Origin of the sequence: Methylobacterium sp. J-067, assembly GCF_022829465.1 — a bacterium.
Lineage (GTDB): Bacteria > Pseudomonadota > Alphaproteobacteria > Rhizobiales > Beijerinckiaceae > Methylobacterium > Methylobacterium litchii.
Genome location: NZ_JAKSXZ010000110.1, coordinates 109,100 through 165,087, shown reverse-complemented (window position 1 = coordinate 165,087; position 55,988 = coordinate 109,100). Strand labels below are relative to the sequence as shown.

At 69.5% G+C, this 55,988-nt stretch carries 52 protein-coding genes (1 of these 52 cut by a window edge); 23 read left to right on the top strand and 29 right to left on the bottom strand.

The window, feature by feature from the left end; translation table 11 throughout:
• Nucleotides 1-91 precede the first annotated feature (91 nt).
• The gene (locus MKK52_RS15865) at nt 92-889 is read left to right on the top strand and encodes a class II glutamine amidotransferase (RefSeq protein WP_243955867.1); all 798 of its coding nucleotides are present in this window, start codon (nt 92-94) and stop codon (nt 887-889) included.
• A gap of 117 nt (nt 890-1,006) precedes the next feature.
• Nucleotides 1,007-2,440: an NAD-dependent succinate-semialdehyde dehydrogenase gene (locus tag MKK52_RS15860; protein WP_243955431.1), complete on the top strand. Its 1,434-nt coding sequence runs from the start codon at nt 1,007-1,009 to the stop codon at nt 2,438-2,440.
• 7 nt (nt 2,441-2,447) lie between these two features.
• On the opposite strand, the gene MKK52_RS15855 is transcribed toward MKK52_RS15860, so the two are convergent.
• Nucleotides 2,448-2,654, bottom strand: a complete 207-nt coding sequence (locus tag MKK52_RS15855; RefSeq protein WP_243955430.1) for a SlyX family protein — start codon at nt 2,652-2,654, stop codon at nt 2,448-2,450.
• A 32-nt stretch (nt 2,655-2,686) separates the two neighbouring features.
• Nucleotides 2,687-3,841 carry a sensor domain-containing diguanylate cyclase gene (locus tag MKK52_RS15850; RefSeq protein ID WP_243955429.1) on the bottom strand — a complete coding sequence of 385 codons (1,155 nt, stop codon included), beginning with the start codon at nt 3,839-3,841 and terminating at the stop codon, nt 2,687-2,689.
• Nucleotides 3,842-4,006: 165 nt separating this feature from the next.
• On the opposite strand from MKK52_RS15850, the gene MKK52_RS15845 reads away from it, so the two are divergent.
• Complete coding sequence (locus MKK52_RS15845; protein WP_409564682.1) at nt 4,007-6,634, top strand: MGH1-like glycoside hydrolase domain-containing protein; 2,628 nt, start codon at nt 4,007-4,009, stop codon at nt 6,632-6,634.
• Here the strand turns inward: MKK52_RS15845 and MKK52_RS15840 are convergent.
• Nucleotides 6,621-7,058 (bottom strand): MucR family transcriptional regulator, encoded by a 438-nt coding sequence (locus tag MKK52_RS15840; RefSeq protein ID WP_243955427.1) that lies wholly within the window; start codon nt 7,056-7,058, stop codon nt 6,621-6,623. The two genes, MKK52_RS15845 and MKK52_RS15840, sit on opposite strands and share 14 nt — an antisense overlap.
• A 338-nt stretch (nt 7,059-7,396) precedes the next feature.
• On the opposite strand from MKK52_RS15840, the gene MKK52_RS15835 reads away from it, so the two are divergent.
• Nucleotides 7,397-8,494, top strand: coding sequence for an NAD(P)/FAD-dependent oxidoreductase (locus tag MKK52_RS15835; RefSeq protein WP_243955425.1), 1,098 nt, complete (start codon nt 7,397-7,399; stop codon nt 8,492-8,494).
• Nucleotides 8,495-8,498: 4 nt separating this feature from the next.
• On the opposite strand, the gene MKK52_RS15830 is transcribed toward MKK52_RS15835, so the two are convergent.
• The 5 genes from MKK52_RS15830 to MKK52_RS15810 all read right to left on the bottom strand — a co-directional run bounded on the left by MKK52_RS15830 (nt 8,499) and on the right by MKK52_RS15810 (nt 12,261).
• Nucleotides 8,499-9,215, bottom strand: coding sequence for an LrgB family protein (locus MKK52_RS15830; protein ID WP_409564689.1), 717 nt, complete (start codon nt 9,213-9,215; stop codon nt 8,499-8,501).
• A gap of 6 nt (nt 9,216-9,221) precedes the next feature.
• Nucleotides 9,222-9,626 carry a CidA/LrgA family protein gene (locus tag MKK52_RS15825; protein ID WP_243955422.1) on the bottom strand — a complete coding sequence of 135 codons (405 nt, stop codon included), beginning with the start codon at nt 9,624-9,626 and terminating at the stop codon, nt 9,222-9,224.
• A complete protein-coding gene (locus MKK52_RS15820) occupies nt 9,623-10,093 on the bottom strand; it encodes a TerB family tellurite resistance protein (protein ID WP_243955420.1) in 471 nt (156 codons plus the stop codon). The genes MKK52_RS15825 and MKK52_RS15820 overlap by 4 nt, the downstream gene beginning before the upstream one ends.
• Before the next feature lie 111 nt (nt 10,094-10,204).
• The gene (locus MKK52_RS15815) at nt 10,205-10,879 is read right to left on the bottom strand and encodes a response regulator transcription factor (RefSeq protein ID WP_243955418.1); all 675 of its coding nucleotides are present in this window, start codon (nt 10,877-10,879) and stop codon (nt 10,205-10,207) included.
• A complete protein-coding gene (locus tag MKK52_RS15810) occupies nt 10,876-12,261 on the bottom strand; it encodes an ATP-binding protein (RefSeq protein ID WP_243955416.1) in 1,386 nt (461 codons plus the stop codon). Before MKK52_RS15810 ends, MKK52_RS15815 begins: the two co-directional genes overlap by 4 nt.
• A 334-nt stretch (nt 12,262-12,595) precedes the next feature.
• On the opposite strand from MKK52_RS15810, the gene MKK52_RS15805 reads away from it, so the two are divergent.
• On the top strand, nt 12,596-13,501 hold the full coding sequence (locus MKK52_RS15805; RefSeq protein ID WP_243955413.1) for a hypothetical protein: 906 nt from the start codon (nt 12,596-12,598) through the stop codon (nt 13,499-13,501).
• Between the two features lie 4 nt (nt 13,502-13,505).
• Here MKK52_RS15805 and MKK52_RS15800 read toward each other — a convergent pair whose 3' ends face one another.
• The 5 genes from MKK52_RS15800 to MKK52_RS15780 all read right to left on the bottom strand — a co-directional run bounded on the left by MKK52_RS15800 (nt 13,506) and on the right by MKK52_RS15780 (nt 17,488).
• Entirely contained in the window at nt 13,506-15,233 is a 1,728-nt protein-coding gene (locus MKK52_RS15800; RefSeq protein ID WP_243955866.1) for a DEAD/DEAH box helicase, read from the bottom strand.
• 225 nt (nt 15,234-15,458) lie between these two features.
• Nucleotides 15,459-15,695: a DUF6894 family protein gene (locus MKK52_RS15795; RefSeq protein WP_243955411.1), complete on the bottom strand. Its 237-nt coding sequence runs from the start codon at nt 15,693-15,695 to the stop codon at nt 15,459-15,461.
• A 144-nt stretch (nt 15,696-15,839) separates the two neighbouring features.
• Nucleotides 15,840-16,070: a hypothetical protein gene (locus MKK52_RS15790; RefSeq protein WP_243955409.1), complete on the bottom strand. Its 231-nt coding sequence runs from the start codon at nt 16,068-16,070 to the stop codon at nt 15,840-15,842.
• Nucleotides 16,071-16,155: 85 nt separating this feature from the next.
• A complete protein-coding gene (locus tag MKK52_RS15785; protein WP_243955864.1) occupies nt 16,156-16,818 on the bottom strand; it encodes an FAD-binding oxidoreductase in 663 nt (220 codons plus the stop codon).
• 64 nt (nt 16,819-16,882) lie between these two features.
• On the bottom strand, nt 16,883-17,488 hold the full coding sequence (locus MKK52_RS15780; protein WP_243955862.1) for a sulfite oxidase-like oxidoreductase: 606 nt from the start codon (nt 17,486-17,488) through the stop codon (nt 16,883-16,885).
• Nucleotides 17,489-17,627: 139 nt separating this feature from the next.
• Here MKK52_RS15780 and MKK52_RS15775 point away from each other — a divergent pair, with 139 nt between their 5' ends.
• Complete coding sequence (locus MKK52_RS15775; protein WP_243955407.1) at nt 17,628-17,933, top strand: hypothetical protein; 306 nt, start codon at nt 17,628-17,630, stop codon at nt 17,931-17,933.
• On the opposite strand, the gene MKK52_RS15770 is transcribed toward MKK52_RS15775, so the two are convergent.
• The 3 genes from MKK52_RS15770 to MKK52_RS15760 all read right to left on the bottom strand — a co-directional run bounded on the left by MKK52_RS15770 (nt 17,891) and on the right by MKK52_RS15760 (nt 20,466).
• Nucleotides 17,891-18,847: a DMT family transporter gene (locus MKK52_RS15770; protein ID WP_243955405.1), complete on the bottom strand. Its 957-nt coding sequence runs from the start codon at nt 18,845-18,847 to the stop codon at nt 17,891-17,893. The genes MKK52_RS15775 and MKK52_RS15770 overlap by 43 nt on opposite strands.
• Nucleotide 18,848: 1 nt before the next feature.
• A complete protein-coding gene (infA, locus tag MKK52_RS15765) occupies nt 18,849-19,124 on the bottom strand; it encodes a translation initiation factor IF-1 (RefSeq protein WP_238250273.1) in 276 nt (91 codons plus the stop codon).
• Nucleotides 19,125-19,344: 220 nt separating this feature from the next.
• The gene (locus tag MKK52_RS15760; protein ID WP_243955403.1) at nt 19,345-20,466 is read right to left on the bottom strand and encodes a branched-chain amino acid ABC transporter substrate-binding protein; all 1,122 of its coding nucleotides are present in this window, start codon (nt 20,464-20,466) and stop codon (nt 19,345-19,347) included.
• A gap of 213 nt (nt 20,467-20,679) precedes the next feature.
• Here MKK52_RS15760 and MKK52_RS15755 point away from each other — a divergent pair, with 213 nt between their 5' ends.
• The 3 genes from MKK52_RS15755 to MKK52_RS15745 all read left to right on the top strand — a co-directional run bounded on the left by MKK52_RS15755 (nt 20,680) and on the right by MKK52_RS15745 (nt 25,128).
• On the top strand, nt 20,680-21,885 hold the full coding sequence (locus MKK52_RS15755; RefSeq protein WP_243955401.1) for an aromatic amino acid transaminase: 1,206 nt from the start codon (nt 20,680-20,682) through the stop codon (nt 21,883-21,885).
• 118 nt (nt 21,886-22,003) lie between these two features.
• Nucleotides 22,004-23,635 (top strand): ABC1 kinase family protein, encoded by a 1,632-nt coding sequence (locus MKK52_RS15750; protein WP_243955399.1) that lies wholly within the window; start codon nt 22,004-22,006, stop codon nt 23,633-23,635.
• Nucleotides 23,636-23,934: 299 nt separating this feature from the next.
• Nucleotides 23,935-25,128 carry a sensor histidine kinase gene (locus MKK52_RS15745; RefSeq protein WP_243955398.1) on the top strand — a complete coding sequence of 398 codons (1,194 nt, stop codon included), beginning with the start codon at nt 23,935-23,937 and terminating at the stop codon, nt 25,126-25,128.
• Here MKK52_RS15745 and MKK52_RS15740 read toward each other — a convergent pair.
• Nucleotides 25,125-25,454 (bottom strand): Hpt domain-containing protein, encoded by a 330-nt coding sequence (locus MKK52_RS15740; RefSeq protein WP_243955396.1) that lies wholly within the window; start codon nt 25,452-25,454, stop codon nt 25,125-25,127. The two genes, MKK52_RS15745 and MKK52_RS15740, sit on opposite strands and share 4 nt — an antisense overlap.
• Before the next feature lie 149 nt (nt 25,455-25,603).
• Between MKK52_RS15740 and MKK52_RS15735 the strand changes: the two genes are divergently transcribed.
• From MKK52_RS15735 to MKK52_RS15710, 6 genes are all read left to right on the top strand, one after another.
• Nucleotides 25,604-27,064 carry a sensor histidine kinase gene (locus MKK52_RS15735; RefSeq protein WP_243955394.1) on the top strand — a complete coding sequence of 487 codons (1,461 nt, stop codon included), beginning with the start codon at nt 25,604-25,606 and terminating at the stop codon, nt 27,062-27,064.
• Nucleotides 27,049-28,428 (top strand): sigma-54-dependent transcriptional regulator, encoded by a 1,380-nt coding sequence (locus tag MKK52_RS15730; protein WP_243955392.1) that lies wholly within the window; start codon nt 27,049-27,051, stop codon nt 28,426-28,428. The genes MKK52_RS15735 and MKK52_RS15730 overlap by 16 nt, the downstream gene beginning before the upstream one ends.
• 134 nt (nt 28,429-28,562) lie before the next feature.
• Complete coding sequence (locus tag MKK52_RS15725) at nt 28,563-29,873, top strand: MFS transporter (RefSeq protein WP_243955390.1); 1,311 nt, start codon at nt 28,563-28,565, stop codon at nt 29,871-29,873.
• A gap of 10 nt (nt 29,874-29,883) precedes the next feature.
• Nucleotides 29,884-31,143 (top strand): metallophosphoesterase family protein, encoded by a 1,260-nt coding sequence (locus MKK52_RS15720; RefSeq protein ID WP_243955387.1) that lies wholly within the window; start codon nt 29,884-29,886, stop codon nt 31,141-31,143.
• Nucleotides 31,144-31,179: 36 nt separating this feature from the next.
• Nucleotides 31,180-32,445 (top strand): arsenic transporter, encoded by a 1,266-nt coding sequence (locus MKK52_RS15715; RefSeq protein ID WP_243955385.1) that lies wholly within the window; start codon nt 31,180-31,182, stop codon nt 32,443-32,445.
• 28 nt (nt 32,446-32,473) lie between these two features.
• Complete coding sequence (locus MKK52_RS15710; RefSeq protein WP_243955383.1) at nt 32,474-33,397, top strand: DMT family transporter; 924 nt, start codon at nt 32,474-32,476, stop codon at nt 33,395-33,397.
• Here the strand turns inward: MKK52_RS15710 and MKK52_RS15705 are convergent.
• A complete protein-coding gene (locus tag MKK52_RS15705) occupies nt 33,394-33,603 on the bottom strand; it encodes a hypothetical protein (RefSeq protein ID WP_243955381.1) in 210 nt (69 codons plus the stop codon). The two genes, MKK52_RS15710 and MKK52_RS15705, sit on opposite strands and share 4 nt — an antisense overlap.
• A 137-nt stretch (nt 33,604-33,740) precedes the next feature.
• Between MKK52_RS15705 and MKK52_RS15700 the strand changes: the two genes are divergently transcribed.
• The 3 genes from MKK52_RS15700 to eda all read left to right on the top strand — a co-directional run bounded on the left by MKK52_RS15700 (nt 33,741) and on the right by eda (nt 37,432).
• Nucleotides 33,741-34,850, top strand: coding sequence for an asparaginase (locus MKK52_RS15700; protein WP_243955379.1), 1,110 nt, complete (start codon nt 33,741-33,743; stop codon nt 34,848-34,850).
• Nucleotides 34,851-34,964: 114 nt separating this feature from the next.
• Nucleotides 34,965-36,788 carry a phosphogluconate dehydratase gene (gene edd, locus MKK52_RS15695; RefSeq protein WP_243955377.1) on the top strand — a complete coding sequence of 608 codons (1,824 nt, stop codon included), beginning with the start codon at nt 34,965-34,967 and terminating at the stop codon, nt 36,786-36,788.
• A 14-nt stretch (nt 36,789-36,802) separates the two neighbouring features.
• Nucleotides 36,803-37,432 carry a bifunctional 4-hydroxy-2-oxoglutarate aldolase/2-dehydro-3-deoxy-phosphogluconate aldolase gene (eda, locus tag MKK52_RS15690; RefSeq protein ID WP_243955375.1) on the top strand — a complete coding sequence of 210 codons (630 nt, stop codon included), beginning with the start codon at nt 36,803-36,805 and terminating at the stop codon, nt 37,430-37,432.
• Between the two features lie 7 nt (nt 37,433-37,439).
• Here eda and MKK52_RS15685 read toward each other — a convergent pair whose 3' ends face one another.
• The 4 genes from MKK52_RS15685 to MKK52_RS15670 form a co-directional block, all read right to left on the bottom strand.
• Complete coding sequence (locus tag MKK52_RS15685; RefSeq protein WP_243955373.1) at nt 37,440-39,551, bottom strand: ABC transporter ATP-binding protein/permease; 2,112 nt, start codon at nt 39,549-39,551, stop codon at nt 37,440-37,442.
• A 145-nt stretch (nt 39,552-39,696) separates the two neighbouring features.
• Entirely contained in the window at nt 39,697-41,199 is a 1,503-nt protein-coding gene (locus MKK52_RS15680; RefSeq protein WP_243955371.1) for an NAD(P)/FAD-dependent oxidoreductase, read from the bottom strand.
• Between the two features lie 81 nt (nt 41,200-41,280).
• Nucleotides 41,281-42,312, bottom strand: coding sequence for an NAD-dependent epimerase/dehydratase family protein (locus MKK52_RS15675; RefSeq protein WP_243955369.1), 1,032 nt, complete (start codon nt 42,310-42,312; stop codon nt 41,281-41,283).
• Between the two features lie 33 nt (nt 42,313-42,345).
• Nucleotides 42,346-43,542 carry a glycosyltransferase family 87 protein gene (locus MKK52_RS15670; RefSeq protein ID WP_243955367.1) on the bottom strand — a complete coding sequence of 399 codons (1,197 nt, stop codon included), beginning with the start codon at nt 43,540-43,542 and terminating at the stop codon, nt 42,346-42,348.
• 120 nt (nt 43,543-43,662) lie between these two features.
• On the opposite strand from MKK52_RS15670, the gene MKK52_RS15665 reads away from it, so the two are divergent.
• Nucleotides 43,663-45,429 (top strand): hypothetical protein, encoded by a 1,767-nt coding sequence (locus tag MKK52_RS15665; RefSeq protein WP_243955366.1) that lies wholly within the window; start codon nt 43,663-43,665, stop codon nt 45,427-45,429.
• Here MKK52_RS15665 and glp read toward each other — a convergent pair.
• The 7 genes from glp to MKK52_RS15630 are packed head-to-tail and all read right to left on the bottom strand — an operon-like array spanning nt 45,426 to nt 53,183.
• A complete protein-coding gene (gene glp, locus MKK52_RS15660) occupies nt 45,426-46,655 on the bottom strand; it encodes a gephyrin-like molybdotransferase Glp (RefSeq protein ID WP_243955364.1) in 1,230 nt (409 codons plus the stop codon). The genes MKK52_RS15665 and glp overlap by 4 nt on opposite strands.
• 11 nt (nt 46,656-46,666) lie before the next feature.
• Nucleotides 46,667-47,155, bottom strand: coding sequence for a cyclic pyranopterin monophosphate synthase MoaC (moaC, locus tag MKK52_RS15655; protein WP_243955362.1), 489 nt, complete (start codon nt 47,153-47,155; stop codon nt 46,667-46,669).
• A complete protein-coding gene (trpC, locus tag MKK52_RS15650) occupies nt 47,152-48,021 on the bottom strand; it encodes an indole-3-glycerol phosphate synthase TrpC (protein WP_243955359.1) in 870 nt (289 codons plus the stop codon). The genes moaC and trpC overlap by 4 nt, the downstream gene beginning before the upstream one ends.
• A complete protein-coding gene (gene trpD / locus MKK52_RS15645; protein ID WP_243955357.1) occupies nt 48,018-49,055 on the bottom strand; it encodes an anthranilate phosphoribosyltransferase in 1,038 nt (345 codons plus the stop codon). The genes trpC and trpD overlap by 4 nt, the downstream gene beginning before the upstream one ends.
• Nucleotides 49,056-49,087: 32 nt before the next feature.
• The gene (locus MKK52_RS15640) at nt 49,088-49,702 is read right to left on the bottom strand and encodes an anthranilate synthase component II (RefSeq protein WP_243955355.1); all 615 of its coding nucleotides are present in this window, start codon (nt 49,700-49,702) and stop codon (nt 49,088-49,090) included.
• A 59-nt stretch (nt 49,703-49,761) separates the two neighbouring features.
• Complete coding sequence (trpE, locus tag MKK52_RS15635; protein WP_243955353.1) at nt 49,762-51,282, bottom strand: anthranilate synthase component I; 1,521 nt, start codon at nt 51,280-51,282, stop codon at nt 49,762-49,764.
• Nucleotides 51,282-53,183 carry a peptidyl-prolyl cis-trans isomerase gene (locus MKK52_RS15630; protein ID WP_243955350.1) on the bottom strand — a complete coding sequence of 634 codons (1,902 nt, stop codon included), beginning with the start codon at nt 53,181-53,183 and terminating at the stop codon, nt 51,282-51,284. Before MKK52_RS15630 ends, trpE begins: the two co-directional genes overlap by 1 nt.
• Nucleotides 53,184-53,379: 196 nt before the next feature.
• Here MKK52_RS15630 and tpiA point away from each other — a divergent pair, with 196 nt between their 5' ends.
• From tpiA to MKK52_RS15610, 4 genes are all read left to right on the top strand, one after another.
• Nucleotides 53,380-54,141: a triose-phosphate isomerase gene (gene tpiA / locus MKK52_RS15625; RefSeq protein WP_243955348.1), complete on the top strand. Its 762-nt coding sequence runs from the start codon at nt 53,380-53,382 to the stop codon at nt 54,139-54,141.
• 90 nt (nt 54,142-54,231) lie between these two features.
• On the top strand, nt 54,232-55,146 hold the full coding sequence (ppk2, locus tag MKK52_RS15620; protein WP_243955346.1) for a polyphosphate kinase 2: 915 nt from the start codon (nt 54,232-54,234) through the stop codon (nt 55,144-55,146).
• Between the two features lie 139 nt (nt 55,147-55,285).
• On the top strand, nt 55,286-55,702 hold the full coding sequence (gene secG, locus MKK52_RS15615; protein WP_243955344.1) for a preprotein translocase subunit SecG: 417 nt from the start codon (nt 55,286-55,288) through the stop codon (nt 55,700-55,702).
• A 165-nt stretch (nt 55,703-55,867) separates the two neighbouring features.
• A protein-coding gene (locus tag MKK52_RS15610) for a CTP synthase (protein ID WP_243955342.1) crosses the window boundary here: on the top strand, nt 55,868-55,988 show its 5' portion. It continues 1,508 nt past the right edge of the window; only the first 121 of its 1,629 coding nucleotides appear in the window; its start codon is at nt 55,868-55,870; its stop codon lies beyond the right edge, outside the window.

The window sequence follows — 55,988 nt, the reverse complement described above, 5'->3', positions numbered from 1 at the left end:
TTACACTTATATGACGCATCCCGGCGTTCAGGCCGGGTCCGCGTCCGAGCGGATTCCCCGCCATTTCGCGTCTGAGGAACTGGGTCCGATCATGTGCCGCTTCCTCGCCTACAGCGGTGAGCCGGTCTTTCTCTCCGACCTCGTCTGCGCGCCGACGCACTCGCTCGTGCATCAGTCCCTGCACGCCGACGAAGGGAAGACCGAGACCAACGGGGACGGCTTCGGCATCGGCTGGTACGGGGAACGGGCGGAACCGGGCGTCTATCGCGACATCTCGCCCGCGTGGTCCGACGAGAACCTCGTCAACCTCTGCGGGCAGGTTCGGGCGCGCACCTTCTTCGCCCATGTCCGCGCCGCCACCGGCACGGCCACCGCGCGGGCGAACTGCCACCCCTTCGCCCATGGCCGGCACCTGTTCATGCACAACGGCCAGATCGGCGGGTATTGCCGCATCAAGCGCCGCCTCGAAGCGCTGATCCCGGACGAGTTGTACGACAGCCGCCGGGGCAGCACCGATTCCGAGGCGATCTTCCTCCTCGCCCTGGCGAACGGCCTCGCCGAGGATCCGGTCGGGGCCATGGCTCGCACCATTGAGACGATCCGAGGCCTGATGCAGGCGGCCAACGTGACGGAGGCGCTGCGCTTCACCGCTGTGGTGACGGACGGCGAGGCGCTGACCGCCTATCGCTGGGCGTCGGACAACCGGCCGCCGAGCCTCTACTTCCGCGAAGGTCCTTGCGGGCTCGTGGTCGTCTCCGAGCCCATCGACGGGTGCCGCGAGGGCTGGCAGATCGTGCCGAAGGGCGCGACGCTCCAGGCACACCGGGGCAGCCCTGTCGTGGTCACGCCACCGGCCAAGCCGGTCGCCGCCGCCAAGCGCGCCGCCTAAGGGTCACGTCCGAGGCGGGGCTGCGATCTCGTTTTCGGGATTGCCGACCGCCCTCCCCCGTGCCGAAATCCGGCAGGGTGATCGGCCGTCCATCGGCGGCCGTCCGGGGAGCGAGATATGTATCCGAACACCGACCTGCACATTGCCGGGCGCTGGCGCTCCGGCGCGGAGAGCCGGACCCTGCCCGTGCTCAACCCGGCGACGGGTGAGACCATCGGCCAGTGTGCGGTCGCCACGACGGCCGACCTCGACGAGGCCCTGGAAGCCGCCGGCCGCGCCTTCCCGCAATGGCGTTCCGTCGCCCCGTTCGAGCGCTGCAAGCGCATGCGCAGGGCGGCCGATCTCCTGCGCGAGCGCGTCGATGCCATCGCCCGCGTGATGACGATGGAGCAGGGCAAGCCCCTGGCCGAGGCGAAGGTCGAGACCCTGGCCGCCGCCGACATCATCGATTGGTTCGCCGAGGAGGGAAAGCGCGCCTATGGCCGTGTGATCCCTGCCCGCGCCGACGGCGTGCTGCAGGCCGTAGTGAAGGAGCCCGTCGGCCCCGTCGCGTGCTTCACGCCCTGGAACTTCCCGATCAACCAGGCGGTGCGCAAGATCTCGGCGGCGCTCTGCACCGGCTGTACCGTGATCCTGAAGGGGCCGGAGGACACCCCGGCGAGCTGCGCCGAACTGGTCCGCGCCTTCCTCGATGCCGGAATCCCCGGCGACGCCCTGTCCCTCGTCTACGGCGATCCGGGGGAGATCTCAGCCTATCTCATCCCGCACCCCGTCATCCGGAAGATCTCGTTCACCGGCTCGACCGTGGTGGGCAAGAAGCTCGCGGCCCTGGCCGGCGAGCACATGAAGCGTGCGACGATGGAACTCGGCGGGCACGCCCCGGCCATCGTGTTCGGCGATGCCGACGTGGAGAAAGCGGTCTCGGTCCTGGCGCCGTCGAAGTTCCGCAACGCGGGCCAAGTCTGCGTGTCGCCGACGCGCTTCCTCGTCCACGATTCGGTGTTCGACCGGTTCGTGCAGGGCTTCAGCGACTTTGCCAAGGGCGTGAAGGTGGGCGACGGGCTCGACCCCGAGACCAAGATGGGGCCGCTGATCCACAGCCGCCGTCTCGATGCCATCGAATCCCTGACCGCCGACGCCGAGTCGGCCGGGGCCACCCTGCGGACGGGCGGCAAGCGGATCGGTAACCGGGGCAACTTCTTCGAGCCGACGGTCTTCACCGAGGTGCCGCTGTCGTCACGGCTGATGAACGAGGAGCCCTTCGGGCCCGTCGCGATCATCAACCGCTTCTCGGACGACGACGAGGCCTTCGCCGAGGCGAACCGCCTGCCCTACGGCCTCGCCGCCTACGCCTACACCCGCTCGGTGGAGCGGTCGGCGCGGGTGATGAATCAGGTGGAGAGCGGCATGATCTCCATCAACCACCACGGCCTCGCCCTGCCGGAGGTGCCCTTCGGCGGCGTGAAGGATTCCGGCTACGGCAGCGAGGGCGGGCCGGAGGCGCTGGACGCCTACCTCGTGACGAAGTTCGTCACCCAGGCGAACTTCTGACCCGGTATCAGTAATGGGGAGGCGGCGGTTCCGGCCCGCGCTGCGCGGCCCGCGCCGTCGCCTCCTCAACCTGCTCGCGCAGCGCCGACACGAGGCGGGTGAGCCGGTCGATCTGCCGCCACTGGTCGGTGACGATGCGGTTCAAATCCTCGACGGTGGCCTCCTGCTCGGTGAGGCGCATCTCCAGCCGGTCCAGGCGTTCGGTCGATTCCATGGCATCCCTGCGATGGGGCGGCGCGGGGCGCCTTACGCCACGCGCAGGACGTACTCGGCCATCTCGACCCTGTCCCGTCCGCCCTTCTTCGCCACGTAGAGCGCCTCGTCGGCCCGACGCAACAGCCGGTCGAAGTCGCAATCGGGCGTCGCCACGGCAACCCCCACGCTGACGCTGAGGGTGAGGTCGGGCATGTCCGGCAGGGCGACAGCGGCGAAGGTCCGGCGGACCCGCTCCGCCGCGAGCATGGCCGAAGCTGGCGTGGCGCCGATCAGCAGGCAGGCGAATTCCTCGCCCCCGAGCCGGCCGAACATTGTGCGTGTCGGCAACGTCTCCGTCGCCACCGCGCAGAAGCCCACGATCACGGCATCGCCGACCTCATGCCCGAACCGGTCGTTGATCGCCTTGAAGCGGTCGAGGTCGAACAGCAGCAGGGCCGTGCCGGAGCCGGTGGCGAGCAGCCGGTCGGCGGTCTCCACGAAGGCCCGGCGGTTGGCGATGCCGGTCAGCGAATCGGTGCGCGCGGCGACGCTCTGCATCCGCTCTGCGCGCTCCTTCACGAGGCCGATGAAGGTGAAGGCCGAGGCGATGGAGAACAGCATGGCGGCGAGGCACAGCACAGCCACCCAATAGGAAGCGATGGCCGCCTCCGGCCTCGGCAGGGGGGCCAGGAAGGCCGCCGGCACCCGCACGGCGTAGCACACGCCGTAGACGACGAGCAGGCCCACGGCGACGGTGCGCGAGGCCAGGGGCTCCCCTCGCCCGCGCCAGAAATCCCACGCGCCGCCGAAGCAGTAGAGCGCCGCGAACGTGGAGGCGACGGCCACCCGTTGCGCGATCGACCCGTAGAATTCCGGGATGAGGCAGAGCAAGCCCCAGGCAATACCCCCGGCCACCGCCCAAGCGGGATGGCGCCGCCGCCCCTCGAACGAGCCGACGCCCCGCCAGATCAGCCCGTAGGCGCTGATCATGACCACGTTGGAGACGCCGATGGAGATCCAGTTCGGGATGTGACCACGCATCGCCAGCCCGACCGAGGCCAGGGAGCCGATGAAATGGGCGACGCCCCAATACCCCAAGCACGGCGAGTCCGGGTGCTGCCGCCATGATACGAAGAACTGCACGCAGACGAGGAATGTCGTCGCGCAGCTTGCGATCAACAGGGTGGCGGGGTCGAGACCCGGCACAGGCGTCGTCTCCTGGATACGCCGTCCCATGGGCGACGACCAACTATCTCATAAGTAGTTCGAATGGCCAAGCTTAGGTTGCTTGGAACCTGCCATTTCCCGGACGAGGTGTGTCCTCGGCTTGACGGGAGGCGCTCGCCGGTGGAAGCGTCGGGGCTGAAAAGGGTGGACCGCGTGACGCAAATTTTCGAGACGGTGGAAGGACTTCGCCTCGTTGCCGCGCGCTCCGCCCCCGCCTGGCGGGCGTGGGGTCCGTATCTCAGCGACCGCCAATGGGGCACAGTCCGAGAAGACTATAGTGCCGGGGGCGATGCGTGGACGTATTTCCCTCACGATCACGCCCGCTCCCGTGCCTATCGCTGGGGCGAAGACGGTATCGGCGGTTTCGGCGAGCGACATCTGAGGTGGTGTCTGTCCCTCGCACTCTGGAATGGTCGCGATCCGATCCTGAAGGAGCGGCTGTTCGGTTTGACCAACGAGGAAGGCAATCACGGCGAGGACGTCAAGGAACTATATTACTATCTCGACGGCACCCCGACGCATTCCTTCATGCGGATGATCTACAAGTATCCGCAAGCGGAATTTCCCTATTCGCGCCTGCTCGCGGAAAACCGCGCCCGAGGTCTGGATGAGCCGGAATTCGAGCTGCTCGATACCGGCCTGTTCGATGGAGGCCGGTACTTCGATGTCGAGATCGCCTATGCCAAGGCCGCGCCCGACGACATCCTGATGCGCGTCCGCGCCACCAATCGCGGGCCGGACGCAGCGGACCTCACCCTTCTGCCGCAGTTCTGGGCGCGCAACCTATGGTCGTGGCAGCCCGGCATGGAGAAGCCGGCCCTGCGGCGCGACGAGGCCGGCGGGGTCCTCGCGACCCACCCGGAACTGTCGCCGCTGCGCCTGTCTGCGGACGGACCGGACGGGTGGCTGTTCACTGAGAACGAGACCAACCTCCACCGTGTGTTCGGAGTCGGCCCGGCCGAGGGTCTGTTCAAGGACGGGATCGACCGGCACGTCGTCCAGGGCGAGCCCAGCGCCGTAGACGACCGGGCCGGCACGAAATGCGCCGCCCGCTTCTCGTTGCGCCTCGCACCGGGCGAGACGCGGGAGATCCGCCTGCGCCTGCGCCCGGCCGAAGCCGAGGGAGACCCGTTCGCGGATTTCGACGCCCTCTTCGCGACGCGCGAGACGGAGGCGGACGCCTTCTACGCGGCGCTGCAATCCTCGATCACCGATCCCGACCGGCGCCGCGTCCAGCGGCAGGCGCTGGCGGGGATGCTGTGGTCGAAGCAGCTCTACCATTACGATGTGCGCGAGTGGCTGGTCGGCGATCCCGGCCAGCCGGCACCGCCGGCCGAGCGGCGGCACGGGCGCAACCACGATTGGATGCACCTGCGCGCCAACGACATCATCTCGATGCCGGATGCCTGGGAGTATCCCTGGTTCGCCTCCTGGGACCTCGCGCTCCAGTCCCTCGTCTTCGCGATGATCGACCCGGACTTCGCGAAGAATCAGATCCTGCTCCTCGTCGGCGACGCCTACAGCCATCCCAACGCGGCGCTGCCCGCTTACGAATGGGGCTTCGAGGATGCGAACCCGCCGCTCCACGCCCTGGCGGCGTGGCGGGTGTTCGAGATTGACCGGAACCTGACCGGCCAGCCGGACCACGACTTCCTGAAGCGCGTCTTCCACCGCCTGACGCTGAATTTCACGTGGTGGGTGAACCGCAAGGATGCCAACGACCGCAACCTGTTCCAGGGCGGGTTCCTCGGCCTCGACAACATCGGCATCTTCGACCGCTCGAAGCCCCTCGGCGGCGGCGCGACGCTGACCCAATCCGACGCCACCGCCTGGATGGCGATGTATGCCCTCAATCTGATGCGAATCGCCATCGAGCTGGCGCTGGTGGATTCGACCTACGAGGACATGGCGGGGAAGTTCTTCGAGCACTTCCTCCTCATCGCGGCGGCGACGGGCGACGGCGTGTGGGATGAAGCGGACGGCTTCTTCTACGACGTGATCGAGACGCCCGAGGCGCGTCTACCGATTCGCGTGCGGACCATGGTCGGGCTCATCCCGATCCTGGCCGTGGCGGTGCTGCGGGAGGCGGATGTGGAGCGCCTGCCGCGCCTGAGAGAGCGGCTGATCTTCTTCCAGCAGAATCGGCCCGATCTCTGGCGGCTCGTCTCCCACTGGAACGAGCCGGGGGTCGGACGCTCGGCCCTGCTCTCCCTGCTGCGCGGCCACCGGCTGAAGGCGCTACTGCGGCGGATGCTCGATCCGGCCGAGTTCCTGTCGGATCACGGGGTGCGGGCGGTCTCGCGGGCCTATGCGGAGGCACCGTTCTGCTTCCCCTGGGACGGACGCGACCTCGGCCTCGCCTACGAGCCCGCGGAATCACGGTCCCGCCTGTTCGGGGGCAACTCGAATTGGCGCGGTCCCGTCTGGATGCCGGTGAACTTCCTGCTCATCGCGAGCCTGCACCGCTTCTACGACTATTTCGGCCCCGACTTCACGGTCGAGGCGCCGACCGGATCGGGGCGCAAACTCAATCTGCGCGAGATCGCGGACGAGTTGTCCTGCCGGCTAATCGCCCTCTCGGCACGGGGGCCGGACGGGTGTCGGGCGGTCTATGGCGATAGCCACATCGAACAGGAGGATCCCCACTTCCGGGATCACATCCTGTTCTATGAGTACTACCACGGGGATACGGGGCGCGGTGTCGGCGCCTCGCATCAAACCGGCTGGTCGGGCCTCGTGGCGCTGCTGATTCAGCAGGTCACTGAATCGTAGCGGTCGCGCCCTTGCCCGTCTCGACCAGGGAGAGCTTGGCCCGCTGCTGCTGGCCGACGCTGATCTCGCGCGAGATTTCCGAGCGGCGGGCGCTGTAGGTGGCGCAGACCATCGGGTAATCGACCGGCAGGCCCCACTTCGCGCGGTAGGTCTCCGGCGTCAGGCCCCGCAGGGTCAGGTGCCGGCGCAGGGCCTTGTAGGGCTTGCCGTCCTCGAAGCTGGTGATCGCATCCGGGCGGATCGAGGCGGCGACCTGGGCCGGCGACGGGCGCTGGAGGGTCGGCTGCTTCGGTTTGGCGAGGTGATCGATTGCCTGATGGATCTCGGTCAGGAGCTCGGGCAAATTGGTTGCAGGGACACGATTGCGACTGACGTAGGCGGTCAAGATCCGGGTCGCGAGTTCCACGGTCGGCTTATCGGTCATCGTGCGGTCCCTGGTTTTCACCATCGCGCGGCAGGCCTTGTCATGGCCCTGTTCACGCCGGTGCCATGAGCATGCGGGCGTGCTCCGGCTCCCCCCAGGTGGTCCGTCGGCTGCAAAAAACAGCCGACCCGCCAAAGCCGGTGTACACTAGGATACTATACTACTTATGATTGCATTCATTCGTCAACGGCTCCACGACTTGTTTTGAAGCTCTTTTTGAGGCGCGGAGGCCCCTTTTTCATGCATGCATCAACGAAATGGAGCCGGTTACGACAGTTTGAGCCTGTCACCCTTCGCTCTGAAGAACCGCATATGTTTGATTTGGAGAGGAACGTTTGATGGACGTGCTCGTCGTGGGGGCGGGGGTGGTCGGCCTCGCGGTCGGACGCGCGCTCGCGCTACGGGGTCATACCGTGATCGTGGCGGAGGTCGAGAAGGCGATCGGCACGGGCGTTTCCTCCCGCAGTTCGGAGGTGATCCATGCGGGGATGTATTACCCCACGAATTCCCTCCGAGCCCGGAACTGCGTCAAAGGGGCGCAACAGATTTACCACTTCTGCGAGAGGACGGGGGTGCCTCACCGCCGTTGCGGGAAGCTGATCGTCGCCTGCGACGCGGGCGAGGCGGACGCCATCGCGAACATCCACGCCAGGGGCGAGGCGAACGGCGTCGCCGGGCTCGAACTGCTCGATGCGGATCAGGCCAGGCGACTCGAACCGAACCTCGCCTGCACGCTGGCTCTGTACTCGCCGAACACCGGCATCATCGACAGCCACGCCTTCATGCTCGCGCTGCAGGGGGAGATCGAGGATCGCGGCGGCGCGCTCGCCCTGCGCACCCCGGTTCAGCGCCTCGCCCGCGAGGACGGGCAATGGCAGGCGAGCTTCGGCGGCGACGAACCGGACACGATGCCCTTCGACGCGGTGGTGAACGCGGCCGGCTTCGGCGCCCCCGCCATCGCCGCCCGAACGGAGGGCTACCCGGCGGCTTCGGTCCCGCACCTGCATCTCGCGCGGGGCAACTATTTCGGCTGCACCGGCAAGCCGGCCTTCACGCACCTGATCTATCCCGCGCCCCGCATCGACGGTGGGCTCGGCATCCACCTGACCCTCGACCTCAACGGCCGCGTGCGGTTCGGGCCGGACGTGGAATGGGTGGACGAGCCGGATTACCGCGTCGATCCCGCCCGCGCGGCCTCGTTCTACGAGGCGATCCGCCGGTACTGGCCCGCCCTGCCGGATGGGGCCCTGTTCCCGGATTACGCCGGCCTGCGCCCGAAGCTCACGGGGCCGGGCGAGGCGGCGGCCGATTTCCGCATTGAGGGACCGGCCGAGCACGGGCTTCCGAACCTCGTGCACCTGTTCGGCATCGAGAGCCCCGGCCTGACATCCAGCCTGTCCCTCGCCGAGGACGTGGCCAACCGGCTCGACGCCTGACGCCCTAGCTGAAGAGGTGCAGGGCCAGCGGCGCGAGGATCGCGGTCACGAAGGCGTTCAGGCCCATCGCGATCCCGGCGAAGGTCCCCGCGACCTCGCTGACCTGGAAGGCGCGGGCCGTGCCGATGCCGTGCGCGGCGAGCCCGGCCGCGAAGCCCCGCGCCCGCATGTCCGAGATCTTTAACGCCTCCATCATCGGCGTGACGAGGATCGCCCCGATGATGCCGGTGAGGATGACGAGGATTGCGGTGAGCGTCGGGTCGCCGCCGAGCGTCGCGGCGATGCCCATCGCCACGCCCGAGGTTACGGATTTCGGCGCCAGCGACACGAGGATCGGCTGCGGGATCGAGAACAGCCGCGCCAGCACGATCACGCAGACCAGCGTCGCGACCGAGCCTGCCGCCAGCGCGGCGAGCATCGGCACCAGGGCGCGTTTCACCGTCGCCCGGCGCTCGTAGAGCGGGAAGGCCAGCACCACCGTCGCCGGCCCGAGCAGGAAGTGCACGAACTGCGCGCCCTCGAAATAGGTCGGGTAGGGCGTGTCGGTGAGCGCCAGGACGACGGCCACGAACACCACCGCGACGAGCACCGGGTTCGCGAGCGGATGGCGCCCGGTCGCGGCGGCGATCCTGTCGGCGGCGACGTAGGCGGTGAGCGTTACTGTCAGCCACAGCAGCGGCGTGCGGGCGAGATACACCCACAGGGAGAAGTCGTTCCCCACCATGGCTTAGCCCTCGTCCTTGCGACCGCGCCGGTCGACCAGGGCCGAGACGCCCCGGAAGACGAGGACGGTGGTGAGCAGCGAGACGGCCGTCGAGACCAGAAGGATCACAGCAAGCTTCGCGCCCTGCGTCTTCAGGAGATCGAGCCGGCCGACGACGCCGACGCCCGCCGGCACGAACAGCAGCGAGAGGTTGGCGAGCAGCCCCTTGGCGATGGTCTCGAGCGTGCCGTCCACCAACGGCGGGGGCAGCAGGCGTGGGAGGGGACTGCGAGCGGAATCGCGTAGGAGCAGGAAGCCGAACATCAGCCCCATGCCGATCACCGGGCCGGGCACGGGCAGACCGAAACCCCGGGCGATGGCCTCGCCGCAGAGTTGCGCCAGCAGGATCAGCGCGAGGCTGGCGATCATTCGGCGGGGACGCCGGACAGGCCGCTGCGGCGGGCGGCGGCGATGCCCGCCTCATCGAAGCCGAGGAGACGGCCCAGGCGTTCCACCAGCGCCTCCTCGAACTCGTCCACCTTGCCGTCCGCTCCGGCAACCGACCACGCCATGGCGAGCAGCGCCTCGCGCTCGGCGCCGTTGGCTTCGTGCGGGATCATCTCCACGAGGCTCGCCACGTCCCGCACCTCGGTGTCCACGGCGGTCGCGCGGGCGATGAGGGCGTGGGCGGCGGCGGGCCCGTCAGCGTACCGGCCCTCCACGAGGCGGGCGAGGCGCTCGCTCTCGGCGGGGGCAAGGATACCGTCGACGCGGGCGACGTGGACGAGCAGGGCGGTCGCGGCCAGATGCGTGTCGTCGGCAGGATCGCGCGCCTCCGAGGCTCCGATCCCCAGGGCCTCCACCGCGTAGGCACGCAGGCGTGCGATCAGGGACATGTCCGCTCCGGGCCAAACGTGCATTGCAACATTCGGCCGCGCTTGGCGGAAATCAAGCAGGCGGGGACAGGTTGCGACGGGCCGTGGCCCGTTTGCATCGCCTGCGCGGGCTCAGCCCTGGCGCTGCGCGTGGGTGACGGCCACGTGGATCAGTTCGGCCAGGGTGCGCACGCCGAGCTTCTGCCGCATCTGCGAGCAGGAATTGGTGACGGTCTTATAGCTCACCGACAGGTCGGAGGCGATGGCACCGTAGGACCGGCCCTGCGCCAGACGGGCCAGGATCTGCTGCTCGCGCGGCGTCAATTGCAGTTCCGGGGTGCGGCGGGCATCCGCACGCAGCATCGCGACCTCGGTGGCGAGGCGGCGGTCGAGATAGACCTCCCCGATGCGGACCTTCTCGAAGGCGTCGTAGAGTTCGGCCGAGGCGTGATCCTTGAGGACGTAGCCGAGCGCCCCGGCTTCGAGGGCGCGGGCCACGATCACCGGATCGTTGTGCATGCTGAAGACGAGGATGCGCGTGTTCGGCGCCACCGCGCGGATGCGCCGGATCAGCCCCAGCCCGGCCAGCCCGCTGCCCTGGAAGGTGAGATCGCAGATGACGACCGGCGGCCGCAGGCGGTGGAAGATGCGGTAGCCGCCCACCACGGTCGTCGCCTCGGCGATGGTCTCGACACCGGCATCCTCAAGGACGCGTCGGCATCCCTGCAGGACGATGGGGTGGTCGTCGATCACGAGCACCGGGAGCCGAGTGGTGGCAGGCTCGATCTGAGAGGCGATGGCGTTCATACGCTTTGCGCGGAGATGAGTTCGTCGCCGGGCTCCGGGCTCCGCTCGGGCGGGATCGGAATGGCGATACGGACGATCGCCCCCGGGCCGATATTGTCAAGGGCGAAAGTCCCCTGGAGGGCTTCGACACGTTCGCGCATCCCCGACAACCCGAGGCCGATTCGGTGTTCGGTGGGGATGCCGGTGCCGTTGTCGCGGATCTCCACGTAGACCGTGCCGTCCCGCTCGGCGGCGGTGGCCTCGACGCGGGTTGCGCCGCCGTGGCGCACGGCGTTGGTGGCGCTCTCCTGCACGCACCGGAAGATGGTGAGGTCGAGGAGATCGCCGTAGCCCCGGGCGAGCCCGTCGAACTGGCCGACGAAGGCGATGCCGGGGTGCCGCTCGCCGAAGCCGCGCAGCAGCAGATCGAGGCAGGTCGGCAGCGGCGCCTGCCCGAGGCCGTGCGGACGCAGGCGGTTGAGAAGCGCGCGGTTCACCCCCTGCACCTGCCCCACGATGGTGCCGATCTCGGCCGCGCGGGCCGCAAGCTTGGTGCGGTCCACCTCCTTCGCCCCCGCTGCGATGCGGGCGATGGAGGCGGCGTTGGCCTCCAGGGCGAAGAGGCAGGGGCCGAAATCGTCGTGGAGTTCGAGCGCGGTGCGGCGGCGCTCGTCGTCCTGGGCGGTCAGGAGCTTCTGGTTCAGGCTGGCGTTGGCCGAGCGCGTCTGCGCCAGCGCCCCGGCCACCTTGTTGAACCGCTCTGAGATGACGGCCAGTTCAGGCGTGCCCGGCGGTGCGAGGCGGGCGGTGTAATCGTGGTGTTCGAGCTGCGTCAGCGCTTCGCCGAGGCGGCGCAGCGGCGCGAGAATGCGTGCCAGGGCAAGATAGAGCGCCACCAGCATCGCAAGGTTGACGGCGAAGGTCGTGAGCGAGAGGGCACGGACGTAGCCCCAGATCTCCTCGATCTCGTCCATGGGCTGCGTCGTGATCTGCGCCGTGCCGAGCACGCGACCGCCGACCGCGATGGGCAGGCTGTGCCGCTCGATGGGCGGCATGATCATCCGCGCGAACCACGCGGGCGCCTCGCGCTCGATCCGCTTGGCGGGCCCCACGGGCCCGACACGCTGACCCTGCGCGTCGAGCACGGCCACGCGAACGTGCCGAAGCACCCGGAACCGCAGGTCGAGGGCCTGAAGCAACGCTTCCGGCGAGGAGGTATCCGAGAGGCGGATCGTGTCCGCGACCAGCGATTCCACCGTCGCGAGGGAGGCGCGGGTCTCGACCCGCACCGCCGTGCGGGCGTTCAGCACCACCACCGCGCAGGAGGTGACGGCGGCGAGCAGGTCGATGAGCAGTACCACCGCGATGAGCCGCGTCCGCGTCGACCAGCCGGACCAGGGCATGGACCTCGCCCGGGCGGGCCGGTGCGGCGGCAGCAGGTTCGGGCGCGTATCCACGGTGTGACGAAGCCCGTTCAAGGGGAGCAGAGGGTGAGGTCCTGAAGGACGGCTCGACTACTATTCCTTAAGCGAAACGTCGTAAATCCTGTGGATGACTTCGACGCGACCGGACTCGATTAGACACGACACAGGGTTGTCGCGCGGCGACATCATTGTGCCGTATTGCGAGCCATCAATCGGTGAGCTTGCCGATAGCCGGCGGGCGCATCGGGCCGGACCGGCCGAATCCGGGCGTTCCGATGGCGACCGTCGCGCATCAGGTCCGAGATCGCAACCGATGTCCGAGTTATCACTAGACACGTCGGAGCGGCGCACCGCCCGTGCCGCCGCCGTGCCGCAGGGTCAACGCTCGCTCGCGCGGCCGCTGCTCCTCAGCGTCGCCGGCGCGGCCGTGCTGTCCGCCTTCGCCGTGGCTGCGTCTTCCGTCATGGCGGGGCTCGTCACGCCGATCCCGCGGCTCACGCAGCCGCCGGCCATCGGCCAGGGCCTCGCGTCGAGCTGGCCCGACCTGAAGGACGGCCTGCCCGCCCGGGCCGGCGAACCCGTGAAGATCACCGAGAGCAAGGCCGAGGCGCCGAAGGCCGCGCCCGGTCCGCGCATGGCTGCCTTCTCCACCGACCCGCAGGCCTTCGACGGCGGCACGCCCACTTTGCCGACGCCGCAGCCGAAACCCGTCGCCCAGCGCCCGGCGCCGGTGAAGCCGACCGAGCGCATCCCGGTGCCGACCGAGGTGGCCGTTCAAGCGAATGTGCCCGCCGCCCGGATCGTCACGCCGAGCCGCACCGTCGCGGCCCTCGCGCCCCGCCCCTCGGAGACGGTGCGGGCGCGCGACGAGGCCGTGCAGGTGGCGGAAGAGCCGCCCAAGGCCGCGCCGCCGAAGCCCGTTGCCGTGGCGACGCCCGCACCGGCCAAGCCGAAGCCGGCCCCGGTGGCGACGGCCAAACCCACGCACGAGCCGGTGAAGGCCGCGAAGGCCGAGACGCCCAAGCCAACTGTGAAGGCGGCCGCCGCCAAGCCTGCCCCCGCCATCGCCAAGCCGGCCGTGACGCAGACCGCCTCGGCGGAAGCCGATTCGGATGAGACCGAGATTTTGGGCGTGAAGCTGCCCTCGCTTGCGCCCACCGGGCGCAAGATCAAGGACAGCGTGAGCGCGCTGGGCGACGCCGTCCGCAGCGCGTTCTAGGGGCTCAGCCCCGCTGCTGGGGCTTGAAGCCGCCCTTGCCGGCATTGCGGCGGTGGCGGTCGGCGCGGGGCGAGCCCGGCCCCTTGCCGCCGGGCGGTCCCTTGCGGGGCGCCGGGGCGAATTCCGCCGGCAGCGCCTCGACCTGGATTTCCGGCGACCCGTTCCGCGCGAAGGCTTCCGCGAAGCGCGAGGCGGCGTGGCCGCGCACCTCGAACTTGGTCTCCCGATCGAAGATGCGGATCGCGCCGATCTCCTGACGGTCGAGCCCGCCGCGACGGGTCAGCAGCGGCAGCAGGCGGCGCGGGTCGGCGTTGTCGCGCCGGCCGAGGTTCAGGCGGAACCACACCGCCGGGCCCATCGACGCGATCATTTCCGGGTTCATCGGATCATAAGGCGGACGCTCCGCGCGGGCACGCCCCTCGCCGGGGTCCGTGACCTCCTCCGGCGCCGGCAGCCGCGTGCGGTAGATGCGGGCGACGATGTTGGCCAGCTCCTCCGGGCTCTTATGGGTGAGGAGCATCTGGGCCATCACCGAATCGTCCTCGGCGGCTGGCTCGGCGATCAGCGTATCGCTGAGCATCCGCTCGGCATCGAGGCCACGGATCGTGTCGGCCGAAGGCGGGCCGCACCATTCCGGCTGCACCTTCGCCATGGCGAGCATCTGCTCGGCCCGGCGGCGGCGGGCGTTCGGCACCAGCAGCACCGAGGTGCCCTTGCGCCCGGCCCGGCCGGTGCGGCCGCTGCGGTGCTGCAGGGTCTCGGCGTCATGCGGCAGGTCGGCGTGGATGACGAGGCTGAGCGAGGGCAGATCGATGCCGCGCGCCGCCACGTCGGTGGCCACGCAGACCCGCACCCGGCCGTCGCGTAGGGCCTGGAGGGCGGCGTTGCGCTCGCCCTGACCCATCTCGCCCGAGAGACCGACCACGGAGAAGCCGCGCTCGGTCAGGTTCGCCTGGAGGTGGCGCACCGCGTTGCGGGTGTTGCAGAATACGATGGCCGTGGGGGCATCGGCCTCGCGCAGGAGGTTGAGGACGACGTGCTCGATCTCACGCGGCACCACCCGCACCGCCTTGTAGGCGATGTCGGCGTGGCCGCGCGTCTCGCTCTTCACGGCGAGCCGCAGGGCGTCGCGCTGGTAGCGCTCGGCCAGGGCCTCGATGCCCTTCGGCAGCGTCGCGGAGAACAGGTAGGTCGAACGCTCCTGCGGCGTCGCCGAGAGGATGAACTCGATGTCCTCGCGGAAGCCGAGATCGAGCATCTCGTCGGCCTCGTCGAGGACGACGGCCCGCAGGGTGGAAAGGTTGAGGGAGCGGCGTTCCAGGTGGTCGCGCAAGCGGCCCGGCGTGCCGACGACGATCTGCGAGCCCTCAGCGAGGCGACGGGCCTCGCGACGGGGATCCATGCCGCCGACGCAGGCGGTGACGCGGCCATGCGCGGCGCCGTAGAGCCATTCGAGCTCCCGCTGCACCTGCAGCGCGAGTTCGCGGGTGGGGGCGATCACCAGGGCGAGCGGCGCGGCCGGGGCCGGCATGGTCTCGTCCTCGCCGACGAGCATGTCGGCCATGGCGAGGCCGTAGGCGACGGTCTTGCCGGAGCCGGTCTGGGCGGAGACGAGAAGGTCGCGACCGCCGCCGGCGGCGTCGAGCACAGCCGCCTGGACGGGGGTGGGCTCGGCATAGCCGCGCTCGGCCAGGGCCCGCGAGAGGGGAGCGGGCAAGTTCGGGAAGGGCACTTCGGTCAGGCTTTCGGTAAGGCGCCGTCCGCCGGGGCAAAGCCCAGTCGGCATCGAACGGCGCGGTATCATCAGGACAGACACGCGGCGCTCATGGCCCGCGCGGGACGCTTGAGAGCGTCCATCCGAAGGCCGCCCGTTTTTGTCCGAGGCACGCATGGTAACGGTTGCGGGGCGGGCTGACCACTCCACCCCGGGCATGAGGGGCCTGCTTGCGCGTGCGGACTATTCCGAGGGCTCGGGGTCCAGGGACATGCGCATCCGCAAACGGACGGTACCGTCCTCCGTCCGCACGGCCAGCACGTAATCCTGCCGCTCCGGCCCCTCGGCGATTCCCTGCGCGATCCGCGTCATGATCCGCGCGGCCTGGGCGCGGGCGGCATCGAGATCGGGAAGATCGAACCCCTCCTTGTCGCGGACGAGGTTGCTGCCGTCATGGAGGTCGATGAAGAAGCGGGGCACTGCACGGATCGGGTCCAACCGGTGGACCCTACGTATGCGCCTCCGTTGTTTCTACGCAGTTACCGAGCCGGCAATGTTCGCAGCTGGATCGACGCAGGGCGGCGGTCCTCGGGACCGCCGCTGTTTCATTCGCGCAGATCGACCTCAGTAAGCTCGGCCAAAATACGGCTGAGACACCGGGCGGTAGCGCTCGGAGACCGGCCAAGTATAAGGCCGCGCCGTGCCGGAAACTTGCGTGTTGGCCTGATAGGCGGGCTTGAACCCGTTGAGGGTCGTGGTGTGACCCTGCTTCTTGGGGGCCGCCGCGTCCCTGGCGGCGACCGTGCCGGTCAAACCGCCGACGGCCAGGGTGACGAGGGCAAGGCGAGACAACATCCCAGGCATCGAGACCTCCAACGACGGCGTGACTGCCGGCTGGAATCGAACGGTCACGCCGACGCCCGGTTCCGCGCCTCGCGGCTCAGGCGCCGAACCGCTCCGTGCGGATGATCGTGGCCGGGACTCCCGCCGCCATGATCAGGTCGGCGGCCGGGCTGACGAAGCGGTTCGAGCCGCAGAGGAACACCTTGGTGGGGGAGCCGATGCTCGCGAGGGCCGCCTGCACCAGGGCGGCATCGATCCGCCGCCCCTCGCCCTCCCGCGTGGTGCGGAGGAACAGCGAGAAGTTCGGCTCGGCGCGGTGGCGGGCTTCCAGCTCTTCGAGGGCGATGGCCTCGGCGCGGCTGCGCACCGAATAGATCAGCGCTGCCGGAATTGCCGGCGCCACCTCGGCCCGCCGCCGCAGCATGGCGAGGAGCGGCACCACGCCCGAACCGCCGCCGGCAAGCAACAGCGGCCCGCCATCCGGCCCGTCCCAGGAGAACGATCCGCCAATGGGCCCGCGCAGTTCGAGCCGGTCCCCCACCTCGGCGGACTCAAAAAACCAGCCGGAGACCTCGCCGCCAGGTAGACCCTCGACGAGCAGTTCGAGGGTCCCGCTGTCATCCGGCACCGAGGCGACGGAATAGCTGCGGCTCGCCCGGTAGCCGTCCGGGGCGGTGAGGCGCACATCGACATGCTGCCCCGCCCGCTGCCGACCGGCGAGGGCACAGCGCAGGCGCACGCTCTTCACATGGGGCGTCATCACCGTGACGGAGGCGACCTCCGCCTCGTGCCAGCGGAAAACGATGGGCTCGGCCGTCGCCGGCTCAATCTCCGATGTACCGCTGCTCACGCCAAGGGTCCCCGTACATGTGATAGCCGCGCAGTTCCCAGTAGCCGGCGGTGTCGGTGTTGGTGAAGCGCAGGCCCTTCAGCCATTTGGCGCTCTTCCAGAAATACAGGTGCGGCACGAACAGGCGCGCCGGGCCGCCATGGTCGGCATGGATCGGCTCGCCAGCGTAGCGCGTGGCGATCATCGCCTTGCCGTTGAGGAGATCCACGACCGGCACGTTGGTGGTGTAGTCGTCGAAGGATTCGGCCAGCAGGTAGGCGGTCGGCGCGGAGATGTTCGCATCGGCCAGGAGGTCGTCGATGGTGACGCCCTCCCACTGCGTGTCGAACTTCGACCACTTGGTCACGCAGTGGATGTCCCCGTGCCACTTCGTGCGCGGCAGGGCATCCAGCTCCTCCCAGCGATACGCCTTGATGGGCCGGGACCCCTCGCGCAACGTGAAGCGCCAGGTGGACATATCGATCACCGGGTTCGGCCCGATCTGCAGGATCGGGAAATCCTGCGTCAGGTACTGGCCCGGCGGAAGCCGCGCTCCGGTCTCCGGAGATTGCCGTCGCCCGACGAAGCCGCGTGTCACCATGCCGGTTTCCTCACCCATGGCCCGGTTTCGAACGCGAAATGCCGTCCGTCAAGCGCCGTGACTTCGCCGAATAATCGCCCGAAAGCGCATGTGAGATAGGCTCAACGTCGAAAGGCGTAGACTCATCACAGGAACGGACATGCGGACGACCTTCGCGACCGCCGCGCTACTGGCCGGCGTCATCACCCTCACCCCGGCCGCACAGGCGCGGGACGGCATCGGCCCGGCGGGCGCTGCGGCGCTCGGCGCCATCGGCGGCCTCGCGGTCGGCAGCGCCATCGCCGGCTCGGCCAACAACGGCTACTACCCCGGCCGTCCCGTCTACCGGGCCCCGCCCCCGGTCTACGTGGAAGAGGATTACGGCCCGGTCTGCCATTTCGAGCGTCGCCGCTACGTCGATGCCTATGGCGACGTGCTGTTCCGCCGCGTCCGCGTCTGCGAGTAAGCCGGCTCCGGCACGGGCTGCGGCTTGAAGCGCTCGGCGCAGGCGATCCCGCCGAGCACGAGGGCTAGGGCCGCCGCCTGGACGGGACCGAAGGGCTCGCCGATCACTAGGACGGCGAGCCCCGCCCCGAAGATCGGGACGAGGTTCACGAAGAGCCCCGCGCGGTTGGGGCCGATCAGTTCGACCCCGCGCATGAAGCAGAGCTGCGACAGCAGCGAGGGCCCGAGGCCGACGAAGGCGACCATCGCCCAGCCCTCGTGGCTCGGCCAGACGGCGTGGCCCGTGGCCATTTCCACCGCGAGCGGCGGCAGGGACGTCACGAAGGCCGCGACGGCCATGGCGCCGAAGAAGCCCAGCGCCGACACCTTCGGCCGCATCGGCAGCACTACCGTATAGCCGGCGTAGAGCAGGCAGGCCCCGAACACGAGCACGTCGCCCCGGTTGAAGGCGAGGTTCGTGAGCACGGAGAGATCGCCATGGCTCGCGGCCATCGCCGCGCCCGCCAGGGTGAGCACCACCCCGACCGCCTGCCCCCCGCCCACCGGCACGCCGTAGGCAATGCGGTTGGCCAGGATGACGATGACCGGGATCGAGCCCTGGAACAGGGCGAGGTTGACCGCGCCCGTATAGGTGCCGGCCGCGTAGAACAGGCAATTGAAGGCGGTGTAGCCGAGCCCGCCCATGAGCAGGATGCGCAGCCAGTGACGCCGCAGGATCGGCCATTCGGCCAGGATGCGCGGGCCCGCGAACGGCATCAGCACCGTGCAGGCCACGAGCCAGCGCAGGGTCGTGATGACCTGCGGCGACACATGGCCCGGGGCCCACCGGCTGGTGACGGCATTGCCCGCCCAGAGCAGCGCGGTGAGCGTCAGGAGGGGGTAAGCCGCGGCGGCGGCGCCGCCCGGCTTTGTCACCTCAGCGGCGACGGAACTGACCGCCGCGCACCGGCGGACGGGGACCGGAAGCGCGCTCGTCCTTGTGACGGAACACGAGACGGCCCTTCTCCAGATCGTAGGGCGACATCTCGACCGTCACCCGGTCGCCGGCCAGCGTCTTGATGCGGTTCTTCTTCATCTTGCCGGCCGTGTAGGCGACGATCTCGTGGCCCTGGTCCAGCTGCACCCGGTAGCGGGCATCGGGAAGGATCTCGATCACGAGACCGTCGAACTGCATCAACTCTTCTTTGGCCATACACCTTCTCCAGTCGGACCGTCCGGCAGCAGGCGTTCCGGCAAAACAGCGTTCGACAACCCGTGTCGTCTGAAAAACGCCGGAGCACGACGGTCCGATCCGAAAGGGGGGATCACTTCTGCCCGGCGGCGAAGCACGGATTTAGTCGCCATGGAACACAGCCGCAAGTCGGCTGCGACGATCCCGGTGCCGCAATACAATCCGTTTTCACCATTCTTCGTTAGGAGGGCGGCTCTTGCCCGGCATAATCGAGCCGCCCGTCCGGCGTGCGGCGCCAGACGCGCAGCAACACCATCCCGCCCGCCGGATCGCCCCGCCCGTCGAAGGAAAGATCGCCGAGGACCGTCTTGTACTTGCCCATGCGCAGGGCGTCGGCGAGCTTGTGTCCGTTGACCTTGCCCTTCGCATCGGCCGCCTGCCCTCTGTCGAGGGCCTGGGCGAGGAGCTGCACGGCGGCATAGGCGCCGGCTGCCGCCGAGTCCGCCTCCGGCGTGCGGGGCGCCGCCTTGCCGGCCTTGAGGTCGGGCAGGCGCGGCGGGTCCGGGGGCAGCGTCATCACGGTGCCCTCCCCCGCCGACCCGCTCGCGGCGAAGGCCGGGGTGAGGATGCCGTCGCTGGCGATGAGCGGCGCCGCGAGATGAGCCTCCCGCATGGCCCGCACCAGGGTCGCCGCGTCTGCGCCCGTGCCCCCGAAATACACCGCCGCCACCTTGGCCGCCGCGAGGCGCCTCACCAGCGCCGAGAGATCGCGGTTGCCGCGCTCGATCCCCTCGAAGGCCGCTTCGTGCTGGTTGAGGTCGTGCAGCCGCGCGGCGACCGCGTCGGCGAGGCCGCGCCCAAACGTCGTGCGGTCGTTGAGGATGGCGATGGGTTTCCCGGCATAGACCCGGGCGAGATAGTCGGCGGCGGCACGGGCCTGCTGCGGATCGCTCGGGCCGAGGCGGAACAGGTTCCACAAACCCCGCCCCGTCAGCGGCCCATAGGTGACGCCCGGCGCCACGAGGACCGTGCCGGCCCGCTCGTAGACCGGCGCCGCCTTCGCCACGGCGGCGGATTCGAACGGGCCGACCACCGCGTCGATCCCGTCGGCCACGAACCGCGTGGCGACGGCGGCAGCCTGTTTCGGATCTCCGCCATCGTCGGCGGCGGTGAGGGCGAAGCGACGCCCGCCCGCGCGGTTGAGATCGGCCACCGCCTGCTCGGCGCCCGCGCGCAGGCCCTGCCTGAAGCCGACATCCGGCCCCGAGAGCGGCGCGGACAGGCCGATCCGAACCGGTGGCGAGACCTGCGCGGCGGCGGGCAGCGTCGCGAGGAAGCACAGGGCCAGGGCGAGGGCTCTCATGGTCCGGGGCGGCCTCGGCGGATACAAACTTGCGCGAGTATACGCAGCCTCACCTACGCGCGGCGATAGTCGTCACGGATTTTCGACCAGCCCTGCGTGCAGACAGGGTCGCGGTCCCGCGCGATCTGCGCGATAAGGCGTCCCGATCCGCAGTACCGCGGCGGCGAAGCATCGTCCCCGGCGGGTCGCCTCAGCCGTTTCGGGACCAATTCCATGACCTCGTTGTTCGCTGGCATCCAGGATGCGCCGCTCGACCCCATCATGCGCCTGTTCGAGGCGTTCAATGCCGACACCCGTCCGGGCAAGCTGAATCTCGCCATCGGCGTCTACACCGACGCGGAGGGCAAGGTGCCGCGCCTGCGGGCGGTGCAGGAGGCCGAGAAGCGCTGGATCGAGAAGGGCCTGCCGAAGACCTACCGGCCCATCGAAGGCACGAAGCCGTTCCGGGACGCGGTGCAGGCGCTGCTGTTCGGCGAGGGCGCGGCGATCCTCAAGGCGAATCGGGCCGCGACGCTCCAGAGCGTCGGCGGGACGGGCGCCCTGAAGATCGGCGCCGACGTACTCGCCAAGCTGAAGCCCGGCGCGACCGTCGCCGTCAGCGACCCGACCTGGGAGAACCACCGCGCCCTGTTCACCCAGGCCGGCTTCACCGTGGTGGACTACCCCTACTTCAACAATGAGACCGGCGGTGCCGATTACCCGGCCATGCGCGCGGCCCTCGAGACGATGCCGGCCGGCTCCATCGTCGTGCTGCATGCCTGCTGCCACAACCCGACCGGCGCCGACCTGACGGACGAGGAATGGGCGGACCTCGTGCCGCTGATGCAGAAGCGCGGGCTCATCCCCTTCCTCGACATCGCCTACCAGGGCTTCGGCCTGGGCCTCGACGCGGATGCCGGGCCGGTGCGCCGCTTTGCCGAATCGGGCCAGGAGTTCTTCGTCGCCTCGTCGTTCTCGAAGTCGTTCTCGCTCTACGGTGAGCGCGTCGGCGCCCTGACGATCGTCGCGGCCGATCCGGCCATGCGCGCCAAGGTCGAGGCCCTGGCCAAGCGGCTGGTGCGGTGGAGCTACTCCAACCCGGTGACGCACGGCGCCGCCATCGTCGAGATCGTGCTGACCGATCCGGCGCTCCGGGCCGATTGGGAGAAGGAGCTCGGCCAGATGCGCGAGCGCATCCAGGAGATGCGGGTGCGCATGGCCGACAGCCTGCACCAGCGCCACCCCGACCGGGGCTTCGAGGCGATCAAGGTGCAGAAGGGCATGTTCTCGTATACCGGCCTCAGCCCCGACGAGGCCGTCCGCCTGCGCGAGCAGCACGAGGTCTACGCCCTTGAGACCGGCCGCGTCTGCGTCGCCGCTTTGAACACCCACAACATCGACCGCGTGCTCGACGCCATCGACGGCGCCGTGCAGGGCTGAACCGCCACGCCGGCATCGCCCTGCGGCGATGCCGGCAGCGGATCTGCGTAAGTAGGTCCCAAAAAAGTCCTTAAGATCGGGCTGCGGTGAAGCCCCATTCAGGAATGCCGCCAGCCTCATGCTCAAAACCGCCTTCGTTGCCGCACGCGACCGCCAGCGGCTGTCGGAGATTGCCTCGATCCTGATCGGTTTCGGCGTCACCCGCGTCGTGGACCGTCTCGGGCTGCGTGCGCTTCCGCTGCTGCCGCGCCGCCAGCCACGCGTCGACGTCACCCGCCTCTCCGAGCCCGAGCGGATGCGCCGGGCCATCGAGGCGCTGGGGCCGACCTTCATCAAGTTCGGCCAGATCCTCGCGAGCCGGCCCGATCTGCTCTCCCCCGCATGGACGGAGGAGTTGCAGAAGCTGCACAGCCAGGTCCCTCCCGTGCCGTGGGAGCAGATCAAGGATCAGTTGGAGCAGGACCTCGGCGGCCCGGCGGCGGAGATCTTCGCCGAGTTCAACATCGAACCCCTCGCCTCGGCCTCCATCGCCCAAGTCTACCGGGCGCGGCTGCATTCGGGCGAGGACGTCATCGTCAAGGTGGTGCGGCCGAACCTGCGCAAGATCATCGAGGCCGACCTGCGGCTGATGGCGCACGGCGCCCGCATCGTGGAGGCGGAGTGGCCGGACATGGCCCGCTACCAACCCCGCGAGCAGATGCGCCACCTCGCCGACGGCCTGAACGGCGAGCTGGACCTCCTCAACGAGGCCCGGAACTGCGAACAGCTCGCGCAGATCTTCGAGGGGCGCGACGACATCGTGTTCCCGCGCATCCACTGGGAGTATTGCTCCGAGCGGGTGCTGGTGCAGGATTTCATCCACGGCATCCCGCCCAACGACGAGGCCGCCCTGGCGGCGGCGGGCATCGACAAGAAGATGCTCGCTCAGAAGGGCACCGACGCCTTCCTGCAGATGGCCCTGATCGAGGGGCAGTTCCACGCCGACCCGCACCCCGGCAACATGCTGGCGATGGCGGGCAACCGCATCGGCTTCATCGATTTCGGCATCATCGGCCGCCTGTCGCAACGGCGGCGCAACCAGTTGCTGGTGCTGATCGGCGCCATGCTGAAGCAGGACGCGGACGGCCTGATGGCCGTGCTGCTCGACTGGACCGGCACCAGCAACCCCGACCTCACCAAGCTCCAGGTCTCGGCCCAGGCCTTCGTGGAAAGCCACTCCACGATCCCACTGAACCTCGGGCTTGTCCTTACAGACTTCATGAACATGGCCCGCGAGAACGACCTCGCGATGCCGACCGACCTTGCGATCCTGTTCAAGGGTCTCGTGACGGCGGACGGCGTGATGCGCCACCTCGATCCGAACTTCGACCTCTTCGCCGCCGCCGCGCCGACGGTGCGGGCGAGCATGCGCTCGCAATTCTCCCTCGACGGGCTGAAGCAGAAGGCCGAGGCCCTCGGCGCGGGCCTCTACGGCGCCGCCTCAGAGCTGCCGACGCTCATCCACCTGATGCTGGTGCGGCTGAAGCAGGGTCGCGTCACCGTCGAGATCGAGATCAAGGGCCTCGACAAGGTCACGCGTGGGATCGAGCGCGCCGCCGCCCGCGTCGCGGTGGCCCTTGTGGTCGCGGCCTTCGCTACTCAGCTCGCCCCCCGGCTCATCGACCTCGGGACTCCGGTTTTTGTGTCAATCGGACTCGTCGTATTTATTCTCGGTATCGGGTGGTTGGTATTGCTTATGCGAAAACGCTGAACGTCTAATCGAATACAATTTTCGGGATTCGTCGCTTTTGTCGCAAGCGAACTGACACAGTCTTCGCTTGCGGCAGCTTGGCCGCATGATACGGTCGAGCACCCCTCGAATCGCGTGGTTGCGGGCGGGGGCGGCGACATAGAAGCGGGCCCAGTCCGCCAACGCCGTCTTCGCTCCGATCTGACCGTCGCCGACCGCGCCTTCGCAGGGCTCGAGCCCCGTGACGGGGCCTCCGGTTGGGGTACGGCGGGGGCGCTGCGATGGATCTGCTTGTTGCGTTGACTGACCTGGAACCGGTCGTGGTCCGCCGCGAAGATCTCGAGGCGGAGAACGCGCGGCTGCGGCTTCTGCTGAGTCAGGCGACGGAACTCGCCGACAGCGAGATTCGCCGCAACGCCCGCCTCAACCGCATGGTCGAGAGCGGTCGGATCGCCGCCGAGCACAGCGCCACCCGCCTCGCCAGCGCCGAGGAACTGAACGCGAAGCTCCAGGCTAGCGAGGAATTCAACCGGCGCCTGTTGTGGACCACGAACGATTTCGTGGCGGTGCTCGATCTCGACGGTCGCCTGATCACGCTCAGCGAAAACGGCCCCTCGATCCTCGGCCTCGTCAGCGCGGCGGGGGCGCTCGGTCAGCTGTGGGTCGATTTCTGGATCTGCCCCGACAGCCGCAACGCCGTGCTCTCCGGCCTGCACTCGGCCCGGCTCGGCCGCGCCAACCGGTTCCAGGCGGAACTGGAGGTGCGCGGGATCTCGACGTGGTGGGACATCGCGGTGACGTCGATCCACGGGGCCGACGAGCGGCCGGAGCGGATCCTGGCGGTCGCCCGCGACATCACGGAGTTGAAGACCACCGAGGCGCGGCAGACCCTGCTGATGCAGGAACTCGCTCACCGCATGAAGAACACGCTGGCGCTGGTGCAGGCGGTGGCGGCGCAGACCCTGCGCAACGCCGTCTCCCTCGAAACCGCCTCGGATTCGCTCTCCGCGCGGCTTCTCGCGCTGGCGCAGGCGCATGACGTTCTGGTGCAGGGCTCCTTCGCCAGCGCCTCGCTCTCGGCCCTCGTCGGCACGGCCGTAACGCTCCATGGCGACGGCGTGCCGGGCCGCTTCCGCGTCGAGGGGCCGGACGTGACGCTGAACGCTCACCAGGGCATGACGCTGGCGCTGATGCTGCACGAACTCGGCACCAACGCCACGAAGTACGGCTCGCTCTCCACCCCCGCCGGCCATGTCGCGGTGACGTGGCACGTGGTCGAGGCCCGGCCCGAGGGCGATCCGGTCCTGTGCTTCCGCTGGGAGGAGATCGGCGGGCCGCCGGTCGCGCCCCCGACGCGCACCGGCTTCGGCACGCGGCTGATCGCCCGCAGCCTCGCCCACAGCTTCGGCGGCGCAGTCACGCTGGATTACCCCGCGAGCGGGGCGGTGCTCACCTTCGAGAGCCCCCTGCCGCCCCTGCCCGCCGAGGCCCAGATCTTCCAGCGGGCGAGCTAGGCGAGGCTGTTCTCCGAGAGGGCGCCGAGGGTGGCGTCACGCAGGCGCCGCGCTTCGGCGAGGGGCGCGGTGATACCATCGCCCGCCTTCGCCTCGCGCTCGAGGGTGCGGCAGGCGGCGCTGAAGGCGTCGCAGCCGAGCATGCCGGACATCGAGACCAGGGTGTGCGCCTCGCGCCCGATCTCGACGGTCGGGCGCTCGACCTCCGGGAAGGCGTCGGCCAGGGCCTGAGAGAAGCGGGCGATCAGCTTCTCCAATCGCTCCCGCCCGATCACGTCACCGAGTTCGGAGAGCGTGCTCGCATTGACGAGGGCGGGCGTGGACAATGGCACTGTCCCTTTTCATACATCGGTTGACTTTGCAGGTCACAGGATGCCCCGCTGACCGTCATCATCCAACCCCTCCGGGCCCCATCGGTCACGATGTCGCTCCGGGGCGGATCCCGGAGCCCGACGGTGCCGCGCGGAGCCCGCCCTTGAGGACGAACAGCCTGCGGGCGCGCCTGTCCGCGCTCTGGATGATGCTGCTCGCCTCCGGCGCGGCCACGGGCCTGCTGCTCTACGGACTCTATGGCCAATCGACCGCCGTGCAGGTGGCCGAAGCCGAGGTGGCGGTGACGCGCGGATGCCGCGAGATCATCGACCGGGTGGCCGGGCGCAAGGGTCCGCTCCCGCCGGGCACCGCCCCCGAGCGCATCGTCGCCCTGGCTCTCGAAGCCCTGCCCGGCGTCGAGGGCGGCATCTGGACGGCCTCAGGCGGCTCGGTCGCCTACGCCTTCCCGACCTACGAGGGCACCGGCCCGAAGACCGACCTGCCCGAGGCCGAGCGCCCGGTCATCGCGGCGGTGACGACCGAGGCGCTGCAGGTGGAGCACGCCGTGACGCTCCGGCGACCGAACCGGACCCAGGTGCTCGTGCTCCAGGGCTGTCCGCTGCGCGCCTACGGCCCCGACGCCACCGCCTGGACGATGATCCGCGCCCATGTGGCCGAGGGACCGTCCTACACGCGGCTGCTCGTCGGCCTCGGGTTTCTGGCGGTGACGGTGGTCGGCGCCGCGATCTTCCTCGGGCGGTTCCTGATCGGCTTCTCCCGCCGGATCGCGCAATTGGAGGCCGCCCTCGCCTCGCCCCTCGCGGAGGCCGAGGAACTGCCGCACCTGCAGCGCACGGGGGAATCGGAACTCGACCGGCTGGTCGATGCCCTGAACGCCGCCGGGGGGCGGCTGCGCGCCGCCCGCGAGCGGGCCGTGTCCGCCGAACGCCTCGCGGCGGTGGGACGCCTCGCCGCCGACCTCGCCCACGAGATCCGCAACCCCATCGCCGCCATGCGGCTGAAGGCCGAGAACGCCCTGGCCAACGGCGAACCCGAACGGGCGGCGACCGCCCTGAAATCGGTGATCGGGCAGATCGCCCGCGTCGATGCCCTGTTACGCGACCTCCTGAACCTCACGCAGCCGCGCTCCATCGCCCGCAGCCCGGTGCCGGTCGGCCCGCTGCTGATGGAGTGCGCGCAGGACCATCGGGATTTGGCCGAGGCGCGCGATGTCCGCATCGCCGTCGAGGCGGACAGCCTGCCGCCGGGGGACGATCCGCATCTCGACCGGGCGCAGATCGTGCGCGCGGTGGAAAACCTGATCCTCAACGCGATCCAGCACAGCCCCGACGGCGGCATCGTCCGCGTGGAGGCCCGGCGTGTCGTCCGGGACGGCAACGTGCTTCTCAGCATCGCCGTTTCGGACTCCGGCGCGGGGGTCGATCCGGACCTGCGCGTGGCGATCTTCGAGCCCTTCGCCACCGCGCGCCCCGGCGGCACCGGCCTCGGCCTCGCCATCGTCCGCGAGATCGCGCGGGCGCATCGGGGCGACGTGACCCTGGCGCCATCCCCGGCGGGCGAAGGCGCCACCTTCCTCATGGAGCTGCCATGGCGACCGTCCTGATCGTGGATGACGACGCCGCCCTGCGCGAGGGTCTGGCCGAGACGGTGGGCGATCTCGGCCATCGTCCGGTCGTCGCGGCGAGCGGCAGCGAAGCCCTGGCATGTCTCGCGGCGGGGGGCGTGAACGCCGTGCTCCTCGACCTGCGGATGCCGGGCGACCTCGACGGCATGGCGACGCTCGCCCGCATCCGCACGCAGGCCGAGCCGCCGCCGGTCCTCGTGCTCACGGCCTATGCGAGTCCGGCCAACACCATCGAGGCGATGCGGCTCGGGGCCCACGATCATCTCACGAAGCCTGTCGGCCGGGCCGACCTCGCCGCCGCCCTCGACGGGATGCTCCAGCGCGCGCGGCCCGATCCGGTGCAGGGGGGCAAGCGCCCAGCGGGCGGGCTCGTCGGGTCGAGCGAGGCGATGCGCCGGGTGCAGAAGACCATCGGTCTCGTCGCCGACAACCCGGCGACGGTGCTGATCGGCGGCGAGACCGGCACCGGCAAGGAGGAGGTCGCCCGCGCCATCCATGCCTATTCCGCCCGGCGCGAGAGGCCGTTCGTACCGGTGGATTGCGCCGCGATCCGGCCCGACCTGCTGGAGATCGAGCTGTTCGGCCATGCGCGCGGCGGCTTCCCCGGCGCCACGGCCGACCGGAGCGGCGCCTTCGCCCAGGCGGCCGGGGGTACGCTGTTCCTCGATGAGGTTGGCGACATGGCCCCCGCCATGCAGGCCAAGATCCTGCGGGTGATCCAGGACCGCACGGTCACGCCCCTTGGCGGGCGGCCGCTGCGGATCGATGTCCGCCTCGTGGCGGCGACCCACCGCGACCTCCCGGCCCTCGTGGCGGAGGGCCGCTTCCGCGCCGACCTCTATTACCGGTTGGCGGTCGTCCCCATCGCCCTGCCACCCCTGCGCGACCGCCTCGCCGACATCGTGCCGCTCGCCGAATATTTCCTTGCCGCCTTCGGCAAGCGCCTCAGCGCCGGGGCGGCGGCGCGGCTGCTGGCCTATCCCTGGCCCGGCAACGTCCGCGAATTGCGCAACGTGGTGGAGCGCGCCGCCGTTCTGGTGCGCGGCGGGATGATCGCCGCCGACGAGATCGACCTGCCGGGCAGCGCACCCGCCGCACCGGATACGGCGGAGGACGAGGCCGGCGACCTGCCGGGCGCCGTCGCGCGGCTCGAACGCCGGATGATCGCGCGGGCGCTCGAAGACGAAGGCGGCAACCGCACCCGCGCCGCCAAGCGCCTCGGCATCCAGCGGCAACTGCTCTACGCGAAGATCGAACGTTACGGCCTCGCCGTAGATGACCCGGCACTGTCGCAAAACACGACAGAGGACGTCGCTAAATCAGACAGCGAAGACTCACCGTAATGGGGCGAAAGCTGCCGGTTCCGGCCGTTCTGCTCAACTAATCGTCATCGGAGACTGCCAACCGGAACTGCATCTGCCGTGGCGCGTCATGGTGGCGCTCGGTCCGCGGGGGCGGACGATCGAGGATTCTATCCATGGCCGGGGCAGCTTTGCCGAACGAGATGAGGGGCGGGAGCACGAAGGCTCCCTCGGCGAAGGCCCTGCGCGGCCTCGACGCCCTCAACTTCTTCCTCGCGGACGTGCGAGACGGCCTTGGCCCCTATCTGGCGATCTACCTGATCGCCGTGCGCGGCCCGGACCAGGGGTGGAACGAGGCGACGACCGGCCTCGTGATGACCATCGCGGGCATCATCGGCCTCGTGATGCAGACGCCCGCCGGGGCCTTCATCGACAAAACCAACCACAAGCGGGCGGTGGTGATCGCCGCCGCCATCGCGGTGACGGCGAGCTGCCTCGTCCTGCCCTTCGTCTCGAACTTCTACGTCGTCACCGCCACGCAATCCCTCGCCCATGTCGCGGGCGTGATCTTCGCGCCGGCCCTCGCCGCGATCACGCTCGGCCTCGTCGGGCCCAAGATGTTCTCGAAGCGGATCGGCCGGAACGAGGGCTTCAACCATGCCGGCAACGCCGTCTCGGCGGCGGCGGCGGGCGGCCTCGCCTACTTCTTCGGCCCGGTGGTGGTGTTCTGGCTGATGGGCCTCCTGGCGGCCCTCTCCATCGGCGCGATGCTGCTGGTGCCAGCCAAGGAGATCGATGACGACCTCGCGCGGGGCATGACCACCGCCGAGACCAAGGACGACGAGGAGCCGTCGAGCCTGAAGACCCTGCTCAAGAGCAAGGGGCTGCTGCTCTTCGCGGTGCTCTGCGCGATCTTCCACCTCGCCAACGCGGCGATGCTGACCTCGGTCGGCCAGTTGCTCACCCATATCTCCGGCAAGGACCATGCGACCTCGCTCATCGCGATCTGCATCGTGGCCGCTCAATGCGTGATGGTGCCGACCGCGATGTTCGTCGGCGCCAAGGCCGACGCCATCGGCCGCAAGCCGATCTTTCTCGTCGCCTTCGGCATCCTGGCGATCCGGGGGGTGCTCTACACCTTCTCGGACAGTCCGTTCTGGCTGGTGGGTGTGCAGCTCCTCGACGGCATCGGCGCGGGCATCTACGGCGCGCTGTTCCCCATCGTCGTGGCCGACCTGACGCGCGGCAACGGACGCTTCAACGCCGCGCAGGGCGCGGTCGCCACAGCGCAGGGCGTCGGCGCCTCGCTCAGCGCCACGCTGGCCGGCGTCATCATCGTCTCGGCCGGGTATTCGGCGGCGTTCCTGTCGCTTGCGGCCATCGCGGGTGTCGGCTTCGCCCTGTACCTCATGCTGATGCCGGAGACGCGGGACGATCTGCCGGCGACCGGCAGCGACACCCTGCCCCGCGCCGCCGCGACCGCCTGAGCAGGCCGACATGACCACGCTTCCCTCGCACGGGTCGTCCCGGCCCTTCGTCTTCCTGCATGTCGGCGACCAGCACCTCACGGTGCGGGACGCGCCCCACCACCGGGATCTTATCGCGATCCTCGACCAGATCGCCTCGTTCGGCCGGGACGCCTTTGACTTCGTCTACCTGCCGGGCGACATCGCCGAGAACGGCGCCGCCGGGGAATACACGCTGATCGAGCAGGCGCTGCGGGGCCAGCCTTCCCTGCCGATCCTGCTCATTCCCGGCGACCACGACCGGCAATACGGCGCGATGGAGGACTTCGCCCGCTTCCACGAAGCCGTAATGGCCGGGCGCCATCCGAGCGTGGCGAACGACCTCCTACAGCCCCCGGCGGGACCGGGGGTCGATCCGCAGCGCGCGTCGATCCGGCAGTATTACTACGCCGCCGATTACGGCGATGTGCGCTGCCTGTTCGTGGACATGATCAGCGCCGGGTTCGGCCAGAAGGGCAAGGGCCTCGATTTCCGCATCGGCCCCACGCAGATGGATTGGCTCAGCGAGGAGGTCGTGCGCGCCCGCAGCGAGGGAAAGACCTGCGCGGTCTTTATGCACGCCTATCCCGACGATCTGGAGAAGAAGGAAGCGGCGGAGGTCGCCGGCCTCTTCTGGAGCCAGGGCGTGCGCCTCGTGGAGATGGGCCACACCCACTACAACGAGCTGGCCCATGACGGGCGCACGACCTACGCCGCCGCCCGCTCCGTCGGCCAGAACGAGGACGGCTCCGTCGGCTACGCGGTCGGCGCCATCGATGCGGGCGAGGTGAGCTGGCGCTTCCGCCCCCTCGACAGGGTCGGCCCGTTCGTCCTCATCACCAGCCCCGCCGACCGGCGCCTCGCCACGCACGGCCTGCGCGGCGACGAGGCGGGCCGCATCACCGTGCGGGCGGTGGTGCTGTCCGACGAGGCGCCCTCGCTCTGCCGCTGCCGCGTCGATGACGGGGCGTGGCAGAGGATGGAGCGCATCGCGGACGGACCGGCCTACATGGCCTCAGTCGCATGGACCTACGGCGCCCGTCGCCTGACGGTCGAGGCGATCGATCCCCGCTGGCCGGGATACGGGCCGGACTACATCGACCGCGACGTGATCGAACCGGCAAGCAGCGTCTTCGTCGGCCCGATGCGCCCCGACCGGCCCGGCAGCGATGCGTGCAGCCTCGGCGCCTGGCTCGAGAAGGGTGTACGGGGCGACCAGCTCGGCCCGAACCGGGCCGGCCGCGAGTGGTGATTTCCTTTTCCTTCTGACTGAAAGACCAACACCGCGATGGGTGCCCTGACGCTGACACCGAACCTCGCGACCTGGGGCATCGCCGCCCTGGCGACGCTGGGCGTGATCCTGCGCCCCTTCTCCTGGCCCGAGGCGATCTGGGCGGTGCTCGGCGCCGTGCTGCTCGTGGTGCTCGGCCTGCTGCCCTGGCAGGTCGCCATCGACGGCATCGCCAAGGGGACGGACGTCTACCTCTTCCTCATCGGCATGATGCTGCTCGCCGAGATCGCCCGGAAGGAGGGTCTGTTCGACTGGCTCGCGAGCCACGCGGTGCGCGCCGCCAAGGGCTCGGCCACCCGGCTGTTCCTGCTGGTCTACATCGTCGGCACGGTGGTGACGGTGTTCCTCTCCAACGACGCCTGCGCCGTGGTGCTGACGCCCGCCGTCTACGCCGCGACCAAGACGGCGAAGGTGAAGGACCCCCTGCCCTATCTGTTCATCTGCGCCTTCATCGCCAACGCGGCGAGCTTCGTGCTGCCGATCTCGAACCCGGCCAACCTCGTCGTGTTCGCGCAGAACATGCCCCCGCTCGGGACGTGGCTGCGCCTGTTCGCCCTGCCCTCCCTGCTCGCCATCGTGACGACCTACCTCGTCCTGCGCGTTACCCAGAATTCGTCCCTCAAGCAGGACATTGAGGCCGACGTCGAGACGAAACCGCTGGAGACCGGCGGCAAGGTCGCCGGCCTCGGCATCGTCCTCACCGGCGCCGCGCTCATCGGCGCCTCGGCGGCCGGCATCGAACTCGGTCTTCCGACCTTCATCGCCGGCCTCGCCACCGCCATCGTCGTGCTCGCGATCAAGCGCGGCGGCGTCGTGGAGGTCGCCAAGGACGTGTCGTGGAGCGTGCTGCCGCTGGTGGCGGGACTGTTCGTGCTGGTGGAGGCCCTGGAGAAGACCGGCGTCCTCAAGATGCTGGCCGACACCCTGAAATCCTACGCCTCCGCCGATCCGACGGCGACGGCCTGGGCGGGGGGCGCGGCCGTGGCCTTCGGTTCGAACCTCGTGAACAACCTGCCCGCCGGCCTGCTCGCGGGCGCGGCGGTGCAGACGGCGCAAGTTTCCCAGAAGGTGGCGGGCGCCATCCTCATCGGCGTCGATGTCGGCCCGAACCTCTCTGTCACCGGGTCGCTGGCCACGATCCTCTGGCTCACGGCGATCCGCCGCGAGGGCCAGGACGTGTCCGCCGGCCGCTTCCTCAAGCTCGGGGTGCTGGTGATGCCGCCGGCCCTCATCCTGGCGCTGGCCGCGCTTCTCTACCTCTGACCCTGTCGAAGACCGGAGACCACGCGGCGTGACTGCGACCCTTCTCTATCCCTTCATCATCATCGCTGGGTGCCTTCAGGCCCTCGGCAACTCCATGAACGCGCAGCTGCGCGGCAAGGTGGTCAATCCGTGGCTCGCCGCCACGGTGTCCTTCCTGCCGATCGTCTTCGTCTTCGCGACGCTGTTCTTTACGATGCCGACGCCGATGCCGAGCCTGGACACCCTGTCCAAGATGCCGTGGTACGCGCCGCTCGGCGGCGTCGCCGGGGCGGTGGCGGTGTTCGGCGGCCTCGCCTTCATCGACAAGGTCGGCGCCGGGCCGTTCAACGGCCTGACGCTCACCGCCAACATCATCACCTCGCTCGCGATGGATGCGTTCGGCCTGTTCGGGCTGCAGGCTGCCGGCTTCAAGCCGCTGCCCTGGCTCGGCGGTCTGCTCATGGCCGTCGGCGTCGTCTTCATCGCCCGCTCGGGCGGCAAGAAGGACGGGAACGAGCACACCAGCACCGCCGGCAAGCTGCTCTACCCGTTCATCATCGTGGCCGGCATGCTCATGGCCGTCGGCGTGGTGTGGAACGCGCAGCTACGCGGCGCCATCGTGAACCCCTGGCTCGCCGCCACGGTATCGTTCATTCCGGTGGTGTTCGTCTTCGCCTTCATCTTCCTGCTGCGCCCGACCCCGCTGCCGAAGCGCGAGGATCTCGCGGGCGTGCGCTGGTACATGCCGCTCGCCGGCATCACCGGGGCGGTGGCCGTGTTCGCCGGCCTGCTTTTCGTGGACAAAGTCGGTGCCGGCGCGTTCAACGGCCTGCTCATCACCGCCAACCTGCTCACCTCCGTCGCCCTCGACCATTTCGGCTGGCTCGGGATGAAGCAGGTGAAGGCCGGCCCGGCGCGCCTCGTCGGCGCCGCCGTGATGGTGGCCGGCATCGTCCTGATCTCGGTGTTCTAGGCCGACAGCGGAACCGCCGCCTCCTCGGCCGCGATCACCGGCTCGGGGGGCGCCTTGCGCGAGAAGTAGTAGAGGTCCACCGCCCGCCAGAAGGCGCCGCGCTCGGCGTCGCTCCGGTGGGCGAGGGCCGCTTCCAGATGCGCCATCGCCTCGCGGGCGATCTCGCTGCCCTGAAGCTCGGCCATCAGATCGGAAAGATCAGGCATGGCAACCTCCATTCTCTGTCCGAGAAAGAATAACGCCTAAGCTTGAATAGCGATCCAAAACCGGCCCGGCGGCTTGCCAGGGTCGAGGCTACGGCTACGATCACCGCACTGCGAAAGCTCGTCGCGGGAGATTCTACATGCAGCTTCGTCGTCGCTTCCTCCTGTCGGCGGCCCTGCCGCTGGCCCTGGCCTTCGGCCTCCCGGCCGCACCGCTCGGGGCGAAGGAGATGCCGGAATCTCAGGCAACGACCGAAGCGCGCAAGCCCAACGTGGTCATCATCGCCACGGGCGGCACCATCGCCGGAGCGGGCGCCGACGCCACCAACAGCGCAAGCTACGTGGCGGCCAAGGTACCGGTGGACAAGCTGATCGCCGCCGTGCCGCAGATCTCCACCGTCGCCAACGTGCGCGGCGAGCAGGCCTTCCAGATCGGCTCCGAGAGCTTCACCGACGAGAAGCTGATCCAGCTCGCCAAGCGCGTCTCGACGCTGCTGAAGCAGGACGACGTGGACGGCGTGGTCATCACCCACGGCACCGACACGCTGGAGGAGACCGCGTTCTTCCTCGACCTCGTGGTGAAGAGCGACAAGCCCATCGTCGTGGTCGGCTCGATGCGCCCCTCCACCTCCCTCTCGGCGGACGGCGCCCTGAACCTCCTCGACGCGGTGACGGTGGCCGGCAGCAAGGAAGCGATCGGCAAGGGCGTCACGGTGACGATGGGCGACTACATCCAGAGCGGTCGTGACGTAACCAAGCGGACGAACGTGGTCCCGAACGCGTTCTTCAGCCAGTGGGGCCCGCTGGGCATGGTGGTCGAGGGCAAGACCTACTTCTACCGGACGCTGGCCAAGCGCCACAACACGAGCTCCGAGTTCGACATCGACCAGATCGACAGCCTGCCGCTGGTGGGCATCGTCTACGGTTCCGGCAACATGATCCCGGCCGTCTACGACACCGAGGTCCAGGCGGGGGCCAAGGCGATCATCCATGCGGGCACCGGCAACGGCTCGGTGGCCGACTACCTCGTGGACAAGCTTAAGGACATCAGTGCCAAGGGCACGATCATAATCCGCTCGGCGCGGGTGCCGGACGGGTTCGTGGTGCGCAACGCCGAGCAGCCCGACGACAAGTACGGTTGGGTCGTCTCCCACGATCTCAACCCGCAGAAAGCCAAGCTTCTCGCCGCCGTGGCGCTCACCAAGACGAGCGATACGAAGGAACTTCAGCGCATCTTCTGGGAATACTGACCCCTACCGCCCCCGCCCGGCATGCGCGTCACGCGGGGCGGGTGGCGATGCGGTCGTGATCCCCTGGCAATTTTTGGAGTAAAGTCTCACCTGCATGCCGCAGGAGAAACACCCATGAGCGACCTTCATCCGGAAGTCGCGGCCGTCACCGCGCGCATCGTCGAGCGCTCGCGGGACAGCCGCCGCGCCTATCTCGACTTGATCGAGCGGGAGCGCGAATCCGGTATCCACCGGCCGACGCTCGCCTGCGGAAACCTCGCCCACGGCTTCGCGGCGTCGGGGGAGGACAAGGCGGCGATCCGGGCCGGGCGGTCGATGAACATCGGCATCGTCACCGCCTACAACGACATGCTCTCGGCCCATCAGCCGTACGGACGCTACCCGGACCAGATCAAGGTCTTCGCCCGCGAGCGCGGGGCCACGGCGCAGGTGGCGGGCGGGACGCCAGCCATGTGCGACGGCGTCACCCAAGGGCAGCGCGGCATGGAATTGTCGCTGTTCTCGCGGGACACCATCGCTCTCTCGGCGGCGGTGGCGCTCAGCCACGGCATGTTCGACGGCGCGGCGCTGCTCGGCATCTGCGACAAGATCGTGCCCGGCCTGCTGATCGGCGCGCTGCGCTTCGGCCACCTGCCGACGATCCTGATCCCGGCCGGGCCGATGCCCTCGGGCCTCGCCAACAAGGAGAAGGTGCGGATCCGCCAGCTCTACGCCGAGGGCAAGGTCGGCCGCGAGGAACTGCTCGAATCCGAATCCGCCTCCTATCACGGGGCCGGCACCTGCACGTTCTACGGCACGGCCAACTCCAACCAGATGATGATGGACATGATGGGCCTGCACATGCCGGGCGCCTCGTTCATCAACCCCGGCACGAAGCTGCGGCAGGCCGTGACCCGTGCGGCGATCCACCGGCTCACCGAGATTGGCGCGAACGGCAACGATTACCGGCCGCTCGGCAAGTGCGTGGACGAAAAGGCCATCGTGAACGCCACCGTGGGGCTGCTCGCCACGGGCGGCTCGACCAACCACGCGATCCACCTGCCGGCCATCGCCCGCGCGGCGGGCATCGTCATCGACTGGGAGGACATCGACCGCCTCTCGGCGGTGGTGCCGCTGATCTGCCGCGTCTATCCGAACGGCGCGGGCGACGTAAACCACTTCCACGCGGCGGGCGGGATCAGCTTCGTGATGTCCGCCCTGCTCGATGCCGGGATGCTGCACGACGACATCCTCACCGTCTCCGGCGCGCGCCTGCGCGACCATGCCCGAGATCCGAAGCTGTCGGGCGAGGAATTGGTGTTCGAGGACGCCGTACCGGAGAGCCTGGACGACACGATGATCCGGCGACCGGATTGTCCGTTCCAGCCGGACGGCGGAATGCGCCTGGTGAAGGGCAATCTCGGCCGCGCGACCTTCAAGACCAGCGCCGTCGATGAGAAGCGCCACGTCATCGAGGCTCCGGCGCGGGTGTTCGACGATCAGGACGAGGTGCTGAAGGCGTTCAAGGCCGGCGAGTTGGAGCGGGACGTGGTGGTGGTCGTGCGCTTCCAGGGTCCGCGCGCCAACGGGATGCCGGAACTGCACAAGCTCACCCCGCCGCTCGGCGTGTTGCAGGATCGCGGCTTCAAGGTCGCGCTGGTGACGGACGGGCGCATGTCCGGTGCGTCGGGCAAGGTGCCCGCCGCGATCCACCTGACCCCCGAAGCCCTGGCCGGCGGGGCCATCGCCCGCCTGCGCGACGGCGACATGGTGCGCCTCTCGGCTCCCGAGGGCCGCTTGGAGGTGCTGGTGGACGAGGCCGACCTCGCAGCCCGCGACCTCGCCCCGACGCCGAAGCCGCAGGCCGGCACGGGCCGGGAGTTGTTCGCCTTCATGCGCATCGGCGCGGACGGGGCCGAGCAGGGCGCCTCGGCCATGCTCGCCGCCGCCGGCCTCTGAGAGGGATTCGCACCATGAACGACCTCGCCAGCATCGACACGCTGATGCGCTCCGTGCCGGTCATCCCGGTTCTGGTGATCGATGACGTCGCCCACGCCCGTCCCATCGCCGAGGCGCTGGTGAAGGGCGGGCTCACCGCCCTCGAAGTCACCCTGCGCACCCCTGCCGCCCTCGACGTGATCCGCGAGATGGCGACGGTGGAGGGCGCGGTGGTCGGCGCGGGAACGGTGCTGAACCCGCGCGATCTCGACGCCGCCATGAAGGCAGGCGCCGAGTTCATCGTCTCGCCAGGGCTCACGGCGCCGCTGACGGAGGCCGCCAAGGCGAACGGCGTGCCCTACCTGCCGGGGGTCGCCACTGCGGCCGACATCATGCGCGGGCTCGACCAGGGGCTCGACCGGTTCAAGTTCTTCCCGGCCGAGGCGGCGGGCGGCATCAAGGCGCTGAAGGCGCAATCGGCCGTGTTCGGGCAGGTGCGCTTCTGCCCCACCGGCGGCATCACCGAGGCCACCGCCCCGGACTGGCTCGCCCTCCCGTCCGTGCTCTGCGTCGGCGGGAGTTGGGTGGTGAAGCCCGGCGCGCCGGATCCCGCCACCATCGAGGCGGCGGCGCGGGCGGCCTCCGGCTTGCGGAAGGCCGCCTGAGGGCGGATTACTCCGCCGGCATCGCCTGCATGGACTCGCGGGGCACGAAATGCGTGCCCTCCTTTTCCAGCACCACCTTGCGGTCGTGTAGGGCTTCCAGCGTCGAGCGGTGTCCGATGGAGACGATAGTCGTCTCCGGCAGCCGCTCGCGCAGCATTTGGTAGATCTTCGCCTCCGAGGGCTCGTCCAGCGAGGCGGTCGATTCGTCGAGGAACAGCCACGCCGGCTTGGCGAGCAGCGCCCGGGCGATGGCGAGCCGCTGCTGCTCGCCGCCGGAGAGCCGCCGCTCCCACACGTCGTCCTCATCGAGCTTGTCGATCAGGCCCGGCAATTGCGCATCGGTGAGCGCCTGCCGGATCTCGCCATCCGAAAACCGCGACCGTTCGTTCGGATAGACCACCGCGTCGCGGAGCGTTCCCAGCGGGATGTAGGGCCGCTGCGGCAGGAGCAGGGCCGAATGCCCGGCGGGCACGTCGATGCGGCCCCGGCCGAACGGCCAGATGCCGGCGATGGCGCGGAACAGCGTCGACTTGCCCGAGCCCGAGGGGCCGGTGACGAGGGTCGCCACACCTTTCGGCAGCGAGAGCGTGTCGGCGGCGACAATCTCGCGCCCATCCGGCAGGGCGAGTGCGAGACCCGTGGCGGTGACGCCGCCGGAGGTGGCGTTGCCCTGCATGAGCCCGCCGCCTGTCATCGCCATGGCCTCGGCCTTGGTCATCGCCCGGCGGAAGGAGCCGAGACGGATCGTGTTGGCCTTGTAGGCCGCCAGCGTGGTGTAGGCGTCCACGAAGAAGGACAGCGAGGTCTGCACCTGGCCGAAGGCGTTGCCGGTCTGCTGGAGGGCTCCCAGCGTGATCTTCTTGGCGAAGAAGGACGGCGCCGCGATCAGGTAGGGGAAGATGACGCTCGCCTGCCGGTAGCTGAAGGTGAAGGCGATCAACTTGATCCGGCGGAAGATGATGCCGGTGTAGTTGGCCACCACCATGTGGAACAGCGAGGAGAGGCGGCTGGCCTCGGCCTTCTCACCGCGCAGCAGGGCGATCTGCTCCGAGTAGATGCGGTTGCGGGCCAGCGAGAAGCGAAAGTCGGCCTCGACCCGCTCCTGGCGGAAGTTCAGCCCGATGAGCGGGCGGCCGATGAGGTGCGTCAGCCACGTGCCGACCACGGCGTAGGCGATGACGAGCCACACGAGGAAGCCCGGCACGACCGTATCGGTGAAGGGCAGCACGAAGTCCTTCGAGATCGTCCAGAGGATGACGATGAAGGACACGAGCTGCGCCGCCTGGCTCAGCAGGCGGATCGACAGGCTCGCCGTCTGCCGGATGAAGGCATCGACGTCCGACTGGATGCGCTGGTCGGGGTTGTCCGCTTCCTCATCGGTGAAGGGGATGCGGTAATGGGTGCCCTCCCCCAGCCAACGGCCGGTGAGGCTATGCGTCAGCCATGTCCGCCAGCGGATCAGCAGGGAGGAATCCACGAACAGGTCGAACATCCCGATGGCGATGTTCAGCGCCGCCAGCGGCACGAAGATCCACAGCAGCTGATGCCAGAAGGCGTCTGCGTTGTACTCCTGCAGGGAGTTGTACATGTCGCGGTAGAAGAAGTTGAACCGCAGGGTCAGCGCGACGTCGGCGAAGTTCACGAAGATCGACAGGGCGACGAGGTTGCGCCCGATGCGCCCCTCGGTGCTGCCGAACCAGCTGAACAGGCGGATTTCCTTGGTCGGCGTGTCGCGGTTCGCGAAATACGGATCGGCGATCATCGTGATGGCGCGGATCGGCTCAAGGTACGAGATACCGAGCACGATGCCGGCGAAGACCACGGCGCCGGTCGCCGCGAAGGCCGGCGGCAGCAGGGCGGCGAGGAAGGGGGGCAGCACCCCCGCCTCGGCCAGCGCCCGCGATCCCGCGAGCAGCAGATAGCCGACGCCGTAGACCGAGACGAAGACCTTGAGATAGGCCGAGATGGTGTTCGACGCGACGAGGATCGCGGCCATCGCGAAGCCCGCCAACGAGACGTAGAGCGGGGGGCTGGGAACGCCGGGGAACGCCAGCAGGACCAGCGCACACAGCGCGGTCACCACGGCCTGGATACCGAGTCCGGTCCTGATCGCCGCCACACCCATCTCCCTTCACGTCCCCCCGGCCGCGGACGGACGGGACCCGCGGACATGGCCGCGGGACGTGGCGAGATAGCGGCAGGGGAGGAACCTGTCGCGTGAAACTTCGGACAGGTTCGGTTTCGGCGGTTATGTCGCTGGCGCGTCAGGCCACCTTGCGCGGCACCAGACGCTCGCTGCCGAGGGCGTCCTGCGCCCCGGAAATCCCCGCTTCCGTGTATTCGGCGTCCTCGTTGACCCGCCAGACATCGTGCAGGCGGGTGCCGGCGCGGATGTTCTCCACGGTCAGCATCGCCGTCATCATGGCGTGGTCCTGGTTGTTGTACTTGTGCATGCCGTTGCGGCCGACGAGGTGCAGGGTCGGGTAATCCCGCTGCAATTCCCGGCGCACGGTGGCGACGTGGGCTGAATAATCCTCGTCGTAGACCGGGTAGGCCTTGGGCTGGCGCACCACGCAGGCATCGACCACGTCGGCCGGGTCGATCAGGCCGATGCGGCCGATCTCGGCCTTGGCCAGCGCGACGAGATCCTCGTCCGAGGAGGTCCAGAGCCCGTCGCCCTCGAAGCAGAAATATTCGAGGCCGAGGCAGGTATGGGCCTCGTCCGGGATCATCTCCGGCGACCACGAGCGGAAGTTCTGCACGCGGCCGACCTTTACGGACGGGTCGTGGATGTAGATCCAGTTGTCGGGGAAGTTCCTGTCGGACTTGGCGATGAGCGCCACCGTGAGGAAGTCGCGATAGGCGAGCGCCCTGGCGTTGAACGTGCTCAGCGGGCGCGGGCGAATGGCGTTCACGAGGTCGCGGACCGGCGCCGACGAGATGACGTGCTTGGCGGTGAAGGTCTCGCGGCTGCCGTCGCCGCGCTTGGCGGACACGGTCCACAGGCCGGTTCCCATGTCGAAGGACAGTGAATCGACCCGGCGGTCGAGGAGCACCTTGCCGCCCTGCGCCCGAGTCTTGGCGGCGGCGGCCTCCCACATCATGCCGGGCCCCCGGCGGGGATAGCGGAACGATTCGATCAGCGTCTTGATGACGGGGCCGCCGGCTTTTTGGCGCTTGCGCAGGCCGAGGGAGCGCTTCACCCCGTCGAGGATCGCCGCGCCGAGATCGAGCCCCTTGATGCGCTGCGCCGCCCAATCGGCCGAGATCGCATCGCATGACATGCCCCACACCTTCTCGGTGTAGGTCTTGAAGAAGATCGAGAACAGGCGCTCGCCGAACTGGTTGCGGACCCATTCGTGGAAGTTCTTCGGCTCCTGCACCGGCCGCGCGCGGGCGTAGAGGTAGGAGGCGACGCAGGCTGCGCTCGTTGCGAGGCCGAGATTCTTCAGCGCCTCGAAGGCCTTCAGCGGGTAAGCGTAGTACTTGCCGTTGTAATAGATCCGCGACAGGCGCGGGCGCTCGATGAAATCGTTGGGGAGGATCTCGTCCCACAAATCCACCACCGCTTTCGACTTAGAGAAGAAGCGGTGGCCGCCGATGTCGAACAGGTAGCCGTTATGCGAGACGGTGCGCGAGATGCCGCCGACCTGCGCGGGGTCGCTTTCCAGCACCGTCACCGCGTGGCCGTGCTTCGACAGCAGATAGGAGGCCGTCAGACCCGCCGGCCCCGCGCCGATCACCAGCGTCTCGGTGTGATGACTCATCAGTCGCTCCGGCCCGGATCGATACATGTCAGCGCGCGTCCGCCCGATTAATGTCGGGGGACGGTTAAGACTTTGCTGCCTCTACGAAACCCATTTCAGAACACGGATCACACCCATGTTCGCCGCTTGGCGGTGAGCCGAGACGTCCCGGCGGGCGGCGATCTCGGCCCGGTTGGCGACGTAGTAGCGGTAGGCGGCGAGCAGCATGTCGCCGTTGGTCAGCGTCGGTCGCCAGCCGAGATCCGCTTTGATCCGGCCGGTGTCGAATACGAAGCTCTCCGCGATCATGCGGTAATGGTAGGGGCCGAGCGGCGAGATGCGCAGCGCGTGCGCGGCGCGCATGGCGAGCAGCGTCGGCTTCAGCGGCAGATGCGCGGTGCGGGCGCCGGTACCGGCATGGGCGATGACGTGCTCGAAGGTCTCGCGCATGGACCCGACATCGTCGGCGCCGATGCCGAACACGCCGGAGGCGGTCTGGCGCCACGCCAGCAGCATCGCCGCGATCAGGTCCTTGGCGTAGATGAACTGGTAGCGGTTGCTCCCCTCCCCCACGAGCCACACCCGGCGGCCCTCGCGGATGAAGTCGAACAGGATGGCGAGCAGCCCCAGCCGCCCCTCGTCGATGATCGTAGGCGAGCGGATCACCGTCGTGGCGAAATCGCCTGCATGGGCGGCCAGGATGCGCTCGCCTTCCAGCTTGCTCGCGCCGTAGATCTCGCAGGGCGCGGGCGCGTCGTCCTCGCGCACGGGACGGTCGAAGCCCCGTGCCCAGAGGCAGTTGCTGGAGATGTAGACGAGGCTGCGGATCCCGGCCGAGGCCGTCGCCTGGGCGAGGGTTCGCGTGCCCTCGACATTGCTCGCCCAGAGTTCGCGCGGCTTGATGGTGCCATGGGCCAGCAGCGCGGCGCAGTGAAACACTGCCTCGTGGCCGGGCAGATGTCGGTCCAGGAGCGCCCGGTCGCGGATATCGCCGACGATCGCGGTGAAGCCCGGCGCCGCGATGGTGGCGGGCAGGAGGTCCACGCTCGTGACCAGATGGCCCTCGTCGAGGAGGCGGCGGACGAGGAGCGAGCCCAGGAAACCGGAACCGCCCGTGACGAGAACGCGTGCCATTGTGAAGCTCGCCGGCTGGAAGGGATCGGAACGTCAGGCCGCCACATCGAGGGCGCGGTTACGGGGAAGCGCGAGTTCCTGCGGCCTGAACAAGCGCATGGCCTGGGCGAACAGGGCGCCCGGCACCAGTACGCCGAGGATCGGCAGATCGAAGACGATGAGGATGCGCGCCATCGGCAGCAGCAGCCACGCCGCGACGGTCATCGGCGCCGCGCCGGGCGCCCGGCCGAGGACCAGCAGCGCCAGGGCGGGCGCCGCGATGGCGAGATCGTAATGCGAGACGTAGGGCTGCATCACCAGGGCGCCGAGGATGATGACGGCGAGCGCCCCGGGCTCCCGCACGTCCCTCCGCATCGCCGCGACGGCGAAGGCGAGGCAGGCCGCGCTGACGACACCCTGGAGAATCCAGGCGGCGCCGGCCGGCAGGCCGGAATAGCGCGCAGCGAAATAGGCCGTGACCGAGGTCTCGATCATCTTCGCGTCGAACTGGGTGATGAATGCGCTCTGCACCGGCATCGTGATGGTGACGAAGCGCTGCCAGACCTCGATCCCGAACATGCCTACGGAGGCGGCGACGAGGGCCAAGGTCGCCAAGGCGCCGACCGCGAGGCAGCGCCAATGCCCCGACAGCAGCAGGATCAGCCCGATGGCGCAGGCGAATTGCGGCTTCATCGATAGCACCGCGAGGCAGAGCCCCGCGAGCCAGGGCCGCCGCCCCGCCTCGATGAGCGCGACGGTGGTGGCGAGCGCCAGCAGCCCGCCGAAATGCCCGTACATCATCATCGCCACGGCGGGCGGCGACAGGCAGACCACGAGGATCGGACCCCACACGGGCGATCCGCGCAGGAGGAGGCGCGTCGTCAGCGCGAGAGCCGCAAGGTTCGCGGCCGTCCAGAGCAGCACGGCCGGCAGGAACGGCAGGGCTGCGAAGGGCGCGAACAGCAGCAGCGAATGCGGCGGGTAGACGAAGATGAGCAGCGGATCGCGCGTCATCTGGAACGCCGTCTTGATCGCCGCGCTGTAGGCGGGCTGATCGACCAGCAGGGCACCCTGCCCCGCGAGCACGAGGCGCGGCGCCATCCAGAAATTCACGAAGTCCCGGCCGAGCGGCGCGCCGATCATCCAGCCGTGGATGTTCCACGGGATCATCGCGAGCCACGACAGCGCCGAAATGAACGCGCCGCCGACGAGGATCGCGATCTCCCGTCGCTGCAATGTCGGTGTGAACATCAGGTTCGGCTCCACGCGGGCACAACCCTAGGAAGCAACGGCTGACGATTGGTTAACCCAACAATGCTTCATCCTGAGGCGCGGCCCGGCGCCCCCTCCGGGCGGGGAGACGAGACGACGATGCCGGACCGAGCCTCGCCGGCCGAACTGCCCGCGCGGCGCATCAACCCGGCGGTCCTGCTCTGGCTGTTGGCCGCCTTCGGCTTCGCCACGATGATCGCGCCGGCCGATATCGGCATGGTCATCTACCATCTGCGCGTGCCCGATCCCGACGACGCGATGCGCCTCGTGGAGGTGCGCGACCTCGTAAACGGACAGGGCTGGTTCGATCTCGTCCAGCACCGCTTCGGGCCGCCGGCTGGGATCGTCAGCCACTGGTCGCGGCTCGTGGATGCGCCGCTCGCCGGGCTGATCCTGCTTCTCACCCCCCTCACCGGCCAGGGGATGGCGGTCGGCCTCGCCGCTGCCTTCTGGCCGATCGCGCTGTTCGGCCTCTACGCCGTCGTGCTGATGCGCGGGACCGGGGCCACCTTCGGCCACAGGGCGGGGCTGATCGCCCTCGTGGTCGCGACGCAGACCGTCGGCGTCACCGTGCAATTCGCCGCCGGGCGGGTCGATCACCACGGGCTGCAACTCACCATCATCCTCGGCATGGCGCTGGCGCTGATGCGGGGTGGCGGCCGAGCGGGGCTCGTCGCGGGGATACTCGCCGCCGCCTCGATGGCGGTGGGGCTCGAAGGGCTGCCCTACGTGGCGGTGGGGGCGCTGTTCCTCTGTGGAGATTGGTGCTTGCGCGGGCGGACGGCGCTGGCCGCGCTCGTCGGGTTCGGCCTCGGGCTCGGCCTGGCGGCGCCGATCCTGTTCGGCGTGCAGACCGATCCGGCCCGGTGGAGCGTCACCGCCTGCGATGCCCTCTCGCCGCCGTGGCTGATGCTCGCGGCAGGCGGGCTCGCGCTGACCCTGGCCTGCGCCGGGCTCGACCGGGTGCTGGCCCGTCCCGCCACGCGGTTCGCCGCCGTGGCCGGGCTCGGCCTCGTTGTGGTCGCCGGCTTCGCGGCTCTGTTTCCCGTCTGCCTCGCAGGGCCCTTCACCGGCATGACGGCCGTGGTGCGCGATCACTGGCTGCTGAAGGTCAACGAGATGACCAGCGCGGCGACGTTCATCGCCCGGGGCCAGTGGGAGGGGCTGGTCTTCTACCCCGTGCTGATCCTCGCGACGCTCGCCGCCACCTGCCTCTCGCGGCGCGGGCGGGAATGGGCGGTCACCGCGATGCTGCTGTGGCCGGGGCTAATCATGGGGCTGATGGAGGTCCGGGGCCTTTATGTCGCCAGCGGCCTCGTGCCCCTCGTGGCGGGTGGATTCATCGACCGGGCGCTCGGCTCGCCCGGCATCCGCTGGAAGAAGCTCTCGGCGGTGACGGCCGCCGGCCTCGTCAGCACCGTCTGGATCGCGCCCGCCGTCCTCGGCGAGACGCTGCTGCCTTGGACGCGCACTGCCAAGGACCCCGAAGGCGCCAGGATCTGCCTCACCGATACGGCCCTGCGGGACCTTGCGATCCTACCGCAGGGCACCGTGCTGGCTCCCGTCTTCATGGGGCCGGCGATCTTGCTGAACACGCCCCATGCGATTGTGGCCGCGCCCTATCACCGGGCGGTGCCGCAGATCGCCGCCTCCCTCGAAGGGCTCGGCGGCATCCAGGCGGACCTGCGCAGGGCGACGGCCTCGCAGGGTGCGACCTACCTCATCACCTGCCCAACGCGGCCGGCGGACGACCTCCAGGCCGAGACCGCCTTCGCCACGCGCCTCACGCGCGGCGAGGCAAGCGCGGCTTGGCTGCGCCCCGAGCCCTCGCAGGGACCACTGAAAATCTGGCGGGTGGCGCCCTAGACGAGCCGCCGGTCGAGGCGGATGATCCGGCACGGCTCGCCGGCCTTGGCGGGCGGGGCATGCGGCGCGCGGACGAGCAACGCCTCCGAGCGGCCGAGCACGGCGAGCATGGATGAATCCTGCCGGTTCTCGGGGGTGGCGACAGGCAGTTGCCCCGCTTCCACTGTGAGGCTGGCGCGCATGTAATCGGCCCGTCCGTCATTGGCCGGCAGGTCGCGGCCGAGCGTTGCCGGCTCGGTGCGGTCGGCCCCCGCCAGCGGATCGCCCAGCATCGCCCGGATTGCCGGCACAACGAACAGCAGCCCGCAGACGATGGACGAGACGGGATTCCCCGGCAGGCCGATCACCAGCATGTCCCCAAGCCGGCCATGCATCAGCGGCTTGCCCGGCCTAAGGGCGACCCGCCAGAAGCCGAGTTCGAGCCCTTCACGGGCGAGCGCCGCCTGGACGAGATCGTGATCGCCCACGGAGGCGCCGCCGAGGGTGATGAGAAGGTCGGCCTTCGTCTCGCGCGCCCGGCGGAAAGCGGCTTCGAGCGCCGCGTGATCGTCGGCGGCGATGCCGAGGTCGATGGCCTCGGCGCCGGCCTCCTCGGCGAGGGCGGCCAGCGCGAGGCTGTTCGAGGCGACGATCTGGTCCCAGGCCGGCGTCGCGCCGGGCTCAACCAACTCGTCCCCCGTGGCGAGGATCGCCACCCGCGGGCGCCGCCGCACGTCGAGGCGCGGATGCCCCGCCGCCGCCGCCAGGGCGAGGCGGCGCGCGTCGAGGGTCATGCCTTCAGCGAGGAGCACCTGCCCCGCCGCGAAATCGAGCCCTTCCCGGCGGATGAACCGGCCCTGCTCAACCGCCTCGCGGACGTGGACGGTGTCGCCCTCGGCGTCGGCATCCTCCTGGATCAGGATGGCGTCGGCGCCCTCCGGCACCGGAGCGCCGGTGAAGATCCGCACCGCCTCGCCGGGTTGGAGCGTACCTGAGAAGCCGTGCCCGGCGGCGCTGGTGCCGGCGAGCGTCAGGCGCGCGCCGACCGCTCCGGCATCGGCGGCCCGCACGGCGTAGCCGTCCATGGCGGAGGCCGGGAACGGCGGCTGCGTGCGGGTCGAGGCGACCGGCGCCGCGAGCACCCGGCCGGCGGCGCGGGCGAGGGGCACGCTCTCGGTATCGACGGGCCGGGCGACGCTCGCGAGGATGCGGGACAAAGCCTCGGCGACGGGGATCAAGCCGCTCATCGGCGTCGGCCTCACTCTGCTGCGTCTGCCCTGTAGGCGCCGGAGCGCCCGCCATCCTTGGCGAGGAGGCGGATGCCCTCGATGCGCATGCCACGATCCACCGCCTTCACCATGTCGTAGACCGTGAGGCAGGCGACCGAGACGGCGGTCAGCGCCTCCATCTCGACGCCGGTCGGCCCCTGCACCCGCACCTCGGCGGTTAGACGCAGGCCGGGGAGGCTTGCATCCTCCTCACACTCCACCCGCACCTTCGAGAGGAGCAGCGGGTGGCAGAGCGGAATGAGTTCGTGCGTGCGCTTGGCCGCCATGATCCCGGCGAGCCGGGCGGTGCCGATCACATCGCCCTTCTTGGCGTCGCCCTCGCGGATCAGCGCCAGGGTGTCCGGCAGCATCACCACGCACCCCTCCGCGCGGGCGGTCCGGGTGGTGGCGGCCTTGTCGGTGACGTCGACCATGTTGGCCGCGCCCGACGCGTCGAGATGGGTGAGGCCTTCGCTCATGCCTTGGACTTCTTGCCCGTGTCCCCAAACAACAGCGCGCGGGTCGCCTTGGTGACGTCGCCCTGGCGCATCAGGCTCTCGCCCACCAGCACCGTATCGAGGCCGTGCGCGGCCAACGTTTCCACGTCGGCATGGCTGCCGATGCCGCTCTCGGCCACGGCGATGCGGTCGTCCGGGATGCCAGGCTTCAACCGCAAGGCGTTGTCGAAGGAGACCTCGAAGGTCTTCAGGTTACGGTTGTTGATGCCGACCAGGGCGGTGCCGAGCGGCAGGGCGCGGGCCAGTTCGGCCTCGTCGTGGACCTCGGCCAGCACGTCCATCTTCAGGTCGTGCGCAGTCTCGACCAGGGCGGCGGCCTCGTCATCATCGAGGCAAGCCATGATGACGAGGATGCAGTCGGCCCCCCAGGCCCGCGCCTCGTAGACCTGATAGGGCTCGAACATGAAGTCCTTACGCAGCACCGGCAGGCGGCAGGCGGCCCGCGCGGCGATGAGGTAATCGGGCTTGCCCTGGAAGGACGGCTCGTCGGTGAGCACCGAGAGGCAGGTGGCCCCACCCTTCTCGTAGGCCGCCGCGAGGGTGGCCGGATCGAAATCGGCGCGGATCAGCCCCTTTGAGGGCGAGGCCTTCTTCACCTCGGCGATGAGGGCGGTGCGCCCCTCCGCCCGGTGGGCACGGATCGCCGCCGCGAAACCGCGCGGCGGATCGGCCTGCGCGACCTTCTTCTCCAGCTTCGCCAGCGGCACGCGCAGCTTCGCCTCGGCGATCTCGCGGCGCTTGTACGCCTCGATCCGCGCGAGCACGTTCGGTCGCTCGGGCGCCTCGGCGGCGGGGTCGGGCGCGGCCTCTTGCGTCAGCGAGGTCATCGGCTCTCCTGCCCCTTCGAGCATTCTTGCGACACGCGCACCAGACGCGCGAGGGTGGCACGGCCCGCGCCGGTATCGATGGCATCCTGCGCCCGGGCGACCCCGTCCGCCAGGGTCCAGGCGCTGCCCGCGACGACGAGGGCCGCGCCCGCATTGACAACCGCGATATCGCGGTAGGCGTTTCGTTCGCCCGCGAGCACCGCTCCGAGGGCCTTGGCGTTGTGCGCCGGATCGCCGCCGCGCAGCTCCTCCGGAGCGCGCAGGGTCAGGCCAACATCGCGCGGATCGATGCTGAACCGCGTGATCCGGCCGTCCTCCAGGGCGACGACGCCGGTCGGCCCCGTGACGGTGATCTCATCGAGCCCGTCCGACCCGTGAACAGTCCAGACCCGCTCGCTGCCGAGTTCGGCCAGCACCCGGGTCAGGGGCTCGGCGCGGGCGCCGTCCGCGACGCCGAAGAGCTGGCGGGTGACGCCCGCCGGATTGCACAGGGGCCCGAGCAGGTTGAAGATCGTCCGCACCGGCAACTCGGCCCGCACCGCCGCGACGTGGCGCATTGCGCCGTGATGGGTCTGGGCGAACAGGAAGCACAGGCCGGCTTCCGCGAGGCAGCGCTCCTGCCCCGCCGGATCGAGCCCCAGGGCCACGCCGAGCGCCGCGAGCACGTCGGCCGCGCCGGAGCGCGAGGTCGCGGCGCGGTTGCCGTGCTTGGCCACCGGTACGCCGCAGGCGGCGACGAGGATGGCGGCGAGCGTCGAGACGTTGACGCTGCCCGAATGGTCGCCGCCCGTTCCCACGACATCGACCGCGCCAGCCGGCGCCGTCACGCGCATCATCCGCGCCCGCATCGCCTCGGCGGCGCCGACGATCTCCTCCACGTCCTCGCCGCGCATCTTCAGCGCCGTGAGGAAGGCGGCGGATTGGACGGGCGTCACCTCGCCGGACAGGAGCAGATCGAAGGCCGCGCGCGCTTCGGCGCGCTCAAGGGTCTGGCCCCCGGCGACCTTAGCGAGGAGCGGTCTGAAGCTGTCCATCGGAATCGTCGCAGGAAGCGGGGCTGGCGGCGTCAATGCACGTCGGCGGCGAGCCTGTCACGCTGCGCGTTCCAGGCCCTGGCGAGATCGAGGAAGTTCTTCACGATCTCCGCGCCGTGCTGCGAGCGGATGCTCTCCGGGTGGAACTGCACCCCATGCACCGGAAGCGCTTCGTGCTGCAGGCCCATGATGAGCCCATCCGCCTCGGCGGTCACGGCGAGCGCCGAGGGGCAGGTCGCCCGGTCCACCACCAGCGAGTGGTAGCGCGTCGCCTCGAAACTGTCGTTGATGCCCCGGAACAGGCCGCTCGCTCCGTGGCGGATGGTCGAGACCTTGCCGTGGAGCGGGATCGGCGCGCGCACCACATCCCCGCCGAAGGCCTGCCCGATGGCCTGCAACCCCAGGCAGACGCCGAAGATCGGGATCTCGCCCGCGAGGTCGCGCACCACGTCGAGGCAGATGCCGGCCTCGTTCGGGCTGCACGGGCCCGGCGAGAGCACTACGGCGTCCGGCGCCTTCTCGCGGATGTCGGCCACCGACAGCGCATCGTTCCGCGCCACCTCGATCGAGTCGCAGAGCGGGCCGATCAGATGGACGAGGTTGAAGGTGAAGCTGTCGTAATTGTCGATGACGAGGACTTTGGACATGGCGCGGATCCGAACCCTGGCGCGGTGTGGCGCGTCGGGGCGGGCGGGTCAATGGCGCGCTATTGCCCCCGCCGCGCCTGCGCCGCGAAGCGCACCGCCTCTTCCGCCGCGCGGAACAACGCCTTCGCCTTGTTGACGCATTCCTGCTGCTCGGACGCCGGATCGGAATCGTAGACGATGCCCGCTCCCGCCTGGACATGCATCCGCCCGTCCTTCACCACGGCGGTGCGGAGCACGATGCAGGTGTCCATCTCGCCGCCCGCGCCGAAATAGCCGATGCAGCCGGCATAGGGCCCGCGCTTCTGCTTCTCCAACTCGTCGATGATCTCCATGGCCCGCACCTTCGGCGCGCCGGAGACGGTGCCCGCCGGAAAGCCGGCGGTGAGGGCGTCCAGGGGATCGTGCCGCGTGTCGAGGTCGCCCTCGACGTTCGACACGATGTGCATCACCTGGCTGTAGCGCTCGATGAAGAACTGATCGGTGACGCGCACGGTGCCGATCCGCGAGACGCGGCCCGCATCGTTGCGGCCGAGATCGAGCAGCATCAGGTGCTCGGCCCGCTCCTTGGGATCGGCGAGCAGTTCCTCCGCGAGCGCCCGGTCCTCGGCCGGGGTGGCGCCCCGGCGGCGGGTGCCGGCGATGGGCCGGATCGTCACGACGCCCTCGCGCACCCGCACCAGAATCTCCGGTGACGAGCAGACGATCTGGAAGGTGTCGAAATCGAGGTAGCACAGGAACGGCGCCGGGTTCGTGCGGCGGAGCGAGCGGTAAAGCGCGAAGGCTGGCAGGGTGAACGGCGCCTCGAAGCGCTGCGACAGCACCACCTGGAAGACGTCGCCCGCAACAATGTACTCCTTCGCCCGCGCGACCATCGCGGCGAACTCCTCGGGCGTGGTGTTCGAGACCGGCTCCGGCGCGGCCACCGTCGCGAGATCGATCCGCGCCTCGATGGGCAGCGGGCTTTCAAGCGCGGCCGCGACGCCGTCGATCCGCGCGAGAGCAGCCTCGTAGGCGGCGCGGGCGGAGGTTCCCTCGGCCGGGCGCACGGGCGTCACCACCGTGATGACGTCGCGGATCGAGTCGAACACAACCATCAGGCGCGGGCGCATCAGGATCGCGTCCGGCACGCCGAGCGGGTCCGGGTTCGGAACCGGCAGGCGCTCCATGGCGCGCACCATGTCGTAGCCGAGATAGCCAAACAGCCCCGCCGCCATCGGCGGCAGGTCGCGGTCCTCGTCGGCGCCGATGGCGCTCTCGGCGATCAGCCCGCGCAGGCTCGCGAGGGGATGGCGCTCATCGGGTTCGAACGCGCTGAGATCGGGCTGGCGCGCGAGGGAGGCCACGCCGTCCCGGCAGCGCCAGATCAGATCGGGGTCGAGCCCGATCATCGAGTAGCGCCCGCGCACCGCCCCGCCCTCGACCGATTCGAGCAGGAAGGCGGGCCCGGCATGCCGGGCACGGAGCTTCATGAAGGCCGCGACCGGCGTTTCGAGATCGGCCACGAGCGCGATCTCGATCAGGCTCGGACGCCCGGCCTCGTATGCGGCCCGGAAGGCGTCGAATTCGGGCAGGTCCGACATCAGTACTCGCCGCCGAAGACCTTGCGGAGCGCCGCCTGATCGACCTTCACGCCAGCGTGCTTCTGCACGTCCGTGATGTACTGGGACAGCACGTCGTCCGCGATGGCCGACTGGAAGTTCTGCGTGACGGCCTTGTCGCTGGGGCTGTCGGCCACGAAGGCCGGCATCGTCGCCGACGTCACCTTGAAGACGGCGCGCGAATCGCCCGAGGCCGCGCTGCCGGACTTACCCACCGGCGTCGCGAAGATCAGGTTCACCACGTCGGCAGTGAGCATGTCCTTCGGCTGGTTGCGCGCGAGGTCCGACGTCTCCTGCGGGTTCACGCCGACTTCCTTGGCCGCGTCCTCGATGCTCGCGCCCTTGTCGAGCTTCTCGACCAGTTCGCGGCCCTTGGCCTGAAGGCGCTTGGCGGTCTCGGCCTGCATCCAGCCAGCCTTCACCGCGTCCTTCACCTCGTCGAACGGCTTGTCGTGGGCGCCCTCGATCTTGGTGACGTCGTACCAGATGTAGCCGCCGCTCTTCGTGCGCAGGGGCTCGTTGTCGCCGCCGATCTCGGCGCGGAACACCGCCGGCAGGGTCGTGTCCGCATCGGGGATGGTGCCGATGCGGGTGCCGTCCGGCGCCTTGCCCTGGCCGTCCACCGCCTGCACCGCCACGAGGTTGAGCTTGCGCTCGGCGGCGATGTCGGCGAGCGACTTGGCGCTGGCGCGCTGATCCTCGATGGCGTCGCGGATGTCCTCGATCTTGTCCTTCGCCCGCTGCAAAGCGAGGGTCTTGCGGATCTCGCCCGAGACCTCCTCGAACGGCTTCACCGTGCCGGGCTCGATCTTGGTGACGCCCAGCAGCACCTGGCCGAACTGGCCCTTCACCGGCTGGCTCACGCCGCCCTCGGGCAGGCTGAACGCGGCCTCGGCCACGGTCTTGTCGAACAACTCGTCGCGGGAGAGCGTGCCTAGGGTCAGCTCGTTGCCGCTGGTGCCGCGCGCCTCGGCGACCTGATCGAAGGTCTTGACGCCCTCCTCGATCTCCTTGCGCGCCGCCTCGGCCGAAGCCGCATCGGGGAAGACGATCTGCTGGATGGTCCGCTTCTCGGGGCTGCCGTAGCGGCTCTTGTTGAGGTCGTAGGCCTTGCGCGCGTCCTCGTCCGAGACCGGCTCGGACTGCGCCACCGTCTCGGGATCGACCACGAGGAAGTTCACCGTGCGGTACTCGGAGGCGCGGAACTTGTCCTTGTTGCCCTCGTACCAGGTCTTCAACTCCTCGTCGGTCGGGGCCGGGATCTGGCCGGCATCGGAGGGCTGAAGGAACAGGAAGGACACCGCCCGCCGCTCGGTCGTGTAGCGATGCACCGACTCGCGGAGGGCCGTCGGCACGCTGATCCCACCGGACACCGCCTCGGCCAACTGGATGCGGGCGATCACCGAGCGCTGCTCGTTCACGAAGCGCTGCTCGTTCAGGCCAGCACGCTGGAGCGTCTGGTAGAACAGCTGCGGGTCGAACTGGCCTTGGGCGGTCTGGAAGGACTTCTCCTCGTGGATCGCGCGGAGCACGGCGCTGTCGGGAACGGCGAGGCCGAGGTCGCGGGTCTTCTGGTCGAGCGCCGCCTCGGTGATGAGCTGCGACATCACCTGCCGGTCGAGGCCGAGCGCCCGCGCCTGCTCCGGAGAGAGGGCGCGCTTCAGCTGCACCTGATAGCGCTCGAGCTGGTTCTGGTAGGCCTGCCGGACCTGCTCGGACGAGATCTTGGTGTTGCCCACCGTGGCGACGGCGCTCGTCCCGCCGCCGCGGATCAGATCCTCGACGCCGTAGATGCCGATGCCGAACATCAGCAGCGAGAAGATGATCGCCAAAACGATCTTGCCGAGCCAGTGCTCGGTGGCGGCGCGGATGCCCTGCAGCATGGTGTGTCTTGGAAACGCCGGTCTGGAAAATGCTTCGTCGCGGCTCGCGATAGACCATTCGCGCGGTGAAACAAAGGCTCGCCCGCGTCACCATCCCCGCGCGCTGCGTGGGGAAAGGGCTCGGGCGCGGTTTGCGCGCCTAAGCTTGCTCTGGTACGGCCGCCGGATCACGCAGCGGTGAGGAGTGGGGCGGGGAATGACGCAGGGCGGGCGGCGGCCCCTGGTCGCTGGCAACTGGAAGATGAACGGCACGCGGTCCTCGATCGCCGTGGTGGAACAGATTCGCGACGGCCTGTCGCCCGATCTGTGCTCCCGGATCGACGTGTTGATCTGCCCGCCCTCGACCCTGATCGGGTCCTGCGTGGCGGCGGCCTACGGGTCCAACATCGCCATCGGCGGCCAGAACCTCCACGCCCGCGAGAGCGGCGCCTTCACCGGCTCGATCTCGGCCGAGATGCTGGCCGACCTCGGGGCGAAATACGTGATCGTCGGCCATTCCGAGCGGCGCGCCTACCACCACGAGACCGATGACGGCGTCCACGCCAAGGCGCTCGGCGCCCGCCGCGCCGGGCTGTGCGGCATCATCTGTGTCGGCGAGACCATCGAGGAGCGCGAGCAGGGCCGCGCCCTGGACATCGTCCGCGCGCAGTTGGCCATCGGCCTTCCCAAGGGCGCGACATCGGCCGATACGGTGATCGCCTACGAGCCCGTCTGGGCTATCGGCAGCGGGCGCACGCCCACGCCGAAGGACATCGCCGAGGTCCACGCTTCGCTCCGCGACATGCTCGACAAGCTGGCCGGCGAGGAAGCGCACAAGATCCGCATCCTCTACGGCGGCTCGGTGAAGCCCGGCAACGCCCGCGAAATCCTCTCGGTCGAGAATGTCGATGGCGCCCTGGTCGGCGGCGCGAGCCTCGTGGCCGACGATTTCCTGGGGATCTGCAAGGCCTACGCCTGAGACGAATCCGGGGCGCCACGCCCCGGGCTTCGCATGGGTGTCACACTGACTTGGTCTTGAGGGCGGGAGAGTCCCGTCCGAAAGCGCCGCATGTCCGAGGATCTGAGTTCCGCCCATCCCGCCTTGGTGGAGATGATCCGCCGGGAGATCCTCGACAGCTACGACGAGGAACTCGAGCAGGATCTCGAGGAATCCCGCCTCGACGCCCTCGGCCCCGCCGAAGCCCACGGGGCGCTCGACCGGCGCTTCTACTTCCGCGAACTCCTGCGCCTTCAGCACGAACTGGTCCGGCTGCAGGATTGGGTCCAGCATCACAAGCTGCGCGTCGTCGTCATCTTCGAGGGGCGCGATTCGGCCGGCAAGGGCGGCGTCATCAAGCGCATCACCCAACGGCTGAACCCGCGCGTCTGCCGCGTGGCGGCGCTGCCTGCGCCGAACGAGCGCGAGCGGACGCAATGGTACTTCCAGCGCTACGCCGCCCACCTTCCGGCGGCGGGTGAAATCGTCCTGTTCGACCGCTCCTGGTACAACCGGGCCGGCGTCGAGCGGGTGATGGGCTTCTGCACCGAAGCCGACGTCGAGGAGTTCTTCCGCTCCGTGCCGGAGTTCGAGCGCATGCTGGTGCGCTCCGGCATCGTCCTGCTGAAATACTGGTTCTCTATCACCGACGAGGAGCAGGCCCTGCGCTTCACCATGCGGATCACCGATCCGCTGAAGCAGTGGAAGCTCTCGCCGATGGACGTCGAATCGCGGCGGCGCTGGGAGGATTACACCCGCGCCAAGGAGGACATGCTGGCCCGCACCCACATCCCCGAGGCGCCCTGGTGGGTGGTCGAGGCGGTGGACAAGAAGCGGGCGCGGCTCAACTGCATCAGCCACCTCCTCGGCCAGATCCCCTACGGCGAGGTGGAGCACCCGCCAGTCCACCTGCCCGCGCGGGTGCGGCACGCCGATTACCTCCGCGCACCGATCCCGCCCGAGATGCACGTGCCGGATCGCTACTAAGCCGAAACGCGGGCGTGGTTGGCGCTGGCGCCCGCATGGTGTAAGGCTCGGTGCATCTCGATGGAGCGGCGCCGGACGCTGCCCCGCGCCCATGCCTAGACCGCACCCGGTCGGCGCGGGCGAGTGAACCGGATCCCCGATGCAGACCGTCCTGATCGTCGTCCACCTTCTTATCGTCCTCTCGCTCATCGGCGTCGTGCTGCTGCAGCGGTCCGAGGGCGGCCTTGGCCTCGGCGGGGGCGGCGGGGGCGGCGTCGGCGGGTTCATGACCGGCCGGGGCCAAGCCAACGCCCTGACGCGGGCCACCGCGATTCTCGCGGCCCTGTTCTTCGTCACCAGCTTGACCCTCGCCGTAATGTCGCACCGGACGGCGGCGCCGAAGTCGATCCTCGACACGGGCGCCCCAGCCGTGCCCGGCGCTCCGGCCCCCAAAGCCCCGGCGGGCGCGGACAACCTCCTCGACACGCTGCGTCGGGCGCAGGACCGGGCACCCGAGCAGGCCCCCGCCTCGCCGGCGCCGGAATCCGGTGTCCCGACCGCGCCGCAGTCGCGCTGACGTCTTGCGCGGGTCGTCCACGGCCCGCGTCCCGCCTGAGTTTCGCACGGATACGCCCGCGGGTTCCGAACCCGCGGCCGTTTCGCGTTTCATCCCCAGCCACCGCCGGTTTGCGACGGTTCTCCGTTTGGCAAACGCGGCTGCCTTCTTTATGGATCGAGGCCCATGACGCGGTACGTTTTCATCACCGGCGGCGTGGTCTCCTCCCTCGGTAAGGGGCTCGCCTCGGCGGCATTGGCCGCAGTGCTTCAGGCCCGCGGCTACCGGGTGCGGATGCGCAAGCTCG

What these genes read in the sequence shown, in the direction of transcription:
- MKK52_RS15865 (WP_243955867.1), top strand. Translation starts at nt 92, where the DNA reads ATGTGCCGCTTCCTCGCCTACAGCGGTGAGCCGGTCTTTCTCTCCGAC.
- MKK52_RS15860 (WP_243955431.1), top strand. Translation starts at nt 1,007, where the DNA reads ATGTATCCGAACACCGACCTGCACATTGCCGGGCGCTGGCGCTCCGGC.
- MKK52_RS15855 (WP_243955430.1), bottom strand. Translation starts at nt 2,654, where the DNA reads ATGGAATCGACCGAACGCCTGGACCGGCTGGAGATGCGCCTCACCGAG.
- MKK52_RS15840 (WP_243955427.1), bottom strand. Translation starts at nt 7,058, where the DNA reads ATGACCGATAAGCCGACCGTGGAACTCGCGACCCGGATCTTGACCGCC.
- MKK52_RS15835 (WP_243955425.1), top strand. Translation starts at nt 7,397, where the DNA reads ATGGACGTGCTCGTCGTGGGGGCGGGGGTGGTCGGCCTCGCGGTCGGA.
- MKK52_RS15825 (WP_243955422.1), bottom strand. Translation starts at nt 9,626, where the DNA reads ATGATCGCCAGCCTCGCGCTGATCCTGCTGGCGCAACTCTGCGGCGAG.
- MKK52_RS15820 (WP_243955420.1), bottom strand. Translation starts at nt 10,093, where the DNA reads ATGTCCCTGATCGCACGCCTGCGTGCCTACGCGGTGGAGGCCCTGGGG.
- MKK52_RS15815 (WP_243955418.1), bottom strand. Translation starts at nt 10,879, where the DNA reads ATGAACGCCATCGCCTCTCAGATCGAGCCTGCCACCACTCGGCTCCCG.
- MKK52_RS15810 (WP_243955416.1), bottom strand. Translation starts at nt 12,261, where the DNA reads ATGCCCTGGTCCGGCTGGTCGACGCGGACGCGGCTCATCGCGGTGGTA.
- MKK52_RS15805 (WP_243955413.1), top strand. Translation starts at nt 12,596, where the DNA reads ATGTCCGAGTTATCACTAGACACGTCGGAGCGGCGCACCGCCCGTGCC.
- MKK52_RS15790 (WP_243955409.1), bottom strand. Translation starts at nt 16,070, where the DNA reads ATGTTGTCTCGCCTTGCCCTCGTCACCCTGGCCGTCGGCGGTTTGACC.
- MKK52_RS15785 (WP_243955864.1), bottom strand. Translation starts at nt 16,818, where the DNA reads ATGACGCCCCATGTGAAGAGCGTGCGCCTGCGCTGTGCCCTCGCCGGT.
- MKK52_RS15780 (WP_243955862.1), bottom strand. Translation starts at nt 17,488, where the DNA reads ATGGTGACACGCGGCTTCGTCGGGCGACGGCAATCTCCGGAGACCGGA.
- MKK52_RS15775 (WP_243955407.1), top strand. Translation starts at nt 17,628, where the DNA reads ATGCGGACGACCTTCGCGACCGCCGCGCTACTGGCCGGCGTCATCACC.
- infA (WP_238250273.1), bottom strand. Translation starts at nt 19,124, where the DNA reads ATGGCCAAAGAAGAGTTGATGCAGTTCGACGGTCTCGTGATCGAGATC.
- MKK52_RS15760 (WP_243955403.1), bottom strand. Translation starts at nt 20,466, where the DNA reads ATGAGAGCCCTCGCCCTGGCCCTGTGCTTCCTCGCGACGCTGCCCGCC.
- MKK52_RS15755 (WP_243955401.1), top strand. Translation starts at nt 20,680, where the DNA reads ATGACCTCGTTGTTCGCTGGCATCCAGGATGCGCCGCTCGACCCCATC.
- MKK52_RS15750 (WP_243955399.1), top strand. Translation starts at nt 22,004, where the DNA reads ATGCTCAAAACCGCCTTCGTTGCCGCACGCGACCGCCAGCGGCTGTCG.
- MKK52_RS15730 (WP_243955392.1), top strand. Translation starts at nt 27,049, where the DNA reads ATGGCGACCGTCCTGATCGTGGATGACGACGCCGCCCTGCGCGAGGGT.
- MKK52_RS15725 (WP_243955390.1), top strand. Translation starts at nt 28,563, where the DNA reads ATGGCCGGGGCAGCTTTGCCGAACGAGATGAGGGGCGGGAGCACGAAG.
- MKK52_RS15720 (WP_243955387.1), top strand. Translation starts at nt 29,884, where the DNA reads ATGACCACGCTTCCCTCGCACGGGTCGTCCCGGCCCTTCGTCTTCCTG.
- MKK52_RS15715 (WP_243955385.1), top strand. Translation starts at nt 31,180, where the DNA reads ATGGGTGCCCTGACGCTGACACCGAACCTCGCGACCTGGGGCATCGCC.
- MKK52_RS15705 (WP_243955381.1), bottom strand. Translation starts at nt 33,603, where the DNA reads ATGCCTGATCTTTCCGATCTGATGGCCGAGCTTCAGGGCAGCGAGATC.
- MKK52_RS15700 (WP_243955379.1), top strand. Translation starts at nt 33,741, where the DNA reads ATGCAGCTTCGTCGTCGCTTCCTCCTGTCGGCGGCCCTGCCGCTGGCC.
- edd (WP_243955377.1), top strand. Translation starts at nt 34,965, where the DNA reads ATGAGCGACCTTCATCCGGAAGTCGCGGCCGTCACCGCGCGCATCGTC.
- eda (WP_243955375.1), top strand. Translation starts at nt 36,803, where the DNA reads ATGAACGACCTCGCCAGCATCGACACGCTGATGCGCTCCGTGCCGGTC.
- MKK52_RS15680 (WP_243955371.1), bottom strand. Translation starts at nt 41,199, where the DNA reads ATGAGTCATCACACCGAGACGCTGGTGATCGGCGCGGGGCCGGCGGGT.
- MKK52_RS15675 (WP_243955369.1), bottom strand. Translation starts at nt 42,312, where the DNA reads ATGGCACGCGTTCTCGTCACGGGCGGTTCCGGTTTCCTGGGCTCGCTC.
- MKK52_RS15670 (WP_243955367.1), bottom strand. Translation starts at nt 43,542, where the DNA reads ATGTTCACACCGACATTGCAGCGACGGGAGATCGCGATCCTCGTCGGC.
- MKK52_RS15665 (WP_243955366.1), top strand. Translation starts at nt 43,663, where the DNA reads ATGCCGGACCGAGCCTCGCCGGCCGAACTGCCCGCGCGGCGCATCAAC.
- glp (WP_243955364.1), bottom strand. Translation starts at nt 46,655, where the DNA reads ATGAGCGGCTTGATCCCCGTCGCCGAGGCTTTGTCCCGCATCCTCGCG.
- moaC (WP_243955362.1), bottom strand. Translation starts at nt 47,155, where the DNA reads ATGAGCGAAGGCCTCACCCATCTCGACGCGTCGGGCGCGGCCAACATG.
- trpC (WP_243955359.1), bottom strand. Translation starts at nt 48,021, where the DNA reads ATGACCTCGCTGACGCAAGAGGCCGCGCCCGACCCCGCCGCCGAGGCG.
- trpD (WP_243955357.1), bottom strand. Translation starts at nt 49,055, where the DNA reads ATGGACAGCTTCAGACCGCTCCTCGCTAAGGTCGCCGGGGGCCAGACC.
- MKK52_RS15640 (WP_243955355.1), bottom strand. Translation starts at nt 49,702, where the DNA reads ATGTCCAAAGTCCTCGTCATCGACAATTACGACAGCTTCACCTTCAAC.
- trpE (WP_243955353.1), bottom strand. Translation starts at nt 51,282, where the DNA reads ATGTCGGACCTGCCCGAATTCGACGCCTTCCGGGCCGCATACGAGGCC.
- MKK52_RS15630 (WP_243955350.1), bottom strand. Translation starts at nt 53,183, where the DNA reads ATGCTGCAGGGCATCCGCGCCGCCACCGAGCACTGGCTCGGCAAGATC.
- tpiA (WP_243955348.1), top strand. Translation starts at nt 53,380, where the DNA reads ATGACGCAGGGCGGGCGGCGGCCCCTGGTCGCTGGCAACTGGAAGATG.
- ppk2 (WP_243955346.1), top strand. Translation starts at nt 54,232, where the DNA reads ATGTCCGAGGATCTGAGTTCCGCCCATCCCGCCTTGGTGGAGATGATC.
- secG (WP_243955344.1), top strand. Translation starts at nt 55,286, where the DNA reads ATGCAGACCGTCCTGATCGTCGTCCACCTTCTTATCGTCCTCTCGCTC.